Source organism: Zunongwangia sp. L-65 (assembly GCF_056859415.1).
The window spans coordinates 1-57671 of the sequence record NZ_JBSXOK010000047.1 but is presented as its reverse complement, the minus strand read 5'-3'; the positions used below and the strand labels follow the sequence as shown (position 1 = coordinate 57671).

At 37.1% G+C, this 57671-nt stretch carries 48 protein-coding genes, 2 tRNA genes and 1 pseudogene (1 of these 51 running past the window's edge); 30 read left to right on the top strand and 21 right to left on the bottom strand.

What is annotated here, in order from left to right; genetic code table 11:
• The 10 genes from AC13DP_RS05675 to AC13DP_RS05630 form a co-directional block, all read right to left on the bottom strand.
• Nucleotides 1-248, bottom strand: the 5' portion of a protein-coding gene (locus AC13DP_RS05675; RefSeq protein WP_008615549.1) for a DUF1259 domain-containing protein. It extends 727 nt beyond the left edge of the window; 248 of the gene's 975 nt are visible here — the first part of the coding sequence; the start codon lies at nucleotides 246-248; its stop codon lies beyond the left edge, outside the window.
• Nucleotides 249-706: 458 nt separating this feature from the next.
• Nucleotides 707-2074, bottom strand: a complete 1368-nt coding sequence (gene chrA / locus AC13DP_RS05670) for a chromate efflux transporter (protein ID WP_008615548.1) — start codon at nucleotides 2072-2074, stop codon at nucleotides 707-709.
• Nucleotides 2074-2796, bottom strand: a complete 723-nt coding sequence (locus AC13DP_RS05665; RefSeq protein WP_008615545.1) for a superoxide dismutase — start codon at nucleotides 2794-2796, stop codon at nucleotides 2074-2076. Before AC13DP_RS05665 ends, chrA begins: the two co-directional genes overlap by 1 nt.
• 137 nt (nucleotides 2797-2933) lie before the next feature.
• Entirely contained in the window at nucleotides 2934-3323 is a 390-nt protein-coding gene (locus AC13DP_RS05660) for a hypothetical protein (RefSeq protein ID WP_008615543.1), read from the bottom strand.
• A gap of 69 nt (nucleotides 3324-3392) precedes the next feature.
• On the bottom strand, nucleotides 3393-4673 hold the full coding sequence (locus tag AC13DP_RS05655) for a sensor histidine kinase (RefSeq protein ID WP_008615542.1): 1281 nt from the start codon (nucleotides 4671-4673) through the stop codon (nucleotides 3393-3395).
• Nucleotides 4670-5353, bottom strand: coding sequence for a response regulator transcription factor (locus AC13DP_RS05650; protein WP_008615540.1), 684 nt, complete (start codon nucleotides 5351-5353; stop codon nucleotides 4670-4672). The genes AC13DP_RS05655 and AC13DP_RS05650 overlap by 4 nt, the downstream gene beginning before the upstream one ends.
• Nucleotides 5354-5852: 499 nt before the next feature.
• Complete coding sequence (locus AC13DP_RS05645) at nucleotides 5853-7097, bottom strand: site-specific integrase (RefSeq protein ID WP_008615538.1); 1245 nt, start codon at nucleotides 7095-7097, stop codon at nucleotides 5853-5855.
• A 248-nt stretch (nucleotides 7098-7345) separates the two neighbouring features.
• Nucleotides 7346-7420 (bottom strand) — tRNA-Pro (locus tag AC13DP_RS05640).
• A gap of 35 nt (nucleotides 7421-7455) precedes the next feature.
• A tRNA-Ser gene (locus tag AC13DP_RS05635) sits at nucleotides 7456-7538 on the bottom strand.
• A 171-nt stretch (nucleotides 7539-7709) separates the two neighbouring features.
• Nucleotides 7710-8939, bottom strand: coding sequence for an NAD(P)/FAD-dependent oxidoreductase (locus tag AC13DP_RS05630; protein WP_483067441.1), 1230 nt, complete (start codon nucleotides 8937-8939; stop codon nucleotides 7710-7712).
• A gap of 182 nt (nucleotides 8940-9121) precedes the next feature.
• Between AC13DP_RS05630 and flxA the strand changes: the two genes are divergently transcribed.
• The 17 genes from flxA (at nucleotide 9122) to flxY (ending at nucleotide 26879) form a co-directional block, all read left to right on the top strand.
• Nucleotides 9122-10660 (top strand): flexirubin biosynthesis tyrosine ammonia-lyase FlxA, encoded by a 1539-nt coding sequence (gene flxA / locus AC13DP_RS05625; protein WP_249602066.1) that lies wholly within the window; start codon nucleotides 9122-9124, stop codon nucleotides 10658-10660.
• Nucleotides 10657-11388 (top strand): flexirubin biosynthesis SDR family reductase FlxB, encoded by a 732-nt coding sequence (gene flxB / locus AC13DP_RS05620; protein WP_228251420.1) that lies wholly within the window; start codon nucleotides 10657-10659, stop codon nucleotides 11386-11388. Before flxA ends, flxB begins: the two co-directional genes overlap by 4 nt.
• Nucleotides 11389-11391: 3 nt before the next feature.
• Nucleotides 11392-12270 (top strand): LpxL/LpxP family acyltransferase, encoded by an 879-nt coding sequence (locus tag AC13DP_RS05615; RefSeq protein ID WP_228251421.1) that lies wholly within the window; start codon nucleotides 11392-11394, stop codon nucleotides 12268-12270.
• Nucleotides 12271-12279: 9 nt separating this feature from the next.
• Nucleotides 12280-12729, top strand: a complete 450-nt coding sequence (locus AC13DP_RS05610) for a hotdog family protein (RefSeq protein ID WP_228251422.1) — start codon at nucleotides 12280-12282, stop codon at nucleotides 12727-12729.
• A gap of 140 nt (nucleotides 12730-12869) precedes the next feature.
• Complete coding sequence (locus AC13DP_RS05605) at nucleotides 12870-13286, top strand: acyl-CoA thioesterase (protein WP_013072191.1); 417 nt, start codon at nucleotides 12870-12872, stop codon at nucleotides 13284-13286.
• Nucleotides 13286-14440, top strand: a complete 1155-nt coding sequence (locus AC13DP_RS05600; RefSeq protein ID WP_228251423.1) for a beta-ketoacyl-[acyl-carrier-protein] synthase family protein — start codon at nucleotides 13286-13288, stop codon at nucleotides 14438-14440. Before AC13DP_RS05605 ends, AC13DP_RS05600 begins: the two co-directional genes overlap by 1 nt.
• Nucleotides 14433-15032: a 3-oxoacyl-ACP synthase gene (locus tag AC13DP_RS05595; protein ID WP_228251424.1), complete on the top strand. Its 600-nt coding sequence runs from the start codon at nucleotides 14433-14435 to the stop codon at nucleotides 15030-15032. Before AC13DP_RS05600 ends, AC13DP_RS05595 begins: the two co-directional genes overlap by 8 nt.
• A complete protein-coding gene (locus tag AC13DP_RS05590; protein WP_013072188.1) occupies nucleotides 15025-15282 on the top strand; it encodes a phosphopantetheine-binding protein in 258 nt (85 codons plus the stop codon). Before AC13DP_RS05595 ends, AC13DP_RS05590 begins: the two co-directional genes overlap by 8 nt.
• Before the next feature lie 3 nt (nucleotides 15283-15285).
• Nucleotides 15286-16467, top strand: coding sequence for a beta-ketoacyl-[acyl-carrier-protein] synthase family protein (locus AC13DP_RS05585; RefSeq protein WP_228251425.1), 1182 nt, complete (start codon nucleotides 15286-15288; stop codon nucleotides 16465-16467).
• The gene (locus tag AC13DP_RS05580; RefSeq protein WP_228251426.1) at nucleotides 16460-17524 is read left to right on the top strand and encodes a beta-ketoacyl synthase N-terminal-like domain-containing protein; all 1065 of its coding nucleotides are present in this window, start codon (nucleotides 16460-16462) and stop codon (nucleotides 17522-17524) included. Before AC13DP_RS05585 ends, AC13DP_RS05580 begins: the two co-directional genes overlap by 8 nt.
• A 20-nt stretch (nucleotides 17525-17544) precedes the next feature.
• On the top strand, nucleotides 17545-18291 hold the full coding sequence (locus AC13DP_RS05575; RefSeq protein ID WP_228251427.1) for a polysaccharide deacetylase family protein: 747 nt from the start codon (nucleotides 17545-17547) through the stop codon (nucleotides 18289-18291).
• Entirely contained in the window at nucleotides 18278-18901 is a 624-nt protein-coding gene (lolA2, locus tag AC13DP_RS05570) for a flexirubin biosynthesis/transport protein LolA2 (protein ID WP_228251428.1), read from the top strand. Before AC13DP_RS05575 ends, lolA2 begins: the two co-directional genes overlap by 14 nt.
• Before the next feature lie 176 nt (nucleotides 18902-19077).
• Nucleotides 19078-19443 carry an ApeI family dehydratase gene (locus AC13DP_RS05565; protein ID WP_228251429.1) on the top strand — a complete coding sequence of 122 codons (366 nt, stop codon included), beginning with the start codon at nucleotides 19078-19080 and terminating at the stop codon, nucleotides 19441-19443.
• Nucleotides 19444-19753: 310 nt separating this feature from the next.
• Nucleotides 19754-20965: a DUF2062 domain-containing protein gene (locus AC13DP_RS05560; RefSeq protein ID WP_228251430.1), complete on the top strand. Its 1212-nt coding sequence runs from the start codon at nucleotides 19754-19756 to the stop codon at nucleotides 20963-20965.
• Nucleotides 20966-23947: an MMPL family transporter gene (locus AC13DP_RS05555; RefSeq protein ID WP_483067416.1), complete on the top strand. Its 2982-nt coding sequence runs from the start codon at nucleotides 20966-20968 to the stop codon at nucleotides 23945-23947.
• Nucleotide 23948: 1 nt separating this feature from the next.
• Nucleotides 23949-25604: a C45 family autoproteolytic acyltransferase/hydrolase gene (locus tag AC13DP_RS05550; protein ID WP_347407684.1), complete on the top strand. Its 1656-nt coding sequence runs from the start codon at nucleotides 23949-23951 to the stop codon at nucleotides 25602-25604.
• The gene (gene flxY / locus AC13DP_RS05545) at nucleotides 25605-26879 is read left to right on the top strand and encodes a flexirubin biosynthesis putative acyl-CoA ligase FlxY (RefSeq protein WP_347407685.1); all 1275 of its coding nucleotides are present in this window, start codon (nucleotides 25605-25607) and stop codon (nucleotides 26877-26879) included.
• A gap of 105 nt (nucleotides 26880-26984) precedes the next feature.
• Here flxY and AC13DP_RS05540 read toward each other — a convergent pair whose 3' ends face one another.
• The 6 genes from AC13DP_RS05540 to tsaD are packed head-to-tail and all read right to left on the bottom strand — an operon-like array spanning nucleotide 26985 to nucleotide 32179.
• Nucleotides 26985-28160 (bottom strand): THUMP-like domain-containing protein, encoded by a 1176-nt coding sequence (locus tag AC13DP_RS05540; RefSeq protein ID WP_483067415.1) that lies wholly within the window; start codon nucleotides 28158-28160, stop codon nucleotides 26985-26987.
• Nucleotides 28161-28170: 10 nt separating this feature from the next.
• Nucleotides 28171-29259: an AI-2E family transporter gene (locus AC13DP_RS05535; RefSeq protein ID WP_347407688.1), complete on the bottom strand. Its 1089-nt coding sequence runs from the start codon at nucleotides 29257-29259 to the stop codon at nucleotides 28171-28173.
• 24 nt (nucleotides 29260-29283) lie between these two features.
• Entirely contained in the window at nucleotides 29284-29802 is a 519-nt protein-coding gene (locus AC13DP_RS05530) for a TrmH family RNA methyltransferase (RefSeq protein WP_233421300.1), read from the bottom strand.
• Nucleotides 29792-30439, bottom strand: a complete 648-nt coding sequence (locus AC13DP_RS05525) for a DUF4159 domain-containing protein (protein WP_347407689.1) — start codon at nucleotides 30437-30439, stop codon at nucleotides 29792-29794. Before AC13DP_RS05525 ends, AC13DP_RS05530 begins: the two co-directional genes overlap by 11 nt.
• Before the next feature lie 4 nt (nucleotides 30440-30443).
• Nucleotides 30444-31157, bottom strand: a complete 714-nt coding sequence (locus AC13DP_RS05520; RefSeq protein WP_228251436.1) for a 16S rRNA (uracil(1498)-N(3))-methyltransferase — start codon at nucleotides 31155-31157, stop codon at nucleotides 30444-30446.
• Between the two features lie 2 nt (nucleotides 31158-31159).
• Nucleotides 31160-32179, bottom strand: a complete 1020-nt coding sequence (gene tsaD / locus AC13DP_RS05515; protein ID WP_228251437.1) for a tRNA (adenosine(37)-N6)-threonylcarbamoyltransferase complex transferase subunit TsaD — start codon at nucleotides 32177-32179, stop codon at nucleotides 31160-31162.
• Nucleotides 32180-32271: 92 nt separating this feature from the next.
• Between tsaD and AC13DP_RS05510 the strand changes: the two genes are divergently transcribed.
• The 3 genes from AC13DP_RS05510 to AC13DP_RS05500 all read left to right on the top strand — a co-directional run bounded on the left by AC13DP_RS05510 (nucleotide 32272) and on the right by AC13DP_RS05500 (nucleotide 38140).
• A complete protein-coding gene (locus AC13DP_RS05510) occupies nucleotides 32272-36690 on the top strand; it encodes a translocation/assembly module TamB domain-containing protein (protein WP_483067414.1) in 4419 nt (1472 codons plus the stop codon).
• A 98-nt stretch (nucleotides 36691-36788) separates the two neighbouring features.
• Complete coding sequence (gene pfkA, locus AC13DP_RS05505; RefSeq protein ID WP_228251439.1) at nucleotides 36789-37775, top strand: 6-phosphofructokinase; 987 nt, start codon at nucleotides 36789-36791, stop codon at nucleotides 37773-37775.
• A complete protein-coding gene (locus AC13DP_RS05500) occupies nucleotides 37775-38140 on the top strand; it encodes a methylglyoxal synthase (RefSeq protein ID WP_347407691.1) in 366 nt (121 codons plus the stop codon). Before pfkA ends, AC13DP_RS05500 begins: the two co-directional genes overlap by 1 nt.
• A 70-nt stretch (nucleotides 38141-38210) precedes the next feature.
• Here the strand turns inward: AC13DP_RS05500 and AC13DP_RS05495 are convergent, their stop codons facing one another.
• Together AC13DP_RS05495 and AC13DP_RS05490 are read right to left on the bottom strand one after the other, a co-directional pair.
• Entirely contained in the window at nucleotides 38211-38747 is a 537-nt protein-coding gene (locus tag AC13DP_RS05495; protein WP_228251441.1) for a 5' nucleotidase, NT5C type, read from the bottom strand.
• Nucleotides 38748-38774: 27 nt separating this feature from the next.
• Complete coding sequence (locus AC13DP_RS05490; protein WP_013072166.1) at nucleotides 38775-39662, bottom strand: phosphatase PAP2 family protein; 888 nt, start codon at nucleotides 39660-39662, stop codon at nucleotides 38775-38777.
• Nucleotides 39663-39854: 192 nt separating this feature from the next.
• Between AC13DP_RS05490 and mgrA the strand changes: the two genes are divergently transcribed.
• On the top strand, nucleotides 39855-40853 hold the full coding sequence (gene mgrA / locus AC13DP_RS05485; protein WP_228251442.1) for an L-glyceraldehyde 3-phosphate reductase: 999 nt from the start codon (nucleotides 39855-39857) through the stop codon (nucleotides 40851-40853).
• Nucleotides 40854-41069: 216 nt separating this feature from the next.
• On the opposite strand, the gene AC13DP_RS05480 is transcribed toward mgrA, so the two are convergent.
• Together AC13DP_RS05480 and AC13DP_RS05475 are read right to left on the bottom strand one after the other, a co-directional pair.
• A complete protein-coding gene (locus tag AC13DP_RS05480) occupies nucleotides 41070-41456 on the bottom strand; it encodes a RidA family protein (protein ID WP_228251443.1) in 387 nt (128 codons plus the stop codon).
• Nucleotides 41457-41473: 17 nt separating this feature from the next.
• Complete coding sequence (locus AC13DP_RS05475; protein WP_347407711.1) at nucleotides 41474-44140, bottom strand: putative LPS assembly protein LptD; 2667 nt, start codon at nucleotides 44138-44140, stop codon at nucleotides 41474-41476.
• Between the two features lie 193 nt (nucleotides 44141-44333).
• Here AC13DP_RS05475 and AC13DP_RS05470 point away from each other — a divergent pair, with 193 nt between their 5' ends.
• The 7 genes from AC13DP_RS05470 (at nucleotide 44334) to bshA (ending at nucleotide 53384) form a co-directional block, all read left to right on the top strand.
• Entirely contained in the window at nucleotides 44334-45464 is a 1131-nt protein-coding gene (locus tag AC13DP_RS05470) for an N-acetylmuramoyl-L-alanine amidase family protein (protein ID WP_347407692.1), read from the top strand.
• Between the two features lie 55 nt (nucleotides 45465-45519).
• On the top strand, nucleotides 45520-46470 hold the full coding sequence (locus AC13DP_RS05465; RefSeq protein ID WP_228251445.1) for an MlaD family protein: 951 nt from the start codon (nucleotides 45520-45522) through the stop codon (nucleotides 46468-46470).
• Nucleotides 46471-46477: 7 nt separating this feature from the next.
• The gene (locus AC13DP_RS05460) at nucleotides 46478-47818 is read left to right on the top strand and encodes a 4Fe-4S dicluster domain-containing protein (RefSeq protein WP_228251446.1); all 1341 of its coding nucleotides are present in this window, start codon (nucleotides 46478-46480) and stop codon (nucleotides 47816-47818) included.
• Nucleotides 47819-47842: 24 nt separating this feature from the next.
• Nucleotides 47843-48634, top strand: a complete 792-nt coding sequence (locus AC13DP_RS05455) for a (Fe-S)-binding protein (protein WP_483067413.1) — start codon at nucleotides 47843-47845, stop codon at nucleotides 48632-48634.
• Between the two features lie 116 nt (nucleotides 48635-48750).
• Nucleotides 48751-49236: a hypothetical protein gene (locus AC13DP_RS05450; RefSeq protein WP_013072157.1), complete on the top strand. Its 486-nt coding sequence runs from the start codon at nucleotides 48751-48753 to the stop codon at nucleotides 49234-49236.
• Nucleotides 49237-49238: 2 nt separating this feature from the next.
• Nucleotides 49239-52175 carry a serine hydrolase domain-containing protein gene (locus AC13DP_RS05445; protein WP_272957052.1) on the top strand — a complete coding sequence of 979 codons (2937 nt, stop codon included), beginning with the start codon at nucleotides 49239-49241 and terminating at the stop codon, nucleotides 52173-52175.
• A 60-nt stretch (nucleotides 52176-52235) separates the two neighbouring features.
• The gene (bshA, locus tag AC13DP_RS05440) at nucleotides 52236-53384 is read left to right on the top strand and encodes an N-acetyl-alpha-D-glucosaminyl L-malate synthase BshA (protein WP_228251448.1); all 1149 of its coding nucleotides are present in this window, start codon (nucleotides 52236-52238) and stop codon (nucleotides 53382-53384) included.
• 32 nt (nucleotides 53385-53416) lie between these two features.
• On the opposite strand, the gene AC13DP_RS05435 is transcribed toward bshA, so the two are convergent.
• Nucleotides 53417-53917, bottom strand: a complete 501-nt coding sequence (locus tag AC13DP_RS05435; protein ID WP_013072154.1) for a hypothetical protein — start codon at nucleotides 53915-53917, stop codon at nucleotides 53417-53419.
• A 137-nt stretch (nucleotides 53918-54054) separates the two neighbouring features.
• On the opposite strand from AC13DP_RS05435, the gene AC13DP_RS05430 reads away from it, so the two are divergent.
• Nucleotides 54055-56982 (top strand): FAD-binding and (Fe-S)-binding domain-containing protein, encoded by a 2928-nt coding sequence (locus AC13DP_RS05430; protein WP_483067412.1) that lies wholly within the window; start codon nucleotides 54055-54057, stop codon nucleotides 56980-56982.
• A 446-nt stretch (nucleotides 56983-57428) separates the two neighbouring features.
• A pseudogene (locus AC13DP_RS05425) lies at nucleotides 57429-57671 on the top strand (hypothetical protein); the annotation flags it as partial.

The window sequence follows — 57671 nt, the reverse complement described above, 5'->3', positions numbered from 1 at the left end:
ATTATCTCTAGATCATTTTGGGGAACTACTACTTTATATTCCCCATTGTTTTCCGTGCCCTTAATGCCAATAACCTCCCGGATAGCTGTAATATTCAGGGGATGCCGTTCCATATCTTCCTGTTGTTCTATCTCCTTTTGTTTTTCAGAAGATGGGCGAGAACTGTCAGCATTCTCTTTTTTACCGTCATGGCCATTGCACGAAAGCAATAAAAAAACTGTTGAAATCAATACGTATTTACTTTTCATAATATGTTTGTTTTATTATTTAAATTCTTCTAATCAATCTAATGTTTTTATACTGAAATCATCAAAGTAAGTTACAGCATCTTCTTTGGTCCATAAACCCACCTTACCAGCTTTAGTGAGGGTGGTATCTTTAACTTTAAATACTCCTTATTGTTCAAATAAATGGTAAATCATCACTTTTAATATTAATTCCAGGCTCTTCCAGTTATCACCTAGAGCGGCAACATCTAAGCCATAGGTTTTTCCTTTTCCTACAAGGGGCAAATCTCTGCGTTAGCCATCTTCTACTTTGTACACACCACGTTATCCTCGAGTGGATTTGCCCGTACTACATAATAATTGTTTTATCCATAAACCGCCGCCCTTGTCGTGATTGCCGGTTACACCTTTTAAACATACCGTAAGTGCCATATCCTTTGTTATCATGCTGTTATCGACAATAGGGTTACAGCACATAATCAACCTAATTCCTTAAATATGAAGAAATAGATGATACCTGATAAAACACTGATCAGGATAGTTTTCAACATATCCCATTTCAAAATGAAATATACAAAAGAGGCTATTAGAGCAATAATTAATGATCCAATATTAACTGTGCTCCATTCGGGAATCAACCACCTTGCTCCGTACAGATATTTTTCGTTAACCTCAGAGAAAAGGGTGTGGATTGCAAACCAGACACCCAGATTAAGTACAACCCCTACTACGGCAGCTGTAATTCCTGATAGTGCAGTGGTTAAACTTTTATTGCCCCGTAGGTATTCTATATAAGGAGCGCCTGTAAAAATGAATAGAAAGCAAGGTACAAAGGTAACCCAGGTAACCATCAGGGAAGCTAAAATTCCAGCTGTTAGAGGATCGAGAGAGCCGCTTAATCTATAGGCCCCCATGAAGCCTACGAACTGTACCACCTGTATCAGCGGACCCGGCGTAGTTTCGGCCATACCCAGTCCATCCAACATTTCACCGGATTGTAACCAGCCATAATCTTCAACCGCTTTTTGAGCGATATAGGCTAATACAGCATAAGCCCCTCCGAAAGTTAGAACGGCCGTTTTACTGAAAAATAAGCCTTCCGAGAAGAAAATGTTTTCGACCCCAATCACCAGTCCAAGGATCAATAGTGGTAAAGACCATAGCGTTAGGAAAATAAAAATAGTCTTGAATGTTTTTTTTAAAGACGGCTTTACAGGTTGTATTTTGCTGTCAATCAATGTATTTTCATTATTGTCCTTGTCTTTATGTTCTTCAGCTAATCTATGCCCTTTAATGACATGGAATTTTTCTTCCCAAAGTTTTCCGCCAATAAAACCTGTCAATCCCGCTGCTATTATTATATAAGGAAAATCTACCTCAAAGAAAAATATAGCTATAAAGGCCAAAGCCGCCAAAACAAACATGAGCTCATTTTTGATGGCCTTTTTACCTATTTTAATGACGGCTCCAACAACTATGGCTAAGACGGCAGGTTTAATACCGAAGAATATAGCTTCGACAATACCAACATCTCTGTAAGCAGCGTAAAGAATACTGAGAATTAGTATTGAAACAAATCCAGGTATTACAAATAAAATACCTGCAGTTACCCCCCCTTTCGTCCTATGCAGCAACCACCCAATATACGTGGCCAGCTGCTGGGCTTCCGGCCCAGGCAGCAGCATACAGTAATTGAGCGCATGTAAAAAGCGGTCCTCACTTATCCATTTTTTTTCTTCGACCAGAATTTTATGCATCACCGCAATCTGCCCGGCAGGTCCACCAAAGCTATAAATGGCTACTCTAATCCATACTTTTATGGCTTCTTTAAAGGGTAATTGCTCCATTAAACAATTTTTATGGCCTTATTATATCGTTCTGCTACATTATCCCAATTAATGATATTTAAAATCGTATCGACAAAATCCCCTCTTTTATTTTTGTGTTTCAAATAATATGCATGTTCCCACACATCAATAACCAATAACGGAATCACGCCCCACTGGGTCAGTTTCTGATGATTCTCACATTGCAAGATGGTTAGCGATCGGGAAAAGGGTTGATAACCCAAAATACCCCAGCCGCTTCCTTCTACGCCTTTAGATACTTTTGCTATATATACCTGGAGCTTTTCAAATGAGCCGAAATCTTTTTCTATCTGTTTCAATAGTTCTGCTTTGGGCTGTGTTTTTTTATTGGAAAGGTTTGTCCAGAAAATGGTATGTAGCACGTGGCTTGAAAAATGATACGCCAGTTTGCGTGTCCACAAATCAACCTGGTCTAAATCTCCTGATTTTAGGTGTTCTTTTATTTTAATCAAATCTTTGTTTGCACCTTTAACTGCTCCACCATGATGAAACTCATAGTGTAAGTGAAGGGTTTCTTCGTCCATATGTGGTTCCAAAAATGTTTTGTTGTAAGGAAGTGATTTCTGGATAAAGTTACCGTTTTTGTCGACCAACTTATCTATTCCATTTTCAGTCACATTCTGCGAAAATACATTGTTAGTAGGGAGTATGGTTGCTCCACCTAAAATTGCTGAGTTCCTTAAAAAATCTTTTCTGTCCATAATTTTTTCTTTTATATGATTAAAATGCTATTCCAACTTGAAAACCAAAAGTTACTGAAAAAGGTAAATCATTGCCGAATCTAAACGGAATGGGCGTAGCGAGGAAATAAGTTACTTTTTCCTTTTTAATTATAGGTCTAACCATAACGGCCGTTGGTATTGAATGCAAGCCTGGTTAAAAAATTAAAACCTCCAATGTTTCGGTAGATAACACCTGGGTGAAAAAGTAATCCGGTTACCCTACTCGCACGATCATTAAAAGAAATCATAGGTGCAAACTCGATACTGTAAGCTATTTTGTCGCTCTGAAGAAAATTTATACCAACTGGAAAGCCTACTGTATAACTGCCATCAAAATTAAAGTGATTCCCGTCTTTTGTTATAGTGGCAATAGGATGCATAATACTAAAATAGTTTTTTATCTTAGGATAATTTGTTTCTTTATTTTCTACCTGTGAAAAAACAATTTTAGGGGTTAAAAAGGATAAAAGCAAAATAAGAATGATTTGGTTCCCGGCTCTGTTCATTATAGTTTCATGATTTTATTAAATGCAAGTATATGAATGGAATCTGTAGAAATTTGGGAAGCTGATTGGTTACCCGAAATTCACTTCAAAAATGTGCAATCCTTCTTCTTTATAATAATGAAGTCCCCATCCACTCGTTTCAGCTACCTTTAGAGCAATGGCTAATCCCAACCCCCAAGTATTGGGATTCCTGGATTGTTTGTAAAAACGGTTGAACAATTTATCCTTCTCAAATACTTTTCCTATTTCTTGCTTTTGCCCGGTATTGGCAATAATGAGCTTGTTTTCCATTATTTGAACGCTTACCATTCCATTCTCAATATTATGCAGAAAGGCGTTTTTAAGTAGGTTCTGTATCAGTATCTCCGTAAGCATAATATTTCCCTGCACTTTCAAACTATCTCGTGTTTCGGCTTTCACCGATATATTCAAGGCGGCTTTATGTTCTTCATAAAATTCCATGGATCGGCATAAAATTGTTTGAATATCAACCTGTTCCGAAAGGATAAACTGCCGGTTTTCGATTTTAGATAAGAGCAACAGAGTTTTACTCAGTTTTTTTAAGCGTTGTGTTGAACCGATAATGCCTTCAATAATTTCCGCCTGCTTCTTTGAAAGTTCAGCCTGCCCAATGAGTGCTTCCAGCCTTGACTGGATAATGGACAAGGGCGTTTGCATTTCATGTGAAGCGTTTTCAATAAATTGCTTTTGGCTTTGAAAGACTTCAGTATTTTTTCGGACCAGCTCATTCACAGCTTCATTCAGCATCCGGAACTCATCAATATTTGTAGATGGTAATTCGGGCATTTTCTCTTTATCAAAGCGCAAGAGCCGGAGCCTTTCGAGCATTTCAAAAAACGATTTCCATATTTTTTTGGAGATAATACGTTGGGTTAAGTAAAAAGAAAGCGCCAAGCCCATAAATAGGCTGCCGAGTGTAATGGCAATGGTACCTATCATTTCTCCCGCTTCCAGATGTGGCTTTATAATTTCCAGCCGGTAGTTATTATTGTGTAATTTCACATAAGCTGTAAGCTTTCGGTACTCATCAAACTCATCATCAACAGGCTCATAAATAAGAGTGTCAGTGTAGCTTTCATAGCTTTCCTGAAACACCTTCTTTTCAACAGGAAAAAAGGTAAAATCGTCTAGTGGGTTATCCTCTTTAAAAGGAGCTTCAGGATTTTCTTCTAGATAAGCTAGCAAGTTGACTTTGCGGTTGTTCAACACTTCATCTACATTTTGAAGTACATTCCAGCTAAGTACCAAATAAAACAATATCGAAAAAATCCCGAACAAGACGAGGAAATACAGCATTTGAAGGCGGGATGTGTAGGTAAGCAGCTTCATAAAGCCTGAATTTGATAACCTACCCCATAGATGTTATTTATTTCTACTTGTGCCCCGGCATCTTTCAGCTTTCGTTTGAGGTTCTTAATCTGAGAAAACAAAAAATCAAAACTCTGGGCCTCATCTACATAATCACCCCATACGTACTCTGCGAGCGCCATTTTAGAAATAATACGTTTATTATTGTTAATGAGGTGGATGAGTATAGCATATTCTTTTTTAGTAAATGAGATTGGCGTAGAAAAGTTATCTATTCTCACTAGGTATTGGCCTAGATCTATTACCATATTGGCAAAGCGGATAGGCTTATTGGTTTTAAACTGTTTCCTACGAATGACGGCTTTTATCCGGGCATTAAGTTCTGAAAAATAAAATGGTTTTATCAGGTAATCATCAGCTCCTAATTCGAGGCCAGTTAACTTATCATCTAGGGAATCTCTTGCAGAAAGAATAATAACACCATCAGTCTTATCTTCTTTTTTAAGAATTTCAAGAATTTCGAACCCACTGCCATCCGGTAAATTAATGTCTAGAATTAGACAGTCATAATCGTATAAATAAACACGTTCTTGGGCTGTTTGAAAGTTGCCTGCCGAATCATATAAATAGCCTTCTTTGGCCGCGAAATCCTCAAGGCTTTTTAACAGGTACGGTTCATCTTCTACAATCAGTAATTTCATAATAAATACAAATTAAGAAATTAATTCTGTAGAAATACTGGCTGAGCAATATCTTCTTCGCTTCAGTTCGATCTCAAAATCCATTGGCAAATAAAAAAATATGATCGGCAACCAAAACAATAACAGCTGAATCAAAGCCCCCAAAGTTTCTCAGTATAACGGACAAAAGTTTTTTAAAAGATAAATTTGGATTGGTGATAAATTTATGACCAAATACTTTGCTCTCAACGGCTTCCGGTAAATAGAAGCTAAAATGGAAAAAACAAAGGATTTTAAGGATATCAAATAGGTTAATTTTTATTAATAGGTTGATCAAAATTCCTAGACCTGAAATGATCCACCCAGTTTCGAAGAAATTCTGCGACAAATAAAGATATAAGCTATTTTAGAAGTAGTTTCTACTTTCTTCAGTATTTGAAAACAAAATTTGAACAAAAAACTTGAATCCGAATTGGTGACCTTGAAACAAGACTATTACAAAGTCTCTATTAATAAAGGTTTATAAATAAAAGGTACGGTCTGTTACCATTTCTGTTTTTTCATCGTTCAACTTTTCTCTTAAATTATCAATATCATTAGAAATTTTAGAATCAATTACTCGTGCATAGATCTGTGTAGTGGATAATTTGGTATGGCCTAAAAGCTTGGAAACTGTTTCTATGGGAACGCCATTAGCTAAAGTTATCGTTGTGGCAAAAGTATGCCTGGCGGTATGAAAACTCAGTTGTTTTTTTATTTTCACCTCTTTAGCTATTTCTTTTAAATACTGGTTGGTTTTCTGGTTGGAATAAACCGGTAGCAATTTTTCCGTTCCGTCTATTTTAGGATGAGTCTTATATCTTTTTAGAATTCGTTCCGCCTCTGCGAGTAATGGAACTCTCACAGCAGTATTCGTTTTACTCCTTCGGGTATAAATCCATTTATTGCCATCCACTCCAATTTGCAAATTGTTTTTATTTAAGGCTTTGGCATCAGCATAAGCCAGCCCGGTATAACAGGCAAAAACAAAAATATCCCGGTTAATAGTTAATACCGGTTTTTCAAACTCTTCGTTTTTGATCTTTTCCAGCTCGGTCTTGTTTAAATAAACCATATCCACCTGATCAAAGCGTAGCTTGAACCTTTTGGTGGGGTTCTTTTCAATCCAATCTAAATGTTCGGCCAGGCGCATTAGTTTTTTGAACCGCTCCATATGCTTCATTACTCCATTATTTTGAAGGCCCGGCAAAACACGTAAATAACTTTCAAATCCCAGGGTAAACTGGTAATCAATTTGCTTTAGATAAACATCTGAAGTATGATGCTGGGCTTTTAAATAATCTTTTAGGTAATTTTCCGTAGTCGTATAATTTTTCATGGTACCATATTTTAACACCTTATCCATCTTTTCTTTGTGATAGTTAATCAAATAGGTAAGCGTATAATGTTGCTGGTCACTACCCAGGTATCTAGCTTTGACTGTTTGTGTGGTTACCAGCAGTCCTTCTTTTAAAAGGCTATCATAGGTTTTATATAATTGCGCTTTGGTTTCATCAATCTTTTTATTGATCTGCCGACTTTCAGAAGTGTTACCGGTAAGTTTACTGGCTGATTGGTTCCACTTGTCTACCGGAATAGTTCGTTTTAAACTTATTTCTAATGATTTACCGTTAACGGTGATTCGGGCATAGAGGAGGGCTAAGGCTGGTTGCTTTTTCTTTTTGCGAATAAAAAAAGAAATGGAAAAGGTTTGACTGGTACGCATCGTTATGTTATTTTAATGAAACAATTAATTAAGGCGAAAGTCAAACTACCAATACGCAATTATGGAGTATCGGTAAGCTAAAAATACAAAAAAATAACTCACGATAAACTCACAAATTCCCAGTGAACTCACGGTGAACTCACATAAAATTTAACACTGTTTGTTAAAATTTGAGCAAAAAAGAAAGGGCAACTATATGAAAACCATATAATTACCCTTTAATTATGTTAAAATATAACTTGTTAAAGTCGGGGTGGCAGGATTCGAACCTGCGACCTCCTGCTCCCAAAGCAGGCGCGATGACCGGGCTACGCTACACCCCGAGTTATTTATGAATCGCGACTTGGACGCGATGAAGCGGAGAGACTGGGATTCGAACCCAGGCATCCAAAAAGGATGACAGCTTAGCAGGCTGCTGCATTACCACTCTGCCACCTCTCCGTTTAGTCTTAAAAAGAACGTTTCGCAAGCATTTTTGCGGTTGCAAATGTATATCAAACTTACGAAGCCTGCAAACCTTTTGTCGCTTTTTTCTCTTTATTTTTCGGCACTTTCGTTCATTTTGGCCTTAAGATTCTTTTTATCAGTAAGTTAAAATTCAATAAAAATTTATCAATTTTCAAGTTGTATAAATTTTGCCACCGCACCGATAATGCGCTCGTGTTTTTTGACAAATGGATTGTCCGTATTCCAAACATAACCCGCTAAAACCGCACAAATTTGTCGCTTAAACTCGGGATTATGAGACTTATGAAAGAAAATATCCTGTAAATCACCATTATACCAGTCTCTTACATAACTGGAAAAAACGGCAATACCTTCCTTCATATACTCGGCATAATCAGCTTGCCAGTCTGGTTGCTGGCCATTTAGCTCTTTTAAGGCAAGTTTAGCGGCTCTAAGCCCGGATTCGGTCGCAAAACTAACGCCAGAGGAAAATACAGGATCTAAAAATTCGGCACTATTACCCGTCAAAGCAAATTTATCTCCGTAAAGACATTTAACGCTTTTAGCGATGTGTTTGATGTTCTTCGGAATAAACTCCAATGGATAATTATCAAATCTGCCTTTATAATAGTTTAATTTTGAGATCATTTGTGTAAGGCTAACTTCGGGATCTTTATCAAATTGATCAAACCATTCAGTTGGCGCCACAAAACCTAAACTTGTTTTTCCGTTAGAGAAGGGGATATACCAAAACCAAACTTGGGTCTCTAAAACCTCAAAAGTGATCAATTCACCTTCTTTCCCTTGGGGCCGATTCGTTTCTTGGATATGAGTGAACACAGACGAGTGAGATTCTAGCGTAGAAGCCTGTTCTAAATCCAATAACTTTGGCAATACGCGGCCAAAACCACTACTATCGATCACAAATTTTGCTTCGATTTCAGATTGTTTTCCGTCTTTATGCTGGATCGTGATTACGGGATTTTCGTTACTAAAATCTGCGGCAGTAACTTCGGTTTCAAAAGCTATATCCACGCCACGAAACTGTATTTCTTTTGCTAAGACATGATCAAAATCGGCTCTGGGCACCTGCCAGGTCCAATCCCAACCTTCACCGAATTTCTGACTAAAATCAAATTCTCCCACTTTATCATCTTTGATAAAACGAGCCCCAAATTTTTTCTGAAATCCATGTTTTTCGATAATTTCCAGTAAGCCGGCTTCAGCAAAATTATCCATACAACGCGGAATCAAACTTTCGCCAATGCTAAACCTTGGGAATTGTTGTTTTTCGACCACTTTGAGTTGAACATTATGTTGCTGAAGATAACCGGCAGAAACCATTCCCGATGGCCCGGCACCAATGATTAGGATATCAGTAAATTCTCTTTTCATCATTTTCGAAATAGACGGAATTTATTAGCGTTCGTAATAAACTGCTCAGCATAAATTCATGAAGCATTTATTATAAAATTGTTTTTAATTCGAGGCAAGCCGCAGCGCATTTCATCTCGATTATCGAGTAAATATAGTACATTTGCGGATTAACCAATACGGTGACATCTATTCTAAATACTATGCTTAGCATCAAAGCTCCATTAAAATTAGTTGATTTTCAAAAGGTTTTGTTTGAAAACCAAAAACTTGAAATTTCGAACGAAATTCGGCAAAAAGCGGAAAATTCATTTCATTTTCTTCAGGAATTCGCGAAAGATAAAGTGATTTACGGAGTAAATACCGGTTTTGGCCCGATGGCCCAGTATCGAATAAAAGACGAAGATCGCCTGCAATTACAGTATAATTTAATTAGAAGTCATGCTTCAGGGACCGGAAAACCTATAGCCCCATTATATGTTAAAGCCTCGATGTTGGCGCGTTTACATACGCTTTCACTAGGATATTCCGGGGTTCATACCTCGGTTTTAGAAACCATGCAGCAGCTTATCAATCAGGATATTACCCCACTTATATTCGAACATGGTGGAGTAGGGGCTTCGGGAGATTTAGTGCAACTGGCACACCTGGCCCTGGTACTTATCGGTGAAGGCGAGGTTTTTTATAAAGGTGAGCGAAAATCAACAATATCGGTTTTTGAAAAGTTACATATTAAACCTATCCAAATTAAATTACGTGAAGGCCTGGCCTTGATCAACGGCACTTCTGTAATGACGGGGATTGGAATTGTAAATATAATTCACGCCAGACGATTACTGGAATGGTCGGTTTGTTGTTCTTCAATGCTTAATGAATTAGTGGCGGCCTATTCAGATCATTTTTCGGCAGAATTAAATGCTTCGAAAGTACATGAAAGTCAGCATAGCATTGCTGAAATGATGCGGAAGCACTTAAAGGATAGTAAACGCATTAAAAATCGACAGGATCATCTCTATCGAGATTCGTCGAATACGGAAGCTATTTTTTCAGAGAAAGTTCAGGAATATTATAGTTTACGTTGTATCCCACAGATACTGGGACCGGTTTTAAACACGATTAATGCTGCGGAAAAGATTTTGATGGACGAAGTAAATTCAGCTAACGATAACCCCATTGTTTCCGTAGAAAAGCAAATGGTCTATCACGGCGGAAATTTTCACGGCGATTTTATCTCGCTGGAAATGGATAAATTAAAACTGGTCATTACACGATTATCGATGTTGGCCGAGCGGCAGTTAAATTACCTGCTAAATAGCAAACTCAACGAAATATTCCCGCCATTTGTCAATTTGGGTACCTTGGGACTTAATTTTGGTCTGCAAGGCGCACAATTTACCGCAGTCTCCACCACAGCAGAAAATCAAACGCTTTCTAATAGCATGTATGTGCATAGCATCCCGAATAATAATGACAATCAGGATATCGTAAGTATGGGCACCAATGCTGCAACGATGACTAAAACGGTGATCGATAATGCTTATCAGGTACTGGCGATAGAAATGATGGCGATTATACAGGGTATAAAATATATTGATGATTTAGAGGGCTTTAGTGAACGATCGAAGGCTGTTTTTAAGCAATTTCAGGATAAAATAGTTTTGAAAAAACAACATGATTTTCCGTTATATGCAACGATAAAGGAGGTTACAAAGTCTTTAAAAGAAAACGACGTTTATAAATGAAATACGCTTTAGTTACAGGAGGTTCCCGCGGCATAGGAAAAGCAATCGCCATAAAGCTGGCGCAGGATTTAGGCTATCATATTTTACTGAATTATCATTCCAATACCCAGGCGGCTAAAGTTACCGCTAAAATTATTGAAGAAAACCATGTAAAATGCGAACTTTTAGCTTTTGATGTTGCGGATGCCAAAGCGACTAAGAATGTCCTTGGAAACTGGCAAAAATCGAATCCTGAAGCAGTCGTTGAAGTTATTGTAAATAATGCCGGAATCACTAAAGACGGACTGTTTATGTGGATGGGAGAAGACGATTGGCATTCGGTGATCAACACCTCTTTAAACGGATTTTACAATGTTACCCAGCAGTTTGTAAAAAGTATGCTGCAAAAACGATACGGCAGGATTATCAATATCGTGTCTTTATCGGGAGTAAAAGGAAATCCGGGACAGGTAAACTATTCGGCAGCAAAAGGCGCGATAATCGCTGCAACAAAAGCTTTAGCGCAGGAAATCGGCAAACGTAAAGTTACGGTAAATGCCGTGGCACCGGGATTTATAACTTCAGATATGACGGCCGATTTCGATGAAAAAGAATTAAAGAAAATGATTCCGTTACAACGTTTCGGAGAAGCTGAAGAAGTTGCGGAGCTGGTAAGTTTTCTGGCCTCAAAAAAAGCATCGTATATTACGGGCGAAGTCATTAATATCAACGGTGGATTATATTCATAACCCATGGCAGGTTGGAGTGGAAAATCACGCGGAACGCTTTTAAGCATTCGAATATATGTATTTATTATTCGGACGTTTGGGGTATATCCGGCCTATTTTTTATTGATTTTTATCACGTTGTATTTCTTCATCTTTGCACCAAGCTCTACCCGAAGCATCTATTACTATTTCCGCAGAAGATTAGGATTCTCCGGGTTCAGTGCTTTTATAAATGTATACAAAAGTTATTTCAAATACGGGAAAGTTCAATTAGATAGGGTATTGATTACGGCCGGAATGAAAGAACGCTATAGCTTCGATTTTGATGGGATAGAACATATTGAAAATCTTCGAAAATTAAATAGCGGTGGTATCCTGCTTACTGCACATATCGGTAATTTTAATTTGGCAAAGCATTTTTTTGACGAGCAGCATACCAGCGCTGTGATCAATCTGGTGATTAGCGATTTTGAACATGAAAACATCAAAAATTATATGGAGTCGGTTACCGGCAAATCGGCGGTGAAAATTATCGTGCTTCAAAAAGATTTATCCCATATTTTTAAAATGAACCAGGCGCTAAAAAATAATGAGCTCTTGGTATTTGCGGCAGATCGGTATATGGAGGAAGCCAAAACCTGGGAAGCTGATTTTCTGGGGGCTAAAGCTAAATTTCCACAAGGCCCCTTTAAATTAGGTGTAAGAAATGATATTCCGGTATTGTTTGTACATATCATGCGCGAACGAAATTTTCATTATCATTTTTATGCCAGGCCTTATATTCCCGAAAAAAATACCCCAAAAGAAGTTTTAAAAGCGTATCTTGAAAATCTTGAAAAAATGGTCAAAACCTATCCACATCAATGGTATAATTTTTACGATTATTGGAACGATTTTAGCTAATCAATTTTTATGGCAGAAAAATTACTTCAGGCTCCTATTTTAGATCCACAGGAAATTATAAAATTAATTCCGCAGAAACCACCATTTGTTATGGTGGATAAGTTGCATGATTATACGAAACTTACCGGAATCACGGGCTTCCTCGTGCCGGATGATAATATCCTGGTGGATAATGGTATTTTTTCTGAACCAGGCCTTATAGAGCACATGGCACAAAGTATGTCGCTGCACCGCGGCTATCAGGGCTATATCAGCGGACTGGAAAAACCACAAACCGGGTTTATAGGCGCGATCAAATCGGTTGAAATCTTTAGATTACCAAAAGCAGGGGAAGAACTGACCACGCATGTCGAAATTTTGCATGAAGTAATGAAGGTGACCCTGGTAACGGCAAAAACCTTAGATAAAAACGAGCAGGTGATCGCTACTTCAGAAATGAAAACCGTAACGGTAGATTAAAGCTTTAAGGGGGTAATCAGATGATCCCGTTGTTATCATTACCCGTTGCTTTCATTACCGCGAGGCTTCGAAGCTATAAAATTCTTTTCAAAATCCTCCTTTTTAGACTTGCCCGGAAGTTTATGATCAATGTTACTTAAATGAATAAAGAATTAAACATACAAACTCAATTAAAGGTGCGTTTTAGCGAGTGTGATTCTTTACAAATTGTCTGGCATGGCAACTATCTGAAATATTTTGAAGAAGGTCGCGAAGATTTTGCCCGCAGACACCATATTTCGTATTTAGACGCGAAAGCCAATGGCTTTGCAACGCCTATCGTAAAATCTTCCTGTGAGCATAAGCTACCTTTAAAATACGGTGACGAATTTATGGTCGAAACGACATTTGTTCCTACTGCATCAGCTAAAATCATTTATCAATACCGGATTTTTAAAGACAGTCAATTGATCTGTACCGGGGAAACGGTTCAGGTTTTTGTAGATGAAAATGGAGCGTTAGTATGGAATAATCCTTCATTTTTTCTAGATTGGAAAAAGAAAATGGGGCTGATTTGATGAAGAACCTTTACTTACATGAAGATTGCATAATTTCGCCGCTTGGTTGTACCACTTCAGAAAATCTGAAACATCTAAGAAGCGGCACTACCGGTTTACAGAAATTTGATAAAAGTGAGTTTCTGGATACTCCAATTTGTGCCGGAGTGGTAAATTCAGAAGTACTGGCGGAAGCTTTTTCTGCCATTGGTGATCCCAAAGCCTTTACAAAACTGGAGCAAATGATGCTGTTGGCGGTTCACCAAATTCTGATTAAAAATCCGGATTTGAACCGGATGGAAACCGGACTTATCGTGTCAACCACCAAAGGAAATGTTCATCTTTTAGAAGACTTGGGTGTTTTTAAAAAAGAGCGCTTGTTATTATCCAATTTGGGCGAAATTATTAAAGACTTTTTTGGGTTTGGCCTAAAACCTATTGTGGTGTCTAATGCCTGTATTTCTGGAGGTTTGGCCCTTGCAGTTGCCAAGAAAATGATCAATGCCGGGAAATTTAATAAGGCTGTTGTGGTTGGGGGTGATATGCTATCAAAGTTTATCGTTACCGGTTTTAATTCTTTTCAGGCGCTTAGTGAAACCGCCTGTAAACCTTTTTCCAAAGATCGAAACGGCATTAACCTTGGTGAAGCTGCCGCTGCCATGCTGGTGAGTGACACCCCAAAAAAAGATTCGGTTACTATCAGTTTAGCAGGTGATGCTTCGGCCAATGATGCCAATCATATCTCTGGCCCGTCAAGAACCGGTGAAGGTTTGTTTAAAAGTATTCAGAATTCGCTTAAAGAAGCCGGGATTTCTTCTGAAGCAATTAAAGCGGTCGCTACGCATGGTACCGCAACGCTATATAATGATGAGATGGAAGCGATTGCCATTACTCGAAGCGATTTGGGAGCCACTCCGCTACATAGCGTAAAAGCTTATTATGGACATACCTTAGGAGCATCGGCTTTAATCGAATCTATTTTATGTAAACACATGATGCTGAATAACGAAATTTACCCTAGTCTTCATTTTAATAAACTAGGTGTTTCAAAACAAATAAATGTGGTTACCGCTTATCAAAATTCGATAAACCTGGATTATGTTTTAAAAACAGCTTCAGGGTTTGGTGGCTGTAATTTGGCGATGGTCTTTAAAAAAGGAGGAGAAAATGAATAATCTAAGTGTAGATCACTGGGTGCGAATTAAAGATGGAAAAATCATTGTTGATGGCGAAGTGGTATTTGCTTCGGAAGCAGATATTGCGAGCTTTTTAAAAGCTGCTTTTAAGTTTTTAAATATAAAATATCCCAAATTCCATAAAATGGACCGACTTTCGAAGTTGGGGTTTATCGCTTCAGAAATCGTAATGAAAGAAGAGGCTGAAATTTCAGAAGATACCGCTCTTGTTTTTAGTAATAACAGCTCTAGTTTAGCCAGTGACCAAAATTACCAGGAATCTATAAAAAATTTTCCTTCCCCTTCACTTTTTGTTTATACCCTGCCCAATATTGTTTTGGGAGAAATTAGTATCCGGTTTGGATTAAAAAGCGAAAATGTCTTTTTTATTGAAGATGAGTTTAATGCAAAATTATTGATCGATTATTCTGCGCAGTTAATCGAATCTGCAAAAGCAAATAAAGTGCTTTGTGCCTGGTTAAACTTGCACAATGTTGAATATGATGTATTTTTGTGGCTAAGTTCAGAATCTCACAAAAAAGAAATTACTGAAGAACAAATACGCAAAATATACGATGCCGATTATGACTGATTTGCATACCGAGTTAAAAGCCAGTATCATAGAACAGCTAAACCTGGAAGACATGGAGGTGAGCGATATAGAAAATGACGAACCGCTATTTGGTGACGGGCTTGGCTTAGATTCCATCGATGCTTTAGAACTTATCGTTTTACTGGAAAAAGATTACGGTATCAAACTTACCGATCCTAAAAAAGGCCGGGAAATTTTTGAAAGTATCAATAAAATGGCAGATTTTATTGAAGCGAACCGTACAAAATAAAATATGAGTAGGAGCGTTGCCGTAACCGGAATGGGTATTTTTTCTGCTATAGGAAAAAATCTGGAGGAAAATCACCGCTCGCTAATTCATGGAAAACACGGACTTTCACATCCTGAAATCCTGGAAACAGTTCATCAAAATTTACCTATTGGGGAGATTAAATCTACTAATAGTGATCTTGCTGATGCATTGAATTTGGATAAAAATCATGCGTTTACCCGTGCGGCATTATTAGGAACTATAGCTTTAAAAGAAGCGCTTCAAAATGCTAAAATAGAAGATTTTACAAATATTGGATTTGTAAACGGGAACAGTGTTGGTGGTATGGATATGACCGAGCGGTTTTATCGGGAATATGAAAGCAATCCGGCCAATCGAAGGTTTATACAGGCACAGCATCCGGGATTTACCACTGAACAGATCGCCGGTTATTTTGGGATTGATAATTATGTTACCACGATTAGCACGGCATGCTCATCTGCTGCAAATGCCGTTATGTTGGGTGCCAGGCTTATACAATCTGGTCGCCTGGATCAGGTTATTGTGGGGGGAACCGATTGTCTTTCAAGATTTACACTAAATGGTTTTAATTCCTTAATGATTTATTCGGAAGATTTTCCGAAACCTTTTGATAGCGAACGAAAAGGACTAAACCTGGGAGAAGCCGCAGCATATCTGGTATTGGAATCGGCAGACTTTGCTAAGAATAAAGAAGTTTTAGGCTATGTTTCCGGTTATGGAAATGCCAATGATGCTTTTCATCAAACCGCCTCTTCAGAAAATGGGGAAGGTGCTTATCTTGCCATGCAAAAAGCTCTGGAAACAGCCAACTTAAACCCGCACCATATCGATTATATCAATGCACATGGTACGGCTACACAAAATAACGATCTCTCAGAAAGCCGGGCTTTAATCCGTATTTTTAAAGAAATGCCGGCTTTTAGCAGTACAAAATCTTTTACCGGCCATACGCTGGCAGCAGCCGGTGCGATCGAGGCTGTGTTTAGTTTGCTGGCGATAAAACATCAGCAAATTTATCCCAATCTTAATTTTAACTCGGCTATTAGTGATACCAGATTACGACCGGTAACCGAGTTACAATCGACTAAAATTCAGCATGTGTTATCTAATTCTTTTGGTTTTGGCGGCAACTGTACATCTTTAATATTCAGTAAAGATGAGTAGAAAAATGTACATTAACGGAATGGCTAGCATCGCAGCCCAAACGGAAGAGGATCTGTTTACTGAAAACCTGCAATCGTTCAGCGAAAATATATTTCCGGCAACTTCAGTAAATTATAAAGAATATATTAAACCCATGATGCTTCGCCGAATGTCGAAGGCCATAAAAATGGGGCTGGTAACCGCTAAGCGAGCTTTAAATGAAGCAGGAGTAGATGTTCCCGACAGCATTATTGTAGGAACCGGAGAAGGCTGCAAACAGGATACCGAAAAGTTTTTGGAGAATATTTTAGATGAAAATGAAAGTTTTTTAACGCCAACAGCTTTTATCCAGAGTACGCACAACACCGTGGGCGGGCAAATTGCACTCGATTTAAAATGTACCGGTTATAATATGACGTATACGCAGAATAGCGCATCTTTCGAATCAGCCTTAATCGACGCGAAACTTCAATTTACGGAAGAGATGGGTACACGTTGTGTTTTGGTAGGTGGTGTAGATGAAATTGCAAGAATAAGTACCCCTTTTTATAATTTAGACGGACAGTTAAAAGCTGGCGAAATAAATACAGCTAAAATTCTACAATCTTCGTCGGAAGGGACCATAACTTCTGAAGGCGCTGCATTTTTTTTACTTTCAGAAATAAGAACACAGGATTCTTTTGCTGAAATTTCTGATTGTATGATTTACAGAAATATTTCAGAAGAAAAGCTTCAGGAAGAAATTAGCTGGTTTTTAAAGAAAAATGATTTGAAAATCGATGAGCTTGATGTAGTGATTTTAGGCAATAATGGGGATACAAGGTACGATCATTATTATCAACAACTTCAGGAAGATCTATTTAAAAATACGCTTCAGCTAGGCTATAAAAATTGGGTAGGTGATTATAATACCGTTACCGCTTATGCCTGCTGGCTTGGTGCTGAAATCCTAAAAAGAAAAGAAATTCCGCAGCAATTAAAATTGAATAATCTACCCTTAAAACAACCAACCTCGATTTTAGTTTATAATCAGTATCTTGGGAAAAATCATAGTCTAACCTTGCTCCGAAGTCTTTGAAATTCTGTATTATAAATTTCTTGATCTGGATCTTATTGATCGCTGTGGCGATGTATACCGGTATTAACGGCTTACCACTTTGGCCCATAGCGGTATTGGCAATCTTGTATCCTGTGTTTTTAATCACTATTTCTACCAATATTCGATGGAATGTGTTTGTAAAAGGATACCATCATCAAAAAAAACATCCGAAAAAAGAAGTGTGCTTAACTTTTGATGATGGTCCAACCCAAGTTACCCCGCACATCCTGGAACTACTGGATAAATATGATGCGAAAGCCTGCTTTTTTTGTATTGGTAAGCAAATGGAAAAGCATCCCGAAATTGTTCAGGAAATTATAAAAAGAGGTCATACCATAGGAAATCATACCTATTCACATACCCGAAAAATGGGGTTTATTTCTTCCAAGAGTATAGCGAGAGAAATTGATGCCTGTAATATTGTGGCAAACGATATCACCGGTTTAAACCTTCATTTTTTCAGACCGCCTTTTGGGATCATCAATCCAAAAACCAAACGGGCTATACAAAAAACAGGGCACCGGGTAATTGGTTGGAACCTTCGTACTTATGATGCGATTTTAAATAATGAAACCAAAATTGTACATCGCGTAAAGCGTAAACTACAACCGGGAGATGTAATTTTATTGCATGATAATAAGGAACAAACCGTAACTATCTTGGAACAATTGTTGATACACTTTGAATCGAATGAATATCAGGCAATACGGCCCGATCAATTATTTAAAATCCATGCGTATATTTAGTTTTATCCTGTTTTTCTGGAGTTTTGGAGTTTTTGCTCAGCAGCAAAATTTTACCAGTGTGAACTTAAAATCATCACCATCAAAGCTTACTGAAAAAATGGAATCGGCCAAAAGCCTTTATGGAGAGTTTGAGCAGACCAAAGTGATGAAAATGATGGATGCAGAAGCCTCTTCTCATGGCAAAATCTATTATAAGTCGCCTGATATCATAAAATGGCAGTATACCAAACCTTTCCCATACTCCTTACTTTTTAAAAATGATTTTTTGTATATCGATGATGATGGTCAAAAAAGCAGACAGGATATGAGTGCCAACAAACTCTTTGCGAAACTTGGTGATCTTATCACGGGAAGCCTTAACGGAAAACTATTACAGGACGATGCCAATTTTGATGTGGAATATCGTAAAAAAAAGAACGTGGTTGAAGCTGTAATTACGCCTAAAAATAAAAGTATGGCTGATATGTTCGAGAAAGTGATTATGAGTTTTTCTGAAGATCAAATGCTGCAATCTGTGAAACTTCAGGAAGATACCGGAGATTATACCTTAATCATATTTAAGAACTGGCATATCAACAAACCTATAAAAGCCGCTGTTTTTCAGCCATAAGGTGTTGATGTGGGGTTTAGACCTTAGCATTCCTTTCAAATTACACTTTTTATACCGAATTTCTTAGCAAGGTTTTTTGGAATCATTTAAAATAAGCTTCGATTCTTCGTATATCAAGTAATTCCTGACACTTTATTAAAGTATTTCAGTATTTTAGTCGGCATTAAATTCCCTTTATGCTGCTTAAAGATTTTTATACAGTCTTAGAATCTTCACAACAAGAAGATACATTTATTACTAAACTTTCCATTGAGAAAACACATCCCTTATACGCAGGACATTTTCCCGAACGGCCGGTTACTCCCGGTGTAATTTTAATGCAGCTTTTTAAGGAGGAAGCTGAACGGCGTACCGGTAAATCATTAGCATTACAACATGCGAATAATGTGAAATTTATGGCGGTGGTCGACCCCAATACCTGTGATCATCTGATATTGGAATCTCATATCACTGAGGAAGATGGAATCATAAAAGTGCGCGGAATTGCACGGCAGAATGAAGCTTTAGCCTTAAAATTCAGCGCCTTTTATAAGGCTGTTTAAGAGTTTAATAACCAGATAAGCAACCTAAGGATCAAGAAATAATTATTGGTTATAATTTTTTAATTTCTAATACATTGATTCTGATCATTACAGACGTTTTAGATCATTGCGTAAATTTTTCAAGAAAATTTGTATCGAAATGCTACCAATATGAAATTTAGGTATAACGTCTTTACAAAGATTTTACCCAGCCTCTTTAGTTTATGAAAGGAAATTAAGCTATAGAAGTACCGGAGCCTTTAATCTCGATTATTAATAAAACTCTTATGTTTAGGTAGTTTAAATTAATACTTTTGCAGCAAGCAAAAAAATGAATTTGAATACTTCCGGCGTCTATCAAAACCGATTTAAGGCTTTAAATTGCTGTGTTTTAGTTCCTACTTACAATAATGAACGCACCTTAGCTTCAGTAGTAGAGGGATTGATGGTTTATACCAACCAGATTATTGTTTTAAACGACGGAAGTACTGATAACACCAGAGAAATATTACAGCATTTTACCCAAATCGAAGTACGTAATTTTCAAAAGAACAGGGGTAAAGGTAAGGTGCTTAAAAAAGGATTTAAGATTGCCGAAGAGCTAGGTTACGACTATGCAATTACTATAGATTCTGACGGGCAGCATTACCCGGACGATCTTGATGTGTTTTTATCGGAATTAGAAAAAAGAAATCCTGGAGACAAAGAGATTCTTCTAATTGGAGATCGTAACATGGGAAGCGATGGGGTGCCCGGGGTAAGTGCTACCGGAAATGATTTCTCCAGTTACTGGTACCTGGTGGTTACCGGTTTTCAGCTTCACGATACCCAAAGTGGTTACCGCCTATATCCTGTAAAGGTGATGAATTCCATTACTTTTTATACCTGGAAATTTGAGTTTGAAATCGAAACTATCGTAAAAGCCACCTGGCGAAAAATCGATGTGAAAAATGTACCGATAAAAGTACTTTACGATCAGAAAAACCGTGTAAGTCATTTCCGGCCTTTCTGGGATATCGTAAGGATCGTTTTGCTCTATATGTGGTTTGTGCTGGTGAGTTTTTTCTGGATCCATCCCCGAAATAAATACCGTGATTTTAAACAAAAAGGCTTTAAAAAATTCTGGAAAGAAGATATTGTAAAAAGTAATGAAAGTCCGGCAAAAAAAGCAACAGCCATAGCTTTGGGCATTTTTGTGGGCTTATCACCATTTTGGGGCGTACATACTTTTTTGGTTTTTGTATTAGCCGCATTTTTAAAAGTAAATAAGGTTACCGCCTTCTTATTCTCCAATATAAGTATACCGCCTTTTATTCCGATTATTGTTTATGTAAGTTTTCAAACAGGCTCATTGGTTACGGGAAAAGGTTGGGACTGGAGCTTAAAACTGCAGCACATTAGCTCTACCACCGATGTTTTTCTAGGCCTTGGGCAATATGTTTTAGGAAGTTTAGTATTGGCAATTACTGCTTCAATACTGGTTTGGATTGTGTTTTATTTGTTATTTTCGGTTTTAAATCAAAAGCAGATCATAAAATCTTAAATGCATCAGTTTTTTCTAAAATCCTATCGTTTTTTTCAGCAAAATAAATTGCCGGGAATTTTACTACTACTGGCTTTTGTGGCGGGAGTGGGATTTCTGGCTTCAAAAGTAGCATTAGAAGAAGATGTGACCGGTTTGATTCCAGCAGGGAAAGACCAGGATGTTTTAAAACGTATATTAAATGAAACCGAATTTTCGGATAAAATAATCGTTACTATATCTTCAGAAGAAGAACAACCACAGGATTTAACAGCCTATGCGGAAAGATTTATAGATTCGGTACACACCAAATTACCCGGTTTTATTGAAAATATACAGGGAAAAGTTCCTGATGAAGGCGTTCGTGAAATTTATAATTTTGTCTATCAGAATTTACCTTTCTTTCTAAATGAAAAGGATTATAGGGAGATTAAAGAAAAGCTATCAGATACTGCAATTGCCAAGCAGATAAAAGAAGATTATCGTAGCATTATTTCCCCAACCGGGATTGTTACCAAAAATTTTATATTTCAGGATCCTTTGAGCTTAGGACCTATTGGACTGGAAAAATTACGTGAACTTCAAATAGGAGATAATTATCTGTTGTATAATAATTACTTACTTACAAAGGATAAAAAGCACCTTTTATTGTTTATAACGCCAACCTTACCGGCTTCAGAAACCAATAAGAACAATGAATTTATATCCGAATTAAAAGAAATTCAGCAGCAGTTAAATTTAGAATTCAAGAATGTAAAAGGTGATTTTTTTGGCGGGGTGTTGTATTCCCTTGCTAATGCTAATCAGATTAAAAAAGACGTACAAATCACCATAAGTATCGCTATCTCGATATTGTTGATTTTACTCATCTTTTTTTACCGCAAAATTTATGTGCCATTAATTCTTTTTATTCCGGGAATTATCGCTGCGCTCACCGCAATAGCGATTTTATATATTTTTAAAGGCAGTATCTCGGCGATTTCCATAGGGATTGGTTCGATCTTACTGGGAATAACACTGGATTACGGACTTCATATTTTAACACATTATCGAAATAATCGCGATGTTTCACAGCTTTACCGGGAAGTAACCACTCCCGTTTTAATGAGTAGTCTTACAACCGCTACCGCCTTTCTCTGTCTTCTTTTCGTAAACAGCGATGCGCTTAATGATCTTGGGATGTTTGCGGCAATAAGCGTGATCATTGCCGCTTTTTTGGCCTTACTTTTAATTCCTTTACTCTACGGAAAACGCATTACCGAAACACCTAAAAATACCTTTTTAGATAAACTGGCTGCAATACAGTTTTTTAGAATTAAACCTTTATTTTTTAGTGTCGTGTTATTGTTTGTGCTGGGATTGTTTTTTTTCACCAAAGTGAAGTTTAATAATGATCTGAGTAAAATTAACTTTCAGCCTGAAACCATTAAAAAAGCTGAACAAAAAATACAGAATATTGCGAATAGTAATGGTAAAACTTTGTATTTGGTAAGCTACGGGAATACGATCGATGAAGCCTTACAGGAAAATTCTAAAGTTTACCAAAGGCTTAAAAATTTTAATACAGAGCACCGGTTAAATAGCTATAGTAGTATTGGCGGGGTAGTCTTATCCACGCAAACTCAAAATAAAAAAATACAGGAGTGGAAGGATTTTTGGGATTCCAGGGATACTTCAGCGCTTAAAAATAAAATCCTGTCAGAGTCTGCTAAATATGGCTTTAAACCGGCAAGTTTTAAGGATTTTTATCACTTATTAAATAAAGATTTTAAAAACCTGCAATTAAATGATTATCAGAAAACTACCAATCTTTATTTAAACGATTTTATTTCGATTAGTGAAGATTTTGCCACGGTAACTACAACGGTAAATTTGGGAGATGTGCCTTCTCAGGAATTTACTGCACAATTTGATCATCTGGATCATATGTTGATTATCGACCGGGAGCGGATCAATGAAGGATTTTTAGGGAATTTGAAGAACGACTTTAATCAATTGATCGGGTTTTCGATTTTGGCGGTTTTTATGATCCTTTTAATTGCTTACCAAAATCTTGAAATTAGTCTTTTAACACTATTCCCCATCGGGATTACCTGGATTATTGCCCTTGGGATTATGGGCGCTTTTGGAATAGAATTTAATATTTTAAATATTATCATTTCTACTTTTGTTTTTGGTCTGGGGCTTGATTACAGTATCTTTATTACCAATGCCTGTTTAAAGGAATATCAAACCGGTAAGAGTGAGCTTACAACCTATCAAACCTCTATTTTAATCTCGGTAATTACCACATTGCTGGGGATTGGAGCTTTGATTTTTGCCAAACACCCTGCTTTACGGTCGGTTTCCAGCGTTTCGATTATCGGTGTTCTTTCAGCTGTTTTAGTAGCTTTCGTGATCCAGGTATGGTTGTTTAATATTCTTTTTATTAATCGGCGTAAGAAAGGTTTGCCGCCATTTCGGTTTAGCAAGATTCGAAGTTTCATCCGTAGTAAAATTTATTATAAGCAGGATCTGTATTATCAGGATGCCGTACTGGATAATTATCGGTATAAACCTGTTTATACCCAGGCGAAAGCTGAATTTACCGAAAAAAAAGAATCCTATTTAAGAGTGTCTAATTTTATAGAAAAAGGGGAGTGCGTTTTCTTTTTCTATTCAGGGATTGGTGTTTTTCCTATTTATCTAAGTTATATAAATCCAAATTCTAAGGTAACGGGTTACGAAATCTCAGAAGAAGCGATAACAATTGCCAGAAATTGTTTTAGAAGCACGCATGAGTTTTTAAAATTTACCACTGCCATTGCAGAGGCCAAAACCTGTTCGACTTTTATTATTCCGGATCATGAATTAATAGATCTTGAAGAAATGAAGAAAATTATTAATCAATTTGGGAAAAAAGTAATTGTGCTACATCACGATCTGAATACCCAGTGGTTATTAGATGCGAATTTTGAAATCACCTATAGACAAAGCGGAATTTTAGTGTTTGAGCGTGAATAAAATGAAGAAGTTTTTTACATTATTTGGTGTGCTTTTGCTTTTTTCCTGCGGAATCAAAAAATCCTATCAGGATCAGCCGGATATTTCCGGGATTTCAGCGGTCGATACGATTAGAACCAAAATTAGCGATACTCATTATACATTAGGAAAAAACAATCTTTTCCAGAATAAATATGGTGTTTGGGAACTGTATATTGAAGGAGATGCTTTAGAATTAGGACTCGCTAATGGAGCATTAACGCAAGATCTTATCCATCATCAGGAAAATGCGTTTATGGGAAAAATCAATGAAATGATTCCTTCTGAAGGCTATCGCAATTTCCTTAAAAAGCTTGTTTCCTGGTTTAACCGTAAAATGTATTTATATGTTCCAGAAGCATATAAACAGGAAATTTATGGCGTATCGAGATTCGGACTTAAAAAATACGATGAATTCGCACCGGCTTATCTTCGTATGTTGTACTTCCACGGGGCGCACGATATTGGTCATGCCTTACAGGATTTAATGTTGGTAGGTTGTACCAGTTTTGCCGCCTGGGATGAAAAAACAAGCGATGGAAAATTGCTTTTGGGACGTAATTTTGACTTTTATGCCGGAGAAGAATTTTCGAATCAGAAAATGGTCGCCTTTGTAAATCCGGATGATGGTCATAAATTCATGATGTATACCTGGGGAGGAATGATAGGTGCGGTAAGCGGAATGAATGCTGAAGGTATCACGGTCACCATAAACGCCGGAAAGTCCAAAATACCTATGCTGGCAAAAGATCCCATTACACTGGTATCCAGAGAAATTATTCAACATGCGTCTAATTTGGAAGAAGCAATTGCAATCGCTAAAAAGCGAGAAGTTTTTGTTTCAGAGTCCATTATGGTAGGTAGTGCCAAAGATCATAAAGCAATTTTAATAGAAGTGAGTCCTAAAAACTTTGGGATTTATGAAGTCGAAAATTCTAATCAGTTAATTTGTAGCAATCATTTTCAGAGTTCCGCTTATCAGGAGGATAAAAGAAATAAGAAAACCATTAAAGAGAGTCATTCGCAATATCGCTTTGAGCGTATGATGCAATTAGTTAATGAAACTGATCAATTAACACCCCAAAAAGCAGTTGAGATCCTTCGGAATAGAAAAGGGGTGGATGATAAAAAAATTGGTTACGGCAACGAAAAAGCAATTAATCAATTACTGGCGCACCATGGGATTGTTTTTAAACCTGAAGAGAAAAAGGTCTGGCTTTCTGCAAATCCGTATCAAATGGGTGCCTTTATTTCTTACGACCTGGATCATGTTTTTACGGAATTTGAAAAAGGAAACGTTTCCGGAAGTGTAATGAATGCAGAAGAAGTAATTCCGGCATCTGACTTTTTACAGACTAGAAATTATAAAAATTACGAAGCATATCGAAAATTAAGGGAGCAATTTATTCAGGATTTAGAAGATGAAAACCCAATCGATACCAAAGATGCTGAAGCCTTAAAGCACTTAAACCCTTATTTTTGGCAGGCTTATTATTTAAGCGGGCAATACTATTACCGTGAAGGGAATTATAAGCAGGCGATTATCGATTTTAAGCAGGCCTTAGTTAGAGAGGTGACCACCCTCCAGGATAAAGAGCATCTTGAAAAATTACTGAAAAAATCTTACAGGAAACTTTAAATGAAAGACTTTCTTTCTCCAGAATTATCGAATCAACAGCAATGGCAACTGGTAAAACAGCATTTAGAATATGCTTCTAGAAAATCGCTATTTTATCAAAGGCTTTTTAAAGCAAATGATATCCAGGTTAGCACGATAAAAACTGAAGCCGATTTTCGTCGAATTCCGATCACTACCAAAGAACATCTACAACAGCAAAATTTAGATTTTTTAGCGGTAGATTATACTGAAATAATTGATCATGTAACAACTTCTGGTACATTGGGAAATCCTGTAAATTTCATGCTGAACGAAGCCGATTTACAACGATTAACCTATAATGAGTATGAGTCTTTTATGATTGCCGGAGTGACTAAAAATGATGTGGTACAAATCACGACCACTTTAGATCGCCGGTTTATGGCCGGAATGGCCTATTATTTAGGCCTGCGGAAACTAGGTGCCGGAATAGTGAGAACAGGAAGTGGATTACCGGGGTTACAATGGGACAGTATTCAACGTTTTAAGCCTAAATATTTGGTAGCGGTGCCTTCCTTTTTGCTAAAACTTATCGATTTTGCCCAGCAAAATGCTATTGATTATCGAAGTTCATCAGTCAAAGGCGTGATTTGTATAGGCGAATCCTTACTAAATGAAAAACTGGAAGATTCGGCTTTACGAAAAAGAATTAAGGATTTGTGGGATGTGGAGCTGTTTTCAACGTATGCTTCCACCGAAATGGCTACAGCTTTTACTGAATGTGAATTACATAAAGGGAATCATATTTTGCCCAACCTTATCTATACTGAAATTCTCGATGAAAACGGGAATCCTGTTGAAAATGGTGAAGCAGGGGAGTTGGTGGTGACCCCGTTACAGGTAGAAAGTATGCCTTTAATTAGATATGCGACGGGAGATATGGTGATGAGAATTGAAGAGAATTGCATCTGCGGACGAACTTCTGGTAGAATTGGATCCGTCCTTGGGCGTAAAAAGCAAATGTTGAAGATTAAGGGAACTTCGCTTTATCCTCAACATATTCAGGAAGCGATGAATACTCTGGGAATTTCAGATTATATTATCGAAGCTAAAAATGATGAATTTGGCAATGATTTAGTGATCTTGAAAATTTCAGAGGAAGTTAAATTAAGTCCTTTGGAAATTCAATTAAAATTACGAGACCAATTACAAATTAAGCTTGAGATTCAGCAATTATCGGCTTCAGTAGTATTTCAGAAAAAATTTCCAAAAGAAAGCCGAAAGCCAGTTATTTTTCACGACTTAAGATCAATTTAGAACTGATATCCTATCCCTACATGTGCTCCAAACTGACTTAAATTGTAGGTTTTAAGTTAGATCAAAAAGAAAGAAAAAGGTTGCGTTCAATTTTTTACTTCTTATTTATACTTTCTCACAAACCAGTACAATCTTTTCTTCTTTAAGGTTTGTAGTGAAAAACAAATAATCAATTCCGCCATCCCTGATCTTATATTTCTTTCGAATACTTTCTACATCTAGAGGGAAATTACGGGTGCTGATATTCGCTTTTTTCGACTTAAATCTTTTCTTTAAATCTTTAGATCCAAAAGCTAGTATATCAGTAATTTTAAATTTTCTCCCTGGAAAACTCATGTTTTCTTCTGAAGTAAAAAGATGTGAGTTTTGATGAAGTTTTTTTAGTTGAAATTCCATAGCAAGCTTACCAAATAACTGACTTTTCATTATGGCAGCGTTGGGTTCATAGAGATAAGCCTCAGGAGGACCAATATTCGCACGTTCACTTTCATCAAACGAAGTAGTAAACGTCTGCTCTTCTTTTTTTGTGAAGTTTTTAGTGATAATTTTTAAAGCTGAAGTGTTGCCTTTCTTTAAAAGCCAAAGCAATTCTTTAACTTCATTTTCTATCGCCACGATATGAATTTCAGCTACAAAATCGAGATCAGAAATACCTAATTTTAGATCGAGTAAAGGCGAAGTTTTTATTAAAATATGCTCTGATTTCTCAAAAAGTAGTGGAAGGTTTTGAGTAACATCCGGGGTACAATCAGTCAGGCGAAAAACTTTACCACCATAATCGTCCCTTCTGGCGGGATCCAGGTAAATCCAGTCCAATTCAATTTCAGTAGATTTTAAAAACTCTAAACCATCATCACTATTTACGTTGATATTGTTCGCTTCTAAAGCTTTAAAATTATGTCTTGCGATTGCAGCCAGGTCTTTATTTAATTCGTTATAGAAGACTTCTCCTGTCTTTTTTGAAAAAAAATAGCTATCGATACCAAAACCACCGGTTAGGTCGGCTAAACGTTTGCCAGAAACCAGGGAAGCTTTGTATTCCGCAGTTATTTGAGAGGAGGTTTGTTCCAGGTTTAATTTTGGTGGATATAAAATATGTTCGTTATTGAACCAAACAGGGAACTTTCTTTCGGCGGTTTTTCTTCCTGCCAGTTGTGTGGCCAATTCCGCAGAAGATATGTTTTCAAAAGGACTTCCTTTTAGCACCAATGCGGAAACATCTGCCCTTAAATTTTCAGTAACAAACTGTTGAACTTCTGGAGTTAAAAGTTCGATATTCATAATACCGGAATTATAAATCTCTGGTTAGTCTTTTCACGATTTTATAATCGCTTAACGATTCTTTTGCTATTACTTTTATCGCGGTATATACCGGTACGGCAACGACCATTCCCACAATTCCAAAAACCAGTCCGGCAATTAAAATAATTAGGAAAATTTCTAACGGATGTGACTTCACACTGGCACCAAAAATCATAGGTTGAGAAATAAGGTTGTCGATTACCTGGCAAATCGCATACCCTAATATGACATAGATTAGCTTTGGAAGAATAATAGCCTGGAAATCGGCTCCCAGATTACTGGAAATCACAAACAATGCCATTAAAATTCCGGCGAAAACAGGCCCTAAATAGGGAACAAGATTTAAAAAGGCACAAATAAATGCGATGGCTACCGGATTATTTACTTCAAACAAGGTCAGCAAAATCATATATAAAATAAACAATACCGTAATCTGCATGGTTAATCCCACAAAGTATCTGGAAAGCAGGATCTTAATTTTGTTAAATACACGCACAAATTTTTGCTCTTTTCCACGGTTGGCAAAAACCAGAATACTGTTTAGCATTAATTTACTGTCCTTTAATAGAAAAAAGGAGATAAAAATTACTGAAAACAAAGCAACAATGGTAGCCCCTAAAATTCCGAATACATTATTTAAAAACTTTGGAATAAGGCTCACATCCAGACTACGAATAAACTGACTTTCTTTTAAGCTTTCTATAATATTGATTTCTTCTACTCCTAGGTAATCATTAATCTGCCCGTTTAGGTCATTAAGATCACTTTTAAAAGCTTCGATATCAATACGCCCCAAATATTGGCTCTGTTCAATGACAATGGGAACAAATACCAAAATAATGCCTACAAAAATTGCCAAAACCAGTAATAAAACGATAATTACCGCTATCTGGTTAGGTATTTTGAGACGTTGGCGTAGAAAGATAACTACCGGTCGCCCGATTAGCGAGATAATTGCAGCAACTGCAATATAAACAATAACCGACTGGATTTCGTAAAGGAAAAACAGCATTAGCATGATTCCCAGTGCGATACCTGCGGCTCTTAAAATTCCGTAAGAAAGTTCTTTAGCATTCACAGGCTAAATATAGGATTTTCTTAATTAAGGAATCAAGCATTTTGTGATTTCATAAAGAGAAATTCCTATAGCCTGGGCAACATTCATGCTGCTATTATTCCCAAACATAGGAATATGCACAATGCTGTCGCATAGCCTTAACAAGTCTTCTGAAATTCCAAAATTTTCATGACCGGCAATAAGTACTACCTTTTCTGAGGGTTTTAATTCTAACTGCTGAATTGGCACACTATTTTGGGTAATTTCGAGTGCAATGATGCTATAAGCTTCGGCTTTTTTACCCTTGATAATTGCGGTAGGATTTTCCGAAAACTGAAATTTCACATATTCGTGCGTACTTCTGGAAGTCTTTTTTAACCGATTGCTATTTAAATTGGGCTCGGTACCACAGAAAATAATTTCTTCAACATGAAAAGCATCACTTAACCTAAAGATACTGCCTATGTTCGCTTCTCCTGAAATGTGGTCCAGTACCAGGGTTACCGGAAACTTTTTATTACTGAATTTATTTTGGGAATGAGTAAGCTGCATTTTAGTTTTCAAAGGCATATTTTATAATATTAGCACCCATTTGTAATGCTTTTAGGCGGACTTCTTCGGGGTCATGATGTACTTCCTCATTTTCCCAGCCATCCCCAAGATCACTTTCAAATGTAAAAAGCAACACTAATCTACCATTGTCAAAAATACCAAACGCCTGGGGTCGTTTCCCGTCGTGCTCATGTATTTTGGGTAAGCCCTTACTAAATTCGAATTGGGAATGGAAGATGGGATGTGAAGCGGGCAGTTCCTGTAATTCTTTTTCAGGAAAAACTGTTTTAAGGGCTGTAGTCAAATATTGCCGCATCCCATAATTATCATCGATATGCAAAAATCCACCGCCTAAAAGGTAATTTCTAAGGTTTTCCGCTTCACTTTCAGAAAATACAACATTACCATGCCCCGTCATATGAACAAAAGGATACATAAAAATTTCGGGACCGCCGGGAGTTACCGTGACCGGTTTTTGATCCAGGCTGGTAGCGATATGTGTATTACAAAAATCGATAAGATTGGGCAGAGCGGTAGGATTAGCATACCAATCGCCACCACCATTATATTTTAAAAGTGCAATCTTTTGGGCATTCATCCCATGAATTCCAAAGATAAAAATGAAGATAAAAATGCACTTTTTTAGCATAAGTTTATTTAGTTTCGTTTAGTAAGTTTATTGTGTGACAGGCTACAATGGCTGCTGTTTCGGTACGCAAACGGCTGCTGCCAAGGCTTACGGGCGAAAATTTATTGGTTAGTGCCAGCCTAATTTCTTCAGGAGAAAAGTCTCCTTCCGGTCCGATTAAAATTAAGGTATCGGCTGCTGCTGTGGCTGCGTGTTGTAGTAAGACTCTTGGCTGATCGTCTTCGCAGTGAGCGATAAATTTTTCAGCTTTAAACTGTTTTTCTATAAAGGCTGTAAAATCGACAGGTTCGTTTAATTTAGGCATCCTAAAATGTAGGGATTGCTTCATTGCACTTTGTAAAACACGCTCGTAGCGGTCCAGTTTTACCACCTTACGTTCAGAATGCTCGCAGATAACCGGCGTAATTTCGTCTACACCAATTTCAGTAGCTTTTTCTAAAAACCATTCGTACCGGTCGTTCATTTTAGTTGGGGCGACGGCCAGATGAAGCCAGTAGTTTGGTTTTGCCTGTTTTTCGGTATCAATAATTTTAGCAACGCATTGCTTTATATCTGCATTAATGATCTGTGCTGTAAAAAGTAGACCTTTACCATTAGTGACTTTTAATAAAGCTCCCTCGCTACGTCGTAATACTTTTATGATATGCTTACTTTCTTCTCTGCTAAAAACAATTTGCTGAGCAGATTCCTCGATATCTGGCTGAAAAAATAGTTGCATGTTTATATTTTATATCGTGCCTGTGCGGTTGTGGAAAAATCTGAAAATTCCTTTTTAAGGTATTTATAATGTCCTGCGATTGCAATCATGGCGGCGTTATCTGTAGTATACTCAAATTTAGGAATAAAACATTGCCACTTATAGCGTTTCTCAGCATCATAAAGTGCATTTCTAATTCCGCTATTCGCTGAAACTCCACCACCAATGGCTACCCGGTTGATTCCGGTTTCTTTCACCGCTTTTTTAAGCTTGTCCATTAGTATTTCAACGATAGTATATTGAATAGACGCACAAATATCTTTAAGGTTTTTTTCAATAAAATCAGGATCTTCCCGGGTTTGCTTTTCGATAAAATAAAGCACTGCGGTTTTAAATCCGCTAAAGCTAAAATTTAGTCCGCTAACTTTTGGTTTTGGAAATTTAAAAGCTTTAGGATCTCCTTCGTTAGCATATTTATCCACTAACGGCCCGCCGGGGTAAGGGAGTCCCAAAATTTTTGCACTTTTATCAAAGGCTTCGCCCACAGCATCATCTGTAGTTTCACCAATAACTTCCATCGAAAAATAATCATTTACCTTAACAATCTGGGTATGACCACCACTAATCGTCATAGCTAAGAATGGAAATGCCGGTTTTTTAAATCCTTCTTCTTCTATAAAATGAGCTAAGATATGCGCCTGCATGTGATTAACCTCAATAAGTGGCACTCCTAAACCCATTGCCAGACTTTTGGCAAATGAGGTTCCAACCAGTAAAGAACCCATTAGTCCGGGTCCTCTGGTAAAAGCGATTGCAGATATATCTTTTTTACCGATATTTGCTTTCGCAATGGCCTGATGAATTACAGGAACAATGTTTTGTTGATGCGCTCTGGAGGCAAGCTCGGGAACTACACCACCATATTGTTGGTGTACTTGTTGGGTAGCTACAATATTAGATTGTATTTTGCCGTTGCAAAGTACAGCAGCAGCAGTGTCGTCACAAGAGGATTCTATTCCTAGAATATAGATATCTTCAGCCATTTGCGGTTTATTGGGCATAAAATTTGTTAATAGGATACAAAGTTAAAACATAAAAGCATATCAAAAAATTCTGGAAAATATTAACTAGAACATTGGTAGGATTGCTTTTGTTGTTTATCCTGCTACTTATTGTTTTTTCTATCCCTGCCGTACAGACTTCCTTGGCCGAAAAACTTACCAAAACCTTAAGGGAAAACAACGATGTGAATATAGAAATTGGCCGCGTATCCTTAAGTTACTTTGGAGATGTGAAGATCAATGAGATTTTTATTGAAGACCATCACCAGGACACTTTAATTTACACCAAAGAGCTAAGAACCTCTATTTTAAGTCTGGGAAATATTATCAATAACTCTCCCAATCTTGGGAAAACTACCTTACAGCAATTTAAAATGCGTATGCATCGCTACGAAGGGGAAGATTTAGATAATATGGGCGTTTTTATAAGTAAATTAAGCTCAGATTCCACTGCCAGCACTAAGCCTTTTACTTTAAGTGTTTCCAATCTCCAGGTTTTAGATGGGAAATACAGCTTTATCGATGAAAACAATAAATATCCCGAAATTATCAAATTTGACGAATTAGGGATTAATGCGGATGATTTTATCGTGGAAGGACCAGAGATAAGAGCAGCTATTAAGTTGATTAGGGCCCATGATAAGCGGGGAATGCAAATTAACCGTTTAAGCACAGATTTTCTTTATAACCCTACCGATATGCGGTTGGATAGTCTGGAGATTATTACAAATAATTCAGAAATTTATGCTGATATTCATTTAAACTACCAGGAAGGTGATTTTGGCGATTTCTTCAATAAGGTAAAAATTAATGCTGCATTTAAAGAATCACAGATTTCTTCTACAGATCTGGGGGTGTTTTATGATGCCTTCGGAAAAGATGAAAAACTCAATTTAAGTAGTGAATTAAGCGGAACTTTAAATGATCTTCAATTAAACGATGTTCAGCTTTTTGGTCTGGATCGCAGTGCTCTTTATGGGGACCTTAAGCTTAAAGGCGCGTTTACCGGGGAACCTCAGGATTTTCAGTTAAGCGGTACATTACGTAATTTTTCATCCAACTATTATGATCTTGTGAACTTCTTACCGGGAATTTTACAGGGTAAACTTCCGCAGCAATTAAGCACCTTTGGCAGCGTTAGGGTGATAGGAAATACCACGATCACCAGTTCTTCTGTGGCTATGAATGTAGATATTAATTCACAGCTTGGAAGTGCCAAGGCGGCCCTTACCTTCAGTAATTTAAATGATGGCGATAATGCCGGCTACTCAGGGAACCTAAAGGTTAAGGATTTTAATATTGGCCGCCTGATCGAAAATAAACAGGTGGGCAAAACTTCTTTCAATTTAGACATTAAAGGAACCGGTTTTACCGCTGAAAATCTAAATACGCAATTAAGGGGGCAGATTTCAAAACTGGGCTTTAAAGGATATAAATACACCAATATCCGCGTGATTGGTAACATGCGAGCTCCTGTTTTTAATGGGAACCTGGCCATTAACGATCCCAGCCTTAGAATGGAGTTTAATGGTTTGGCCGATCTTTCTACCGAAATTAATAATTATGACTTTGAAGCTTCTGTAGGCTATGCCGATCTTTATAAAATGAATATCATTAATCGTGATACCATCTCTATTTTTAAGGGGGATGTGATTATGAATATGGAAGGTACCAGTATCGATGATGCGGTAGGAGAGATTTTATTATTGAATACGTCTTACGAAAATCCAATGGATTTATATCGATTTGATGATTTTAGCATAAAATCGAGCTTTACCGGTGATGTACGGACTATTGAAGTGAAAAGTCCCGATGTGATTAGCGGTCAAATGAAGGGGAGGTTTAAGCTGTCTGAATTACAGGCGCTATTTCAAAATTCCATAGGTTCTATTTATACTAATTATGAGCCAAATGTGATTACCAATAATCAATACATGGAATTTGATTTTGATATTTATAATAAGATCGTCGAAGTTTTTTATCCGGATCTAACGCTATCCCCAAATACCTTTTTAAGAGGCCGTGTTGAATCTGATGAATCTGAATTTAAACTGAATTTCAGATCGCCAAGGATCGATTTGTTTAATAATATGTTCCAGGAAGTAAATCTTCAGGTAGACAACACCAATCCAATCTACAATACTTATTTTGAGGCCGATAGTGTAGCCACCGGGACATATAACTTTTCAGAGTTCAGTTTTATCAACGTAACTCAAAGGGACACCTTATTTATCCGATCTGAATTTAAAGGTGGCAAATTCGATCGTGACGTTTTTAACCTGAATTTATTTCATACCATTAATAAAGAAAACCAGTCGGTTGTAGGGATTCAGCGCAGTGACCTTACTTTTAAAAATAATACCTGGTATATTAATCAAGACCGAAATAAAAACAACAAATTCGTTTTCGAAAATAGTTTTAGGGATATTACCATCGACTCGCTGGTGATGAATCACGGGAATGAAGAAATTAGGTTAAGTGGCGCGGTTAGAGACTCGACTTATAAAAATCTTCAAATGGAATTTAGTAATGTAGATCTTTATAAAATCACCCCTGAAATTGATAGTTTGGATATAGGAGGGCGATTGAACGGAAAATTAGATGTATTACAGGAAAAAGGGGCTTATTACCCTAACACTTCCATGGTAATTGATTCTTTGGCGATTAACAACATTCTTTTGGGCAATATGCAATTAGATGTTTCAGGGAATGAAAATTTAACCAACTATACGGTTAATGCAAGTCTTCTAAAGGATGAAATAGAATCATTATCGGCTACTGGAGATATTAATGTTAAAGGCGGGCAACCTACGATTGATTTAGATATCGATCTTCAAAAACTTAATATGGCTGCTTTTAGCCCGCTGGGTGGGGATGTGTTAAGTAACATTAGAGGTTTTGCATCGGGATCGGCTACGGTGACTGGAAATTATAAAAATCCCGATTTTGGCGGTAGTCTAATCCTGAACAATGCCGGTTTAAGCATCCCTTATCTAAATGTAGATATAGATTTCCTAAATCAGGCTCAGATAAATCTTACCCAGCAAAGATTTGTCTTTGATAATATTGATATTCAGGATACAAAATATAAAACCAGGGGCGTCCTGGATGGAACGATTTCACATAAAAACTTTTCAGAATGGTTTTTAGATTTGGGAATTACTACAGATCGATTACTGGTACTGGATACGGAAGCTGAGGAGGATGCCCTTTATTACGGGACTGCTTTCATTAGCGGAGATGCCGGTATTAAAGGACCTACAGACCAGTTGAAGATTGAAGTTAATGCCACTACAGAGGAAGGTACCATTTTCAAAATTCCGCTTAGTGATGAAGAATCGGTGGGCGATAATTCTTATATCCATTTTTTAACACCAGAAGAAAAAGCAGCTCGTGCGGCTGGACAGGAAATAGAAATTCCTGAGGTAAAAGGTATAGAGTTGGTTTTTGATTTAGATGTGACCAGAGATGCAGAAGTAGAGGTAGTGATCGATCAAACCAGTGGAAGTACCTTAAGAGGGCGTGGTGCAGGAAACCTGTTATTGGAAATAAATACCAATGGTAAGTTTAATATGTGGGGAGACTTTATTGTTTATGAAGGGGTTTATAATTTTAAATATGCGGGACTGGTTCAAAAAGTATTTAATGTAAAATCTGGAGGGAGCATTAACTGGGATGGAAATCCGCTACGGGCGCAATTAGATGTTAGCGCTATATATTCTTTAAATGCCAATCCAGCTGTTTTACTTGAAAATCCATCGATAAACCGTAAAATCCCGGTTGATGTGGTGATCAATTTACAGGGACAGGTTATTCAGCCAGAGATCAACTTCGATATTCAGTTTCCCACCGCCAGCTCGGTGGTACGATCGGAGTTAGAATATCGTATGGATGACAGGGCAAGTAGAGAGCTTCAGGCGTTATTCCTGGTTACCCAGAATGCATTTTATAGTGAATTTGGTTTAAGACAAACAGCAATTACAGGAACATTAGCAGAACGAGCCTCAAGTATCGTTAATGATATTTTTGCCGATGAAGATGGTAAATTTCAGGTAGGGGTAAATTATGTACAGGGAGATCGTACACCAGATCAACAAACGGTAGATCGTTTTGGCTTGACCTTAAGCACTCAAATTAGTGAGCGTGTTTTAATTAATGGTCAGGTTGGTGTGCCTATAGGGGGCACTACAGAATCTGTAATTGTAGGGGATTTAGAGATTGATTTTCTCTTAAACGAAGATGGTTCCTTAAGAGCTACGGTGTTTAACCGAGAGAATAATATTCAGTTTATAGGAGAGCAAATAGGATTTACACAGGGTGTAGGGCTTTCTTATTCGGTAGATTTTGATACGTTTAAAGAACTAATCCGAAAAATAACCAATAAAGAATTACAGTCTGCAAATGTGCAAAAGCCTAAAGAAGAGAAAATAGAGTCAAAAAAATCTTTAGCTCCCGATTATATTAATTTCCCGAAAGAAGACGGGGAACAATAATGTGGTAAAAAATGAACAATTATTCCTAATTTAATCGTGGTTTAGCTTACTATTTTCAGCTATACTTTGTAATTTTACGCTTCAAATACTGAACATCTATGAGTAAGAAAATTAAACGAATTGGAGTGATTACTTCCGGGGGAGATGCCCCGGGTATGAATGCTGCTATTCGAGCTGTTGTTAGGGCGTGTTCCTATTACCATGTAAGCTGTTATGGATTTTATAATGGATATAACGGACTTATAAACGGAAATTTTGAAGAACTTGATGCTCGTAGTGTACGAAATATAATTAATCTGGGAGGTACTTTTCTTAAGAGTGCACGCTCTAAAGAATTTAGAACGAAAGAAGGACGGGAGAAGGCTTATAAGGTGCTAAAAAAAGAGCAAGTAGACGGCCTGGTCCTTATTGGAGGTGATGGAACCTTTACAGGTGGGCAGATTTTTAGTCGCGAGTATGATATTCCTGTTATTGGAGTTCCCGGAACTATAGATAATGATATCTACGGAACTTCGCATACAATTGGTTACGATACCGCTCTAAATACTGTAGTAGAAGCTATCGATAAAATTAGGGACACAGCGAGCTCTCATGATCGTTTATTCTTTATCGAAGTTATGGGCCGCGACGCAGGTTTTATCGCATTAAATACTGGTATTGGTGCAGGAGCGGAAGAAATTTTAATTCCTGAAGAAAACTTAGGTTTAGATCGATTGTTAGACTCTTTGGAAAAGAGTAGAAGATCGGGAAAAAATTCTAGTATTGTAATAGTTTCTGAAGGAGATAAAATTGGAAAAAACGTATTTCAACTAGCAGATTATGTAAAAGAAAACCTGCCTTATTATGATGCAAAAGTAACGGTTTTAGGACATATTCAGCGTGGAGGAATACCTTCTTGTTTTGACCGTGTTCTGGCAAGCAGAATGTCTGTAAAAGCAGTAGAGCTTTTATTGGATGGGCAGAAAAACGTAATGGTGGGCTTAAAAGATGATGATATCATTACCTGTCCTTTAGACGATGTAATTCACGAAAAACCAAAAATCAATAAAGATTTACTTAGAATCTCAGAAATTCTTTCTACTTAATGAAGACAATAGCAATTATCGCCCACAATGGAAAGAAGGCTGAAATGGTACAATTTCTTAATGAATATCGTAACGTTTTAGAGTCCAAAGAAATACGGCTAATCTCTACCGGTACAACCGGTAGCAAGGCTGAAACCGCAGGTTTTGAAGTTGAAAAACTATTGTCTGGACCACTTGGAGGAGATGCCCAGATTGCAAGTCGGCTTGCAGAAGGAAAAGTGGATATGGTTATATTTTTTAGAGATCCAATGGATAAACATCCACATGAACCAGACATTTTTATGTTAATGAGACTGTGCGATGTCCATAATATTCCTTTGGCTACAAACCCGGCTACGGCAAAACTTTTAATTGAAGCTGTGTAACAAAGTTAAAAAGCTGGTGGTATGTCCCAGTCTCTTTCGGGATTTTAATTCAAAACAAAGGGGAGTAGAGTTAATCTGAATTAACATCAAAATAGTTTAAAACATCATTCCAGTTTTTAGCTCTTGAATGATTTTTGATTTTGATATTATGAAAAGCTTCAAATAACAATGTTTCTCCTTTAAAGGGATCTAAATTTTTAGGATGATCATCAATCATATAATCGGTATTGATGATATGCTTACTTCCGCATAAAATTATATTGCGCCAGTCTATAAATGGAAAATGTTTTTTAAGCCAGTTCCTTTTTTCAATTAAACTGTTTGGAAATTCCATCGCGGCCGATACTACGTAAACATCATATGTTTGTTGTAATTTTTTAACCGCTTCAACTGCGCCTTCCATCACCGGTACGCTTTCAAAAAAACCGGGGGTATTCGCGTATTTTTTTATGATCCCTTTTACCGGAAAAGCCTTAGATTCAGATTTACCTTTTAAATCTTCGTGAGTTAAAGATGTTAAATATTCTTTATTAAACCAGCTAAGAAAATGTGCTTCTACATCAGCCATAACGCCATCCATATCGATGGCAATGGAGTCTTTTTTCATTTAAAATTTTTTAGTAATGTACGAAAGCTAAAATCTTCCTACAACACCTATTGTACCTGCACCCATCTGTAGATGCCAACTTATTTTTGTTTGTTCCCTTAATTCTGGATTATTTCGCATCAAGGTTTGCTGATCAAGGTATTTATCAACAGAATCGACCACTGCAATGGTAAGTGCCATGCTTAGGGCCACATCGGTTAACCAGTGGGCACCACGCCATAATCTGGAAACAGGAGAAACAATACCTCCCAGATATAAGCCAGCTTTTACCCAGGGATTTTCAAACTGTTTACTTAAAGCATAAAAAGTAGTAAACGATAAAATTGTATGCCCGGAAGGAAAAGAATGATAAGTTCCCTCTTTGGAAAATGGTTTAAAAGATAGTCGGCTCCTGCCATCACCTGGCCGTGCTCTTCCAGCGATATTTTTAGAAACGGTTTGTATTAATCCTGCAGCACTGGCTGCTGAAATCATCAATATCCCTGTTCGTCTAATTTTTGGATTTTTTGTGAGAAGTCCGGTTAGATAAATCGCTCCGGTTACACCGTAATTGTTTTGGGGACTACCAAAGTACCAACCAAATTCCTGTATTACTCCGGGTACATGTTCTTCCTGCCGACTAAAAAAACGATAGGCTTCTTCATCCATTAAATTTAAACCAGTAGCACCAATAGCAACACCCAAAAACAATCCTATATCGTCATCCTGCCATTGGAAAGGTCTTGAATAAGTATATTTTAAGCCGCCATACATCAGTTTGGCGTCACCTTTTAAGGTTTCCCAGGTGCTCGCCTCAGGATTATTAAATTCAGTATTAAAAACAGGATCTCCTTCCTGCGCTTGTATGGTAATAGTAGTTAAAATAAATGGTAAGCTGCAAACAACAAACTTTGAGATAAAGTTTTTCAACTTCATGCGTTTAAATTTTTATGCAAAGAAATAGGTTTTGCCTAAAATAAACTTAGGATTAACTAAAAATTTACACTGAAAAATTTACTTTATTACCGCCGTATTCGAATATTGACAGAGGTAAATCGATTAAATTCCTTATACTGTTCTCTTTAAATTGAGAAAAATTATTAGCTTGCTAAGCAAATGAAGAATTAAATGACAAATTACAACGCGAAGGAAAATCGATATGACAAAATGAAATATCGCCGCTGTGGTAAAAGCGGGATTAACCTACCCATGATCTCGTTGGGGTTATGGCATAACTTTGGGGATGTAGACGATTTTGAAAAATCGAGGGCTATTTTAAGAACAGCCTTTGATAACGGAATTACCCATTTTGATCTGGCAAATAATTACGGACCTCCATATGGGACTGCTGAAAAAAACTTCGGGAAAATTTTTGCCGAAGATTTTAAAAAATACAGGGATGAGCTTATCATTTCGTCTAAAGCGGGCTATGATATGTGGCCTGGCCCTTATGGTAATTTTGGTTCCAGGAAATATTTAATAGCAAGTTTAGATCAGTCCCTGCAACGAATGGGATTGGATTATGTAGATGTTTTTTATCATCATCGTCCGGATCCCGAAACACCTTTAGAAGAAACAATGGGTGCTTTAGATCAAATTGTGCGCAGCGGTAAAGCCTTATATGTTGGGGTATCTAATTATCCTGCCGAAAGAACAGCGAAAGCTGCAGCTATTTTAAAAGAAATGGGAACTCCGTTTCTTATTCATCAGCCACGTTATAATATGATGGATCGTTGGGTGGAAAAAGACGGACTTTTAGATACGCTTGAACAAATTGGTGTTGGAAGCATTGTTTTTTCTCCATTGCAACAGGGGATCTTAACCGATAAATACCTTGATGGTATACCTGAAAATTCGCGAGCAGCACTAGATAGCGGACATCTACAGAAAAATCAAATTACCCCTGAAGTAGTGAAGCAGGTACAGGAGTTAAACAAAATTGCCAGGGACCGGAATCAAAGTTTAGCACAAATGGCGGTAGCCTGGTTGTTAAAAGACGAAAGAGTGACTTCGGTTTTGGTAGGCGTAAGTAAAGTAAAACAACTGGAAGATAATATAGCGGCTTTAGAGCATCTTGAATTTTCTTCGGCAGAATTAGAAAAGATCGAAAGTATACTTCGAAAATAATTAAATAAAAAACCTCGAATTGGTATTCGAGGTTTTTTATTTGATTGTCACTTATCTCAAACTGATTTTTTAGTTGAAGAATGTTTTTAATAAGCTAAAAGAGACTTTTAAAAAAGAGGTTTGAGAATAGCGAAAATCGGCTTTAAGTAATCACTAAATTAGGAATCACTTAGAGCCGATATATAAAAATGATTTTTTTAATCGCCGGTGCGATGATTAGTCGATCACCGCAATCGCACTAATCTCTACATTTACAAATTTTGGAAGATTAGCAACTTCAACTGTCTCTCTTGCTGGAGCAGTGTCTGCCTGAAAGTAAGTTCCGTAGATCTCATTGATCTTTCCAAAATTATTCATATCACTTATAAAAATCGATGTTTTTATCACGTTTTCAAAAGTGCAATTAGCTTCGGCAAGTATGGCTTTTAAATTTTCCATAACAAGTTTGGTTTCAGTTTCCAAATCGCCGGTTTCTAATTCGCCGGTAGACGGATTGATAGCAATTTGACCCGAAATAAATACCATATTTCCGGTTTTTACCGCCTGATTATAGGGTCCAATAGGAGCAGGGGCTTTATCGGTTTTAATTACTTCTTTTTTCATGATAAAATGTATTTGGTTTAGTTTCTTCCTATGGCTCTTGTTGGTTGTCTACGTTTGTCATATTTAATATCACTAAGCATAGAAGCTTTTATACCAATAAAGAAATTCCATGATCTACGTGCACTAAATGGTACCCAGCTAAAACTCATTCGCCAACTATCTAAATCTCTCTGAAACCTAAATTGCGTATAGGTAAAGCCGCGCTCCCTGATATCGAATCCTGAAGAAGCTCCAACGGCCCATTTTGGAGATAATTCAACATCTCCTGAAAACATAATGGAATGCGAAGTGATTTCGCTTTGCCTTCTTTGGTTGCTGTAGGTCATGGTATAAGACAGCCGTATGTCCCAGGGTATTTTGTAGTTATACCATTCCTTATTTTTTTTATCTTCCTTACCTTCAAAAGGATCTTCATCCTCATAAAGATTGCCATCTAAGTCGGTGTTTTTTCCGAAAAGATCATCTTTACGTCCGCCATTTCGGTACGATTCATTTTCAATCTCATCTTCATTTTCATTATCCTTATCCGAAAAATCCTTGCTGGAAAATGAATATCCAAAACTCACGTTCGCATTTGTAAGTCTAAATAAACTACCTCCGTTAGCGATATTTAGTTTATCGATACGCTGGTTACTGTTATTAAGAGCATAAGGATCCAGATTACCGGTAAAATTGATATCCAGTTTGTTTTGAACAATTGGGATACCACCACGAACCGAAATAGGGGCCAGCTTAACCGAATCGGCTGCGAGATTGTAAGAGGTACTTAAGCTAAAATTGTTTAATAGTTTAATTTTTTTCGGCTCGGTAGCGGTACTGTCTTTATCCCTTACTTTAGCCTCTAAAGTGTTGCTTATACTTAAACCTATAGAGCTGGAATAATTTTGATTTGGCGCGCCATATAGCGTTCCTGTAAAGCGCGAATATTCTACTAGTTCAGTAACACCGTCTGTTAAGGAAGTACGCTCGTAGGTATCGTAATACTGGTCGAATGCGGGATTAATTCCATAACTTATGGAAGGTCGCATTACATGCCGAATAGCCTGTATTTTACTGTCTTTGCTAAAATCTTTACGACCATATAGCGTAGTACCTATGCTTGTATTAAAGTTGTAAGTACGGTAAGCATCAAAACCACTTATAGTGTCTGTGATAACCGCATTAGTCGCCTGATCAAAAGATTTTTCATAGGTTTTAAATACCCAGTTTTCTTCAAAATTAGTACTTGCGCTTACACTGAAATATTTCAGGATCTTAAAGTTTGTGGCAAGCGGGATGCTATGCTGTGCGCCCAGTATGGCATCTTGAAACATTTCGGGCTGAAAGAAAAGTTCATCTGTAGTTTTAAACCTGTTTTCTGCCCGCAGATTATACTGAAGGTTGATATTTTGAATGATCCCTCTCTTAGAACCTCCTGCTGGAGCAAATGGATAAATCCTGTCTACACTGGCCTGTAATGTAGGCAGCGTCATATTGATTTCGCCGGTGTTGGTATTCTGGCTATGGGTGGCGGTAAGACTAAAGTTTATGCCTGGAGTAGTCTCAAATGTTTTGCTATATGATACTGAAGAACTAAGCGTATTATTTAAAAAGTTTGCGGTGTTGCTTTGGTTTACAGACTGTTGATAGTAATTACTACTTCCCAGGTTTACTGAAGCCGAAAACCTTGAAGATGGGCTGGCCTTTGAATCCTGGCTATGGGACCATCTAATATTGTATACCGAACTTTCTGAAAAATCTGGAAAACCCCTTTCGCTGTTATATTGCCTTTCGTATCTAAAGCTAAAATTTCCTCTAAACTTATATCTTTTGGTATAACTGGATTCTAAACGCATAGCATAACTACCATTAGTGTAGTAATCACCCACAGCCAAAAGATCTGCATAATCGCTTAATGCAAAATAATATCCACCGTTTTGTAAAAAATAACCCTGTTGGCTATCCCCAAAAGACGGTATGATAAAACCGGAAGTACGTTCCTCAGTAAGCGGAAAATATCCAAAAGGCAAACCAAGAGGTGTAGGAATATCTGCGATATACATATTTACCAGTCCGGAGACAATCTTCTTATCCGGAACAAATTTAATCTTCCTGGCATAAAAGTAATATTCAGGATCATCTACATTTTCTGAAGTTGTAAAGCGTACATTCTTCATAAAATAAACCGAGTCGTTTTCCCGCTTCGTTACCTGTCCCTTCACATTAAAAGAAGCTTCCTGTGTCCTGGAGTTATATACCAGTGCCCGTTCTGTATCAAAATTAAAGCGGATAGAATCGGGTTCTACTGTTTTACCACCTTGTGTAAAAACGGGAGTTTGTGTATACGTGCCGGTAGAATCTGTGATACCATAAGCATAGACTTCATTTCTTTCATTGTCGATTATTATATAACCGGCATCAATGGTCATATCCTGATAAATAACCTGAGCTTCGTTATACAGGTACATTTTTTTCTCGCGATTGCTAAGACGCATATAATCTGTTGCCTTATAGGTAACAACATCGGTAATCATGCGATTTTGGCGGGGCTGCTTTAAAGTATCTCTTTCAAAAAGGCCAAGAATACTATCCTGGGTTCTAACCATCTCGGCCAATGGCAAATTACTCACCATTACGAGTGAATCTTTTTTAAGATCTATTCTAATACTTTGATTTTGTTCTAGTTCCTGAGCCTGTAAAAACATACCAGAGAACAATAGAAAAATACAGCAAAAAAGTATATTAGGTATATTTGTTCGCAATGCTTTAAGTACTATTTTTGTAAAGAATGGCTTACTTTTTGAGTTTCCAAAATTACATATATTTTTTTAGCTAACTTTTGTGATTGCGCGAAAATAGTAATTAAAATATTCACCCAAGAATTAGCGTTACTTATTTATGAGAACGAATGTACTTTATCTTTTAGTATTATCTTTTTTTTTAGTTTTTAATCAGCAACTTTTTGCTGCAGAAAAACCTGTGCCTACAGATCCATTTGTAGTTGTATTAGACGCGGGGCATGGCGGTAAGGATCCCGGGAATGTTGGAAACGGATACCGGGAAAAAGACATTGCCTTAAGTATAGTTTTAAAAGTAGGAAAAGAACTGGAGCGTAGAGGTATAAAAGTAGTCTATACCAGAAATACAGATGTTTTTATTCCTTTAATGGAACGTGGCCAGATCGCAAATGATGCCGAAGCCGATTTGTTTGTATCTGTGCACTGTAATTCTCACAGTTCTCAGGCTTCAGGGACCGAAACTTTTGTATTGGGTCTTAATAGAAATGAAACCAATTTTGAGGTTGCCAAACGGGAAAATTCGGTAATCTATATGGAAGAGGATTATAAAGTAACCTATAATGGTTTTGATCCTAATTCTCCCGAATCTTTTATAGGGATGACTTTAATGCAGGAGGAATATCTTAACCAGAGTATTCTCTTAGCCGATTTGATTCAGAAAAAATTTACTAACGATCTTCAGCGTAAAAACAGAGGGGTAAAAGAAGGTGCCCTAATTGTATTGCACCAAACGTATATGCCCAGCGTTTTGGTTGAAGTTGGTTTCTTAACCAATGATAGTGAAGGAGCGTTTTTAAATAGTGTTGCCGGACAAAATAAAATGGCAAATGCTATTGTAGATGGAATTTTAGGTTATGGTAACCAAATTAATTTATCTGCGATAGAAAGTATAAACCAGTCTCATCCAAAAGTACCAAAATCGGCTTCAGGCGTAAGTATAGACGGTAAACCAGCAGATTATTACAAAGGAATAATATTTAGTGTTCAGCTCGCGGCAGGCGCTAAAAAACTAGAAACGAAATCCTATAATTTTAAGGGACTTAATGACGTTTTTAGAAAAAAAGAGGGAAAACTCTATAAATATTATCTTGGTGAGACTTCCAGTTATTTGGATATTCAGAAAGTTCATCAAAAAGCAATAAATAAGGGCTACCGCAATAGTTATATCGTAGCCTTTAAAAATGGAGAGAAGATTACAGTTAATGAGGCGTTAAAAACTAATCTCAATTAGAGGACTTTCCTATATTTATCCCTAAATTTGTTTGCATAAATAAAATTACTAGCTTTTGAAAATTTCTAATGAGGTTAAAACCGCTATCCTTGCTATAGTCGCTATTGTACTATTAATTTTTGGATATAGCTTTCTAAAAGGTAAGAACTTACTTGATTCCAGTCGAACATTTTACGCTGTTTACGACGAGGTTGAAGGATTATCACCATCATCTGCGGTTACCATAAATGGGTTAAAAGTAGGCCAGGTTACAGATATTAATTTCCTAAATAAACAAGGACAACTATTAGTGACGTTTACGGTGGAAAAAGATTTCAATTTTTCTAAAAACAGTACGGCCCAGGTTTATGGGGGAGGAATTATTGGTGGAAAATCTTTAGCCATTGTACCGGAATATGAATCGGAGAGTATAGCAAAATCGGGAGATACCCTTCAGAGTAATGTTGAAGAAGGCATTATGGAACTGGTGAATGAAAGACTTACGCCACTTCAGCAGAAATTAGAGCGTACCGTAGTAAGTGCAGATTCCCTGTTAACGTCGATCAATGATCTTTTAAATGATAGTACGACCTATAATATCAATAATACATTTAAAAACCTGAATCAAACCATGCGCTCTTTAAAGAGTACAAGTGGGGCTTTAGAAGGTATAGTACAGGGAAATGCTGAAAATTTAAATCAGACTTTTGATAACCTTAATACCATGTCTGGTAACTTTAAAACAGTTTCAGATTCTTTAAAAGCTATAAATCTTGGGCAAATTACTGATGATTTAGAAACTGTAGTAGCCGACTTTAGGGGAATTGCGGATAATTTGAATAATGGTGAAGGAACAGCAGGAAAGCTGCTTAATGATGATAAAGTGTACAATAATTTAGATCGCGCTACCAAACAACTGGAAGAATTACTTCAGGATATAAAACTAAACCCAAAACGTTATGTTCATTTTTCTGTTTTTGGGAAAAATCCCGGGCCTTACGACGAGCCTAAGGATTCTTTAAAATAACCGCGGTATGCAAATCGTAGCACAGATTTTATTTTTAATAGCTTTGGTCTTTGGTATAGCCTTTTTTGTAAGGAATATTAAAAGAATGCTCAGAAATATAAAACTGGGCAAGACCATCGACCGGTCAGATCACTCTTCAGAGCGTTGGTCCAAAACTTTAAGGATTGCTTTTGGACAGAGCAAAATGGTTAAAAAACCAGTTTCCGGTTTTTTACATGTAATTGTTTATCTGGGCTTTATTATAATCAATATAGAAGTTTTAGAGATTATTATTGATGGTCTTTTTGGTACTCACCGTATACTTTCTTTTATGGGAAGTTTCTATAACGTTCTCATAGGGATTTTTGAGGTTTTAGCATTGCTCGTACTTGTAGGGGTGATTATTTTCTGGATTCGAAGAAACGTTCTTAATATTTATCGGTTTTTGAGTAGGGAACTAAAAGGCTGGCCTAAAAACGATGCTAATTACATTCTTTATTTTGAAATGGTGCTGATGAGCCTTTTTTTGATCATGAATGCGACTGATTATCAGCTTCAGATAAGTGGAGCGGCCCATTACGCGCATGAAGGCGGAATTATTGGAGGTTTTCCTATAAGTCAGTTTATTGCTCCATTGTTCGAAAGTTTATCCAACAGTACTTTAATTATTATTGAAAGAGCCGCTTGGTGGTTACATATACTGGGAATTTTATTTTTTCTGAATTACTTATATTATTCAAAACACCTTCATATTCTTTTAGCCTTTCCTAATGTGTATTTCTCTAAACTAAAACCAAAAGGAGAAATGGATAATCTGGAAGCTGTTAAAAAAGAAGTTGCTCTGATGATGGATCCCAATGCAGATCCTTTTGCGGCGCCTGCGGAAGGTGAGGAAGAAGGGGAACCGGAGAAATTCGGAGCTTCAGATGTAATGGATCTAAATCAGGTACAACTACTAAATTCGTATACCTGTACCGAGTGTGGGCGCTGTACCGCAGAATGTCCTGCTAATCAAACCGGTAAAAAATTGTCTCCACGAAAGATCATGATGGATACCAGAGACCGTTTGGAAGAAGTTGGAAAGAATATTAATAAAAACGGCAAGTTTGAAGATGATGGCAAGCAATTGCTGGATGACTATATATTAAGGGAAGAGCTTTGGGCATGTACAACATGTAATGCCTGTGTAGAAGCCTGCCCGGTAGGTATCGATCCGCTTTCTATTATTTTAGATATGCGAAGATACCTGGTAATGGAGCAAAGTGCCGCTCCTAACGAGTTAGCTACATCGTTAACCAATATTGAAAACAATGGCGCTCCCTGGCCTTATAATCAAATGGATCGATTAAATTGGGCTAAAGAAAATTAATTGAAATTATAGAATTTTAGGACTATGGCAGAAGCGATTAAAGTGCCAACCATGGCAGAATATATGGCTGAAGGTAAAAAACCTGAAGTACTGTTTTGGGTTGGCTGTGCAGGAAGTTTTGACGATCGTGCCAAAAAAATAACTAAAGCCTTTGTAAAACTTTTGTACGAGGCAGGGGTTGATTTTGCAGTATTAGGAACAGAAGAAAGCTGTACCGGTGATCCTGCAAAACGTGCCGGGAACGAGTTTTTATTCCAGATGCAGGCAGCGACGAATATCGAGGTTTTAAATGGCTATGAGATTGAAAAAGTAGTTACCGCATGCCCTCACTGCTTTAATACCATTAAAAACGAATATCCTTCCCTAGGTGGCAATTACCAGGTAATGCACCATACGCAATTCCTTAAATCCTTGCTTAACGAAGGGCGATTAAAGGTTGAAGGCGGTAAATTTAAAGGGAAACGTATTACTTTTCATGATCCCTGTTATTTAGGAAGGGCGAATGGAGAGTATGAAGCTCCTCGTGATCTTCTTAAAAAACTGGAAGTTGAACTCATCGAAATGCGTAAGTGCAAAAGCAACGGATTATGTTGTGGTGCAGGGGGTGCACAAATGTTTAAAGAGCCGGAACCTGGCGATAAAGACGTTAATGTTGCCCGAACCGAGCAGGCGATGGCAACAAAGCCTGAAGTAATCGCTGCAGGTTGTCCTTTTTGCAACACGATGATGACAGATGGAGTTAAAAGTAAAGAAAAAGAAGACAGTGTATCGGTTATGGATGTTGCCGAAATGATTGCAACCGCCAAAGACCTGTAATTGAAATACTTAAAAATAAATTCCTTTAAAGCTATTTTTTTTTTTTTGAAATCTGGCAGCTTTTTTGCGACTATTTTTAAAAGATTTAGCTAAAAAAATAAAATCACCACCACATTATGTTAGTACCCTTTGAGTCCTTACCTGAAGATTCCCGTGTTTGGATTTATCAGTCCAATCGCTCTTTTACCGATGAAGAGCTAGTGGAGATCAAACAAAAATTAGATGAATTTTTAACGCAATGGACGGTACACGGTTCCAACCTTAAGGCCGGTTACGATATTAAATATAAACGATTTATTACCATTGCTTTGGATCAGGAAGTTAATGCAGCTTCAGGATGTTCAATTGATGCTTCAGTTAGATTTATTCAAAGTCTTGAGCAACAATATAATGTTGATTTATTAGACAAGATGAACGTGTCTTTTAAACAGGGTGAATTTGTGGCCTACAAAACACTAACCGACTTTAGGAAAATGGCAAAAAATAAGTCGGTTTCCCCTAATACCATTGTCTTTAATAATCTCGTAAATAATAAAGCTGAGTATCTTTCAGATTGGGAAGTTCCTGCATCAGATAGTTGGCATAAGCGATTTATGAGCTAATGATGTTAAGAACCATTTTCAGGTTATTCTTACCAACATTTTTATTTCTCTTTGTTTTTAGAGTATCTGCGCAAAACGGAAGCACTCCTGATCCGTTATTGACTAAAGATAGTTTAGCACAAAAAAGATGGGTAGAAAGTGTCTATTCCGGTTTTTCTCTTGAAGAAAAATTAGGGCAATTATTTATGGTAGATGTTTTTTCGAATGGAAGTGAAGCCGGTATTCAAAAAGTAAGGGATCTCATTAAGCAAAATCATATTGGTGGAGTGATTTTCTCGAAAGGAGGCCCTGGTAGAGAGGCCAGGATAACTAATGAATTTCAGGAATTAAGTAAAACGCCTCTCCTGGTAGGTATGGATGCTGAATGGGGACTGGCCATGCGCCTGGATTCCACTTTTGCCCTTCCCTGGAATATGACTTTAGGCGCTATTCAGAATAATAAATTAATTGAAGAAGCCGGTGCAGCCATTTCCAGGCACACCAAAAGACTTGGTATTCATATTAATTTTGCTCCGGTAGTCGATATTAATACCAATCCGCTTAACCCCATCATCGGCAATCGTTCCTTTGGGGAAAACAAAATAAACGTTACAGAAAAAGCGCTGGCATTTATGCGCGGGATGCATCGAGAAGGTATATTATCGAGCGCAAAACATTTTCCAGGTCACGGTGATACCGATCAGGATTCCCATAAAACCTTACCATCGGTAAATTTTCCCAAAGAACGCATTGAAGGGATAGAATTATATCCTTATCGAGAGTTGATTAAGGACAGTCTTAGCAGTGTGATGGTAGCCCATTTAAATGTGCCAGCATTGGGTACTCAGGAAGGAAGGCCTACTTCGCTTTCTAAAAAAGTAGTAACCGAAATGCTTCGCGAAAATCTACAATTTAAAGGTTTGATTTTTACCGATGCTTTGAATATGCGTGGTGCTTCCAACTATGATGAACCGGGAGAAATTGATTTAGCTGCTTTTAAGGCTGGCAACGATATTTTATTAATTTCTGAAAATGTTCCTAAATCTATAGAAAAACTGAAATCGGCTTATCTCTCAGGTGAAATAACCGAAGATCGTTTGGCGTATTCCGTAAAAAAAATCTTAAAGGCTAAATATAAAGCTGGCTTAAACCATTATAAGCCCATTGAAGAACATTTCCTTTATGAAGAACTCAATAGTGTTCGGGATGATGCTTTATATGAAAAATTAATGGAAAATGCCATGACTTTAATTAGAAATAATAAAGGAATGGTTCCTATTAAACACCTGAATAAGCAGCGAATAGCTTATGTTCAATTAGGAGATGACGACGGTACGGCTTTTCTTCAGCAATTAAAAAAATACACGAAAGTAGATCATATTTCTGCAGAAAAATTACCCGATCTTTTATACAAGCTTAAGGATTATAACTATGTAATTATTGGTTTCCATAAGAGTAATGAGAATCCGTGGAAATCATATCGATTTAGTAGTAAAGATTTGTTGTGGTTGCATGAAATTGCGAGAGAAAACAATACATTATTGTCAGTTTTCACAAGTCCATATTCTCTTCTGGACATTCACAGTACGACGAATCTGCAAAGTATTTTGGTGGCCTATCAAAATAGTGAAGTAGCTCAGAAAAAAGCAGCACAGGTAATTTTTGGAGCTATAGGAGCCAAAGGAAAATTACCGGTAAGCACCGGAATTGAATTCCCGGAAGGTACCGGTTATGATACAAGAGCGATTGAACGTTTAAGCTACGGTGTTCCCGAAACGGTAGGAATGAATTCTTTTAAATTAAAAAAGATCGATTCTATCGTTAATTATGCTATCGCCAAAAAAATGACTCCTGGCGCGCAGGTTTTAGTAGCTAGGAAAGGTAAGGTTATTTATAGTAAAAATTTCGGATTTTACACTTACGAGCATATCAAACCGGTATCGGACACTTCTGTTTATGATTTGGCATCATTAACTAAGATTTTAGCAACGCTTCCATTGGTTATGGAACAGGTGGAAAAAGGAATCATTGATTTCGATACGACCTTGGGCGAGATGATGCCTGTTTTTAGAGGTACCAATAAGGAAAACATAAGATTGCAGGATATGCTAATGCATTATGCGCGCTTAAAAGCATGGATTCCATTTTACGTACCAACGATAGATGCCGTAACCAAAAGACCGTCTACATTATATTATCATGAAACTGCAGACGATCGTTTTAATACTCAGGTAGCTGATCACATGTTTATAAGGGAAGACATGCAGGATACCATTGTCGATATTATTGCCAAAAGTGATTTAAACCGAAAACAGGAATATAAGTATAGTGATTTACCTTTTTATATCCTTAAATATTATTTAGAGGGCTATTATAAAACCAACCTTAACAATTTAACCCAAGACAGGTTTTATACCTCTTTAGGAGCTAATTACACTGGATATTTACCGCTTACGAGGTTTCCTTTGGATGAAATAATCCCTACCGAGAATGATAAATTATGGCGCGGCCAACTGGTACACGGCTATGTTCATGATCAGGGTGCGGCTATGCAGGGTGGTATTGGCGGTCATGCAGGGCTATTTAGTAATGCCAATGATGTTGCTAAAATTATGCAAACCTATTTACAGGGGGGATCCTACGGTGGTGAAAAGTATCTAAAACCTGGTACCATTGAAAAATTTAATACTTGTTATTATTGCAAAGAAAATGTAAGGCGTGGGGTAGGTTTCGACAAACCACAAATTAGAGGCGGTGGCCCTGCCTGCTCCTGTGTTTCAAAAAGTAGCTTTGGGCATAGTGGATTTACCGGAACATTTGCGTGGGCAGATCCCGAAGAAGAATTGGTTTATATATTTTTATCGAATAGGGTTTATCCCGATTCTACAAACAGAAAACTGATTTATGAAGATATTCGAACCAAAATTCAGCAGGTTATTTATGATGCTATCGATTATTAAGGAAAACTGCCCAAAATTGATTAAATTGAATCGGATATCACCGGTTTTAAAAACGCATTAATGAGAATAGCAATTGTTTGTTATCCCACCTTTGGTGGTAGTGGAGTAGTAGCTACAGAGCTTGGTTTAGCACTTTCCAGAAGAGGTCATGAAGTTCATTTTATAACTTACAAACAGCCGGTAAGACTCGATCAACTTTCCAGCAGTGTTAAATTTCATGAAGTTCATGTACCAAAATATCCACTTTTTCATTATCAGCCATACGAGCTTGCCTTAAGCAGTAAACTGGTAAATATGGTTAAATTACATGATATAGAAGTGCTACATGTGCACTATGCAATTCCGCATGCCTACGCTGGTTATATGGCTAAAAAGATGCTGGAAGAACAAGGGATAAATATTCCCATGGTAACTACGTTACATGGTACAGATATCACTTTGGTAGGAAATCATCCTTTTTATAAACCTGCAGTTACCTTTAGTATAAATGCAAGCGATATGGTAACCTCGGTTTCTGAAAGTTTAAAACAGGATACTCTGGATCTTTTTGAAATTAAAAAAGACATTAAGGTGATTCCCAATTTTATAGATGTATCTAAGTATCAGCAGAAAGCCTTTACGGATTGCCAACGTGAAATGATGGCCGAAGGTGATGAAAAAATTATTACACACATCAGCAATTTCAGGAAAGTAAAAAGGATACAGGATACGGTTAAGGTTTTCTATGAGATCCAGAAGAAAATAAAATCCCGATTAATGATGGTAGGGGAAGGACCAGAAAAAGAAAAAGCAGAAGCGCTGGCAGAAGAGCTTGGTATTCAGGATAAAGTAATGTTTTTAGGGCAAAGTCATGAAATTGATAAGATTCTCTGTTTTTCTGACTTATTTTTACTGACTTCAAAGAGAGAGAGTTTTGGACTGGCTGCATTGGAGGCGATGATCAACAGTGTACCGGTAATCTCTACAAATACCGGTGGATTACCCGAGGTAAATGAACAGGGCGTTTCGGGATATTTATGTGATGTAGGTGACATTAAAGAGATGGCTAAAAAAGCAATTTCAATTTTAAGTGATCATAACACGTTACGAACCTTTAAACAAAATGCTTATAAGGTGGCGGCGAGATTCGATATTAACCAAATTGTCCCGATGTACGAAGATTTATACACAGAACTTTTAGAAGAGAGTATAAAAAAAGTGGAAAATTAATTCCACTTTTTTCATATAAATATTCTTTAGATTTAAAACTGGTACCTTAATCCAATTGCAAAATCTGGTGAAAAATCATCGATAGCTCCGTAATCATCATGAAAGCCTAATTCAGGTCTAAGATCTAGAGACAATACCAAAGGGATATCAAAATTATACTCAATACCTATATCTCCTGCCAATAAAAGGTAAGCACCATCATTGTAGTAAGGCTCAAAACGGTCATCATCTAAATTTGCGATACCTGCACCGGCACCAACAAACCAGTTAAATCCTCCTTCTATATTCCATACCCACTGATACAAACCAACAAGTTTTACAATATCATAGTGTTTATGGTTTCTCCATCCTAAGTCGAATTCTAAGCGATTGTTATTGCTTCCTACAGCTCTTTGATAAGAAATTTCAGGTCCAAAACCATCATTACCACCAATTCGTAGCCCTAAAGCATTATCAGCAATTTCCTGTGCATTTACATTCGTAAATAAAGCAGATCCTAAAGCAACCATTGCAATTACTAAAAACTTCTTCATATTTTAATTTTATTGATTTAAGGACAAATTTAGTTTTTGAACTTATTTTTAAAAGCTTCCCGTCGCCAATCTATTGTTAATTATCTTTAAAAATCTGTTAAGTTGTTTAACCTATTTTGCTTACTTTTAAAGGCTGTATGGAAAAGAATCTTCAGCAATTAGCAGCACGTTTAGACGGCCAGTTATACGATGATAAATTATGGCGTTCTATTTATGCCACAGATGCATCGGTTTACCGAGAATTACCCTTAGCAGTTTGTTATCCAAAAAATAAGCAGGATTTAAAGGAGCTTATTCATTTTGCCAAAGAAAATAATACCTCGTTAATACCAAGAACGGCAGGTACTTCCCTGGCGGGACAGTGTGTAGGGAAAGGGATCGTCGTAGATGTCTCTAAACATTTCACAAAAATTTTAAGTCTCGATACCGTAAATAAAACGGTAAGCCTTCAACCAGGAGTAATTAGGGACGATCTAAATCGAATGCTAAAGGAACACGGACTTTTCTTTGGCCCTAATACTTCTACCTCTAATCGTTGCATGGTTGGCGGGATGGTAGGTAATAACAGTAGTGGAACTACCTCAATTAAATACGGTACAACCCGGGAAAAAACAGTGGCTTTAAAGACGATCCTTAGTGATGGTAGTGAGGCTGAGTTTAAGGCGGTCTCTAAACAAGAATTTCAGCAAAAGCTGAAATTAGATAATTTAGAGGGCAATATTTACAGAACTATTTTTGATATTCTTTCTTCAGAAGAAAATAAAAAAGAGATCATCGAAGAATTTCCCCCAAGGGAATTACATCGTCGGAATACTGGATATGCGATAGACGAATTGATTTATTCTGAAGTATTTTCTGAAGATTCTGCTGAACCAATAAATATTTGTCATCTTCTTGCCGGAAGTGAAGGAACTTTAGCCTTTACAACAGAGGTTACCTTGCAATTAGATGATTTACAACCTCCAGAGGCGGCGATGATCGCTTCGCATTATCGCAGTATCGAAGATTGCTTACAAGACGTAGCTTCGACCATGGAGCATTCCTTATTTACTTGCGAAATGATGGATAAAACCATTCTGGATTGTACCAAACAAAACATAAAATATCGTGAGAATCGATTTTTTATTGAAGATGATCCTGAAGCTATTTTGATGTTAGAGGTAAGGGCGAATACGGCTGATGAATTACAGGAGAAGACGCAAGGTTTACTGGAAACGCTGGAAGAAAATGGATTAAGCTATGCAAACCCAATTTTACATGGGGAACAAATAAACATGGCTTCAGAATTAAGAAAGGCAGGATTAGGCTTATTAGCAAATATCGTTGGTGATAAAAAAGCCGTAGCCTGTATCGAGGACACAGCCGTGGCCTTACCGGTACTGGCAGATTATATAAATGAATTTAGTCAAATCATGAAGGCCTATGGACAAAATGCCGTGTATTATGCACATGCCGGCGCCGGAGAACTTCATTTACGCCCGATTCTGGATCTTAAGAAAAAAGAAGATGTAGTGCTTTTTAGAAAAATCACTACAGATGTGGCGAAACTGGTAAAAAAATACAATGGTTCCATGAGTGGGGAGCACGGTGATGGTCGTGTTCGTGCTGAGTTCGTAGAAATGATGGTAGGCGCAAAAAATTATGCTCTTTTAAAACAGGTAAAGGCTACGTTTGATCCTCAAAACATCTTAAATCCCGGAAAAATTATTGATGCGCCGGCGATGGACACATCGCTAAGGTATCAGCCCGATCGAATAGAACCTGAAATAAAAACCCTGATGAATTTTGATGAAAATCAGGGAATATTACGTCTGGCCGAGCAGTGTAATGGTAGTGGAGATTGCAGAAAATCTGCTGATAGTGGCGGAACAATGTGTCCAAGCTATCGTGCTACCAAAGACGAAAAAGATACCACCAGGGCACGGGCTAATACCTTACGGGAATTTTTAACCAACTCAGATAAAGAGAATAAATTTAGCCACCAGGAGATCAAAGAAGCTTATGATCTTTGTTTAAGTTGTAAAGGTTGTAAAAGTGAATGCCCCAGTAGTGTAGATGTGGCTGCATTAAAGGCCGAATTTCAATATCAGTACCAAAAGGAATACGGTTTTTCGAATAGAAGCAGGGCTTTTGCTAATAATGGTAAAATGAATAAAATGGCTTCTAAAATTCCCGGACTGGCCAATTTTATGTTTGCCAATAGTATTACCGCTGGCCTGGCGAAAAAAGTGATGGGGGTAGCTCCACAAAGAAGTCTGCCAAAGTTGGCTAAAATTACTTTAGAAGCCTATTATAAAAAAAATAAAACACGCCTGGTTCCGAATAACCCCATAAAGTCGGTGTATTTTTTTAATGATGAATTTACCAATTATCTGGATGCTGAAATTGGAATCGATGCATTAGAATTGCTAAGTACACTAAATTATAAAGTATTATTTGTAGATCATGAAGAAAGTGGTAGGGCACATATTTCTAAAGGCTTTTTAGAAGAAGCAAAAACAATGGCCAATAAAAATATTTCAATCTTTAGTGATCTTGTTTCCGAAGAAACCCCTTTAATTGGCCTAGAACCTTCAGCTGTATTAACCTTTAGGGATGAGTATTTACGATTGGCAAACGATCGAAAAAAAGCTCAGGAATTAGCTGCTAATAGTTTTCTTATTGAAGAATTTCTAAAAAAAGAAATTGCTTTGGGAAATATTAAAGAAGAACAATTCACTTCCGAAGAGAAAAGCATAAAAATTCATGGCCACTGTCATCAGAAAGCTTTATCTAATACAGCGGTTACCTTTGATATTCTAAATTTACCAGTGAATTATAAGGTTACGATCATTCCTTCGGGATGCTGCGGAATGGCGGGAAGTTTTGGATATGAAAAAGAACATTATGAGGTAAGTATGGCCGTTGGGGAACAAACCTTATTTCCTGCGGTAAGGAAAGCCACTAAGGAAACAATTATCTCAGCAAACGGCACCAGTTGCAGGCATCAAATTTATGATGGCACGAAGCGTATTGCGGAGCATCCCGTAAGTATATTAAGGAAAGCGCTTAAAACTAATAATTAAGAAGTAGAAGCAGGGATGGATGTCAAAAAAATATTTTCATCCCTGCTTCTTTTTTAGTATTCCTTCTTTTTATTCTTCCAAACTTAAAAGAAAGGCGTTTTGGATTTAAAATAACAGACTCTATTAACCGCCAGTAATTGGTATTTTTTAGATAATAAATCTATTATTCCTTCAATATGCGGTTGATATTCATAATAGCATTCCCTTATTTTGAATTAGACACTGGACTATCTATCAGCTCGAATTTTAATGTAAGTTTTTGAATATTTTCTTCCTATTATTTGACTTAATCCCCTGAATAATAGTCTGATTTTGTAATTAAACGAGTATTTGGGTAAGTAATCGTGAATTTTTTTTAGAGAACATTTTATGCAGTAATATTGTGCTATGCTTCAATCTGAAGCTTGTTGGTTTAATCATTATAAGTTGCTTAAAATTAGAATGATATGAAGAAAAATTATCCTTTTCCAAGAAACTACAGCCTAAGCGTTTTTTCAATGCTATTTGTATTCTTTTTCAGTATAACTGGTTTATCTGCACAGGTAGGGATAGGAACTGCAAATCCTGATCCTTCGGCTATTTTGCATATTCAAAGTACGAATAAAGGAGTTTTATTACCGAAAGTTGATTTACAAAACCTAACCGATAAGTATACTGTTAGTAATCCTAAAGAGGGTTTACTGGTCTAT

Excerpts from the sequence above, each read along its gene's own strand:
- AC13DP_RS05435 (WP_013072154.1), bottom strand. The coding sequence starts at position 53,917 with ATGAAGAAGTTTTTAGTAATTGCAATGGTTGCTTTAGGATCTGCTTTA.
- chrA (WP_008615548.1), bottom strand. The coding sequence starts at position 2,074 with ATGGAGCAATTACCCTTTAAAGAAGCCATAAAAGTATGGATTAGAGTA.
- AC13DP_RS05595 (WP_228251424.1), top strand. The coding sequence starts at position 14,433 with ATGAATAATCTAAGTGTAGATCACTGGGTGCGAATTAAAGATGGAAAA.
- AC13DP_RS05660 (WP_008615543.1), bottom strand. The coding sequence starts at position 3,323 with ATGAACAGAGCCGGGAACCAAATCATTCTTATTTTGCTTTTATCCTTT.
- AC13DP_RS05600 (WP_228251423.1), top strand. The coding sequence starts at position 13,286 with ATGAAGAACCTTTACTTACATGAAGATTGCATAATTTCGCCGCTTGGT.
- AC13DP_RS05450 (WP_013072157.1), top strand. The coding sequence starts at position 48,751 with ATGTTAGTACCCTTTGAGTCCTTACCTGAAGATTCCCGTGTTTGGATT.
- AC13DP_RS05580 (WP_228251426.1), top strand. The coding sequence starts at position 16,460 with ATGAGTAGAAAAATGTACATTAACGGAATGGCTAGCATCGCAGCCCAA.
- AC13DP_RS05550 (WP_347407684.1), top strand. The coding sequence starts at position 23,949 with ATGAAGAAGTTTTTTACATTATTTGGTGTGCTTTTGCTTTTTTCCTGC.
- AC13DP_RS05470 (WP_347407692.1), top strand. The coding sequence starts at position 44,334 with ATGAGAACGAATGTACTTTATCTTTTAGTATTATCTTTTTTTTTAGTT.
- AC13DP_RS05430 (WP_483067412.1), top strand. The coding sequence starts at position 54,055 with ATGGAAAAGAATCTTCAGCAATTAGCAGCACGTTTAGACGGCCAGTTA.
- AC13DP_RS05590 (WP_013072188.1), top strand. The coding sequence starts at position 15,025 with ATGACTGATTTGCATACCGAGTTAAAAGCCAGTATCATAGAACAGCTA.
- AC13DP_RS05645 (WP_008615538.1), bottom strand. The coding sequence starts at position 7,097 with ATGCGTACCAGTCAAACCTTTTCCATTTCTTTTTTTATTCGCAAAAAG.
- mgrA (WP_228251442.1), top strand. The coding sequence starts at position 39,855 with ATGACAAATTACAACGCGAAGGAAAATCGATATGACAAAATGAAATAT.
- AC13DP_RS05540 (WP_483067415.1), bottom strand. The coding sequence starts at position 28,160 with ATGAATATCGAACTTTTAACTCCAGAAGTTCAACAGTTTGTTACTGAA.
- AC13DP_RS05490 (WP_013072166.1), bottom strand. The coding sequence starts at position 39,662 with ATGAAGTTGAAAAACTTTATCTCAAAGTTTGTTGTTTGCAGCTTACCA.
- AC13DP_RS05560 (WP_228251430.1), top strand. The coding sequence starts at position 19,754 with ATGAATTTGAATACTTCCGGCGTCTATCAAAACCGATTTAAGGCTTTA.
- flxY (WP_347407685.1), top strand. The coding sequence starts at position 25,605 with ATGAAAGACTTTCTTTCTCCAGAATTATCGAATCAACAGCAATGGCAA.
- tsaD (WP_228251437.1), bottom strand. The coding sequence starts at position 32,179 with ATGGCTGAAGATATCTATATTCTAGGAATAGAATCCTCTTGTGACGAC.
- AC13DP_RS05460 (WP_228251446.1), top strand. The coding sequence starts at position 46,478 with ATGCAAATCGTAGCACAGATTTTATTTTTAATAGCTTTGGTCTTTGGT.
- AC13DP_RS05615 (WP_228251421.1), top strand. The coding sequence starts at position 11,392 with ATGGCAGGTTGGAGTGGAAAATCACGCGGAACGCTTTTAAGCATTCGA.
- AC13DP_RS05585 (WP_228251425.1), top strand. The coding sequence starts at position 15,286 with ATGAGTAGGAGCGTTGCCGTAACCGGAATGGGTATTTTTTCTGCTATA.
- AC13DP_RS05480 (WP_228251443.1), bottom strand. The coding sequence starts at position 41,456 with ATGAAAAAAGAAGTAATTAAAACCGATAAAGCCCCTGCTCCTATTGGA.
- AC13DP_RS05650 (WP_008615540.1), bottom strand. The coding sequence starts at position 5,353 with ATGAAATTACTGATTGTAGAAGATGAACCGTACCTGTTAAAAAGCCTT.
- AC13DP_RS05475 (WP_347407711.1), bottom strand. The coding sequence starts at position 44,140 with ATGTTTTTACAGGCTCAGGAACTAGAACAAAATCAAAGTATTAGAATA.
- AC13DP_RS05565 (WP_228251429.1), top strand. The coding sequence starts at position 19,078 with ATGCTGCTTAAAGATTTTTATACAGTCTTAGAATCTTCACAACAAGAA.
- AC13DP_RS05445 (WP_272957052.1), top strand. The coding sequence starts at position 49,239 with ATGTTAAGAACCATTTTCAGGTTATTCTTACCAACATTTTTATTTCTC.
- flxA (WP_249602066.1), top strand. The coding sequence starts at position 9,122 with ATGCTTAGCATCAAAGCTCCATTAAAATTAGTTGATTTTCAAAAGGTT.
- pfkA (WP_228251439.1), top strand. The coding sequence starts at position 36,789 with ATGAGTAAGAAAATTAAACGAATTGGAGTGATTACTTCCGGGGGAGAT.
- AC13DP_RS05525 (WP_347407689.1), bottom strand. The coding sequence starts at position 30,439 with ATGCTAAAAAAGTGCATTTTTATCTTCATTTTTATCTTTGGAATTCAT.
- AC13DP_RS05665 (WP_008615545.1), bottom strand. The coding sequence starts at position 2,796 with ATGGACAGAAAAGATTTTTTAAGGAACTCAGCAATTTTAGGTGGAGCA.
- bshA (WP_228251448.1), top strand. The coding sequence starts at position 52,236 with ATGAGAATAGCAATTGTTTGTTATCCCACCTTTGGTGGTAGTGGAGTA.
- AC13DP_RS05500 (WP_347407691.1), top strand. The coding sequence starts at position 37,775 with ATGAAGACAATAGCAATTATCGCCCACAATGGAAAGAAGGCTGAAATG.
- AC13DP_RS05610 (WP_228251422.1), top strand. The coding sequence starts at position 12,280 with ATGGCAGAAAAATTACTTCAGGCTCCTATTTTAGATCCACAGGAAATT.
- lolA2 (WP_228251428.1), top strand. The coding sequence starts at position 18,278 with ATGCGTATATTTAGTTTTATCCTGTTTTTCTGGAGTTTTGGAGTTTTT.
- flxB (WP_228251420.1), top strand. The coding sequence starts at position 10,657 with ATGAAATACGCTTTAGTTACAGGAGGTTCCCGCGGCATAGGAAAAGCA.
- AC13DP_RS05555 (WP_483067416.1), top strand. The coding sequence starts at position 20,966 with ATGCATCAGTTTTTTCTAAAATCCTATCGTTTTTTTCAGCAAAATAAA.
- AC13DP_RS05655 (WP_008615542.1), bottom strand. The coding sequence starts at position 4,673 with ATGAAGCTGCTTACCTACACATCCCGCCTTCAAATGCTGTATTTCCTC.
- AC13DP_RS05520 (WP_228251436.1), bottom strand. The coding sequence starts at position 31,157 with ATGCAACTATTTTTTCAGCCAGATATCGAGGAATCTGCTCAGCAAATT.
- AC13DP_RS05495 (WP_228251441.1), bottom strand. The coding sequence starts at position 38,747 with ATGAAAAAAGACTCCATTGCCATCGATATGGATGGCGTTATGGCTGAT.
- AC13DP_RS05605 (WP_013072191.1), top strand. The coding sequence starts at position 12,870 with ATGAATAAAGAATTAAACATACAAACTCAATTAAAGGTGCGTTTTAGC.
- AC13DP_RS05630 (WP_483067441.1), bottom strand. The coding sequence starts at position 8,939 with ATGAAAAGAGAATTTACTGATATCCTAATCATTGGTGCCGGGCCATCG.
- AC13DP_RS05455 (WP_483067413.1), top strand. The coding sequence starts at position 47,843 with ATGGCAGAAGCGATTAAAGTGCCAACCATGGCAGAATATATGGCTGAA.